This window comes from Bradyrhizobium sp. HKCCYLRH3099, from assembly GCF_051167855.1.
Classification (GTDB): domain Bacteria; phylum Pseudomonadota; class Alphaproteobacteria; order Rhizobiales; family Xanthobacteraceae; genus Bradyrhizobium.
In genome coordinates this window covers 1-54943 of record NZ_JBNPTW010000007.1, presented here as the reverse complement: position 1 = coordinate 54943, position 54943 = coordinate 1, and the positions used below count along the sequence as shown (strand labels likewise).

Sequence of the window (54943 nt, the reverse complement as noted above, 5' to 3'; positions counted from 1 at the left end):
GTCGTGAAGACGGGGCTGCGAGGGCCCCCACTAGATGTGGGGGCTGTCTTGCAGCGGCGATGGAGCCGGACGGCACGCGTGAGGCGTTGAAGAGAGACGGGACCGGGCGACCGGTTGAACTGCGGCGGCACACGAGATCTCGGGGATGGGACTCGCTCGCCACCGCCTTTGGATGCAATGATCCCGGCCGCCAAACGCGGTCCGGCAAGAACAATTGGGGCTCGCGATGCGGATTGAACGGCGCAACACCACCGAAGGGCAGTCGGCCTATCAAGGGATCGACTTCCGCCTGACCACGTCCGAGATCAGGAATCCGGACGGCTCGGTGGTGTTCCGGCTCGAGAATGTCGAAGTGCCCGAGTTCTGGTCGCAGGTCGCCTCCGACGTGCTGGCGCAGAAGTATTTCCGGAAAGCTGGCGTCGCCGCGCGCCTGAAGAAGGTCGAGGAAGAGAGCGTGCCGTCCTGGCTGTGGCGCTCGGTGCCCGACACCGACGCGCTCGCCGCCCTGCCCGAATCCGAGCGCTACGGCAGCGAGCGCTCCGCCAAGCAGGTGTTCGACCGCCTGGCCGGCTGCTGGACCTATTGGGGCTGGAAGGGCAACTATTTCTCCTCCGAGGAAGACGCCGTCGCGTTCTACGACGAGTTGCGCTTCATGCTCGCCAAGCAGATGGTCGCGCCGAACTCGCCGCAATGGTTCAACACCGGTCTGCACTGGGCCTATGGCATCGACGGCCCCGGCCAGGGCCATTATTACGTCGACTACAAGACCGGCAAGCTGACCAAGTCGAAATCGTCCTACGAGCACCCGCAGCCGCACGCCTGCTTCATCCAGGGCGTCGAGGACGATCTCGTCAATGACGGCGGCATCATGGACCTGTGGGTGCGCGAGGCGCGCCTGTTCAAATATGGCTCCGGCACCGGCTCGAACTTCTCGCGGCTGCGCGGCGAAGGCGAGAAGCTGTCGGGCGGCGGCCGCTCGTCCGGCCTGATGAGCTTCCTCAAGATCGGCGACCGCGCCGCCGGCGCGATCAAGTCGGGCGGCACCACCCGCCGCGCCGCCAAGATGGTCGTGGTCGACGCCGACCATCCGGACATCGAGGCCTATATCGACTGGAAGGTGAAGGAGGAGCAGAAGGTCGCCGCTCTCGTCACCGGCTCCAAGATCAACCAGAAGCACTTGAAGGCCGTGATGAAGGCCTGCGTCAATTGCGAGGGCTCCGGCGACGACTGCTTCGATCCCGAGAAGAACCCGGCCCTGCGCCGCGAGATCAAGCTCGCGCGCCGCGCGCTGGTGCCCGACAACTACATCAAGCGGGTCATCCAGTTCGCGAAGCAGGGCTACAAGGACATCGACTTCCCGATCTACGACACGGACTGGGATTCGGAAGCCTACCTGACGGTCTCCGGCCAGAACTCCAATAACTCTGTGTCGCTGAAGGACGACTTCCTCCGCGCGGTCGAGACCGACGGCGACTGGAGCCTGATCGGCCGCACCAACAAGAAGGTCGTCAAGACGCTGAAGGCCAGGGACCTCTGGGAGAAGATCGGCCACGCCGCCTGGGCCTCGGCCGATCCCGGCCTGCACTTCAACACCACGATGAACGACTGGCACACCTGCAAGGCGTCCGGCGACATCCGCGCGTCCAATCCGTGCTCGGAATACATGTTCCTGGACGACACGGCGTGCAACCTGGCCTCGGCCAACCTGCTGACGTTCTACAACACCTCCACCAAGCACTTCGACGTCGGCGCCTACGAGCATCTCTGCCGGCTCTGGACCATCGTGCTCGAGATCTCCGTGCTGATGGCGCAGTTCCCGTCCAAGGCGATCGCCGAGCTCTCCTACGAGTTCCGCACGCTCGGCCTCGGCTACGCGAATATCGGCGGCCTGCTGATGACCATGGGCCTGTCCTACGACAGCAAGGAAGGCCGCGCGCTGTGCGGCGCGCTCTCGGCGATCATGACCGGCATCGCCTACAAGACCTCGGCCGAGATGGCCGGCGAGCTCGGCGCCTTCCCCGGCTACAAGAAGAACGCCGCGCACATGCTGCGCGTCATCAAGAACCATCGCCGCGCGGCGAAGGGCGAGGCCACCGGCTATGAGGCCCTCTCGGTCAACCCGGTGCCGCTCGACCACGCCCACTGCCCGCAGGTCTCGCTCGTCAGCCACGCCATCCAGGCCTGGGACGACGCGCTCGCGCTCGGCGAGGTCAACGGCTATCGCAACGCCCAGGTCACCGTGGTCGCCCCCACCGGCACCATCGGCCTCGTCATGGATTGCGACACCACCGGCATCGAGCCCGATTTCGCGCTGGTGAAGTTCAAGAAGCTGGCCGGCGGCGGCTACTTCAAGATCATCAACCGCGCCGTGCCGGAGGCGCTGCGCGCGCTCGGCTATCGCGAGAGCGAGATCGCCGAGATCGAGGCTTACGCCGTCGGTCACGGCTCGCTGTCCAACGCGCCCGGCATCAACGCGTCGACCCTGAAGGCCAAGGGCTTCACCGATGAAGCCATCGCCAAGGTCGAGAAGGCGCTGCCGACCGCGTTCGACATCAAGTTCGTGTTCAACAAGTGGACGCTCGGCGAGGACTTCATCACCAAGCAGCTCGGCGTCTCGGCGGACGCGCTGGCGTCCCCGACCTTCGAGCTGCTCGCCGCCATCGGCTTCACCAAGCGCGAGATCGAGGCCGCCAACGTGCACATCTGCGGCGCGATGACGGTCGAGGGCGCCCCGCACCTCAAGGCCGAGCACTACGCGGTGTTCGATTGCGCCAATCCCTGCGGCAAGATCGGCAAGCGCTATCTCTCGGTCGAGAGCCACATCCGCATGATGGCGGCGGCACAGCCGTTCATCTCGGGCGCGATCTCCAAGACCATCAACATGCCGAATGACGCCACGGTCGAGGACTGCAAGGCGGCGTATCTCCTCTCCTGGAAGCTCGCGCTGAAGGCCAACGCGCTGTACCGCGACGGCTCGAAGCTGTCGCAGCCGCTGAACTCGCAGCTCATCTCGGACGACGAGGACGAGGACGATGCGGTCGAGTCCTTCTACGAGAAGCCGATGGCCGCGCGTGCCACCCAGGTCTCGGAGAAGATCGTCGAGAAGCTGGTCGAGCGCATCGTGGTGATGCGTGAGCGCGAGAAGATGCCGGATCGCCGCAAGGGCTACACCCAGAAGGCGGTCGTCGGCGGCCACAAGGTGTACTTGCGCACCGGCGAGTATGATGACGGCCGCCTCGGCGAGATCTTCATCGACATGCACAAGGAGGGCGCGGCACTGCGCTCCTTCATCAACAACTTCGCGATCGCGGTGTCGCTGGGCCTGCAATACGGCGTGCCGCTGGAGGAGTATGTCGACGCCTTCACCTTCACCCGCTTCGAGCCGGCCGGCCCCGTGCAGGGCAACGACTCGATCAAATATGCGACGTCGATCCTCGACTACGTGTTCCGCGAGCTCGCCGTCAGCTACATGTCGCGCTTCGACCTCGCCCATGTCGATCCGTCCGAGAGCAACTTCGATGCGCTCGGCCGCGGCGTCGACGAAGGCAAGCCGTCGGAGGACGGCCCGAGCCAGCAGGCCGCAAAATACGTCTCGCGCGGCCTGACCCGCTCCCGCACCGACAACCTCGTCGTGATGCGCGGCGGCTCGTCGTCGAGCACGGCGGCGGTCTCGGCTCCGCATGATGGCAGCCCGTCCGGCCGCGTCACCGCCCTCTCCTCTTCCCGCGCCGGCGACGCCATCGAAGGCGCCGTCGCCCTGAAGCAGGAAGCGCAACACGACCTCTCGCCCACCGAGAAGCTCGAAGCCCTGCAATGGAGCAAGGCCGGCACCGCCAACGCGCAAGTCGCCTCCAAGGCCGAACGCCGCGCCGAAGCCAAGGCCAAGGGCTACGAAGGCGAGATGTGCTCGGAGTGCGGCAACTTCACGCTAGTCCGGAACGGCACCTGCATGAAGTGCGATACGTGCGGCAGCACGACGGGGTGTTCGTAAGGCGTTGACGAAGGGCGGGGGCGGTGATGCACGATCGTCGTGAATAATTGCCATTTTCGCAGCCGAAGAAGGCCGCCGGACAAGGCGGCCTTCAATATAGTGCCTCTTCACACCTTGAGTTCCACACTCAGGAGGCTTCAAGTCAATGAAGGGACCCCGCACGAACTTTCCACGATTCAACCATTACGTTCCACGCTTCATATTGGAGAACTTCGCGCATAAGGGACAACTGTCGATTTTCGACAAGCACACGCAGAAACGTTTCAAACTTCCTCCCTATCGCGCGATGGGAGAGAAGGATTTCACGAACGTAAACATCACTAACCGACTAGTATCATTTGAAGACAAATTCACTTCGATAGAAGACAAGGCAGCTCCGGTCGTTTCGAAGCTTCTTCGGGAGCAATCTTTGTCGCCGCTAAGCGCGACAGAAGCGGAAATGCTTCACAGGCTCGTCATAGTTCAGCTCTTGCGGTCCAAACGGCGCCGCATCGATCAGATGACCGTTACTGCAAATATACGGCGAAGATGGCCAGATATTCACACCAATCCCGTTAAGGAGAAAATAGACGACGAAGAGCTTGAGAAGCTATTTTCACTGGATTTTACATTCTCGAAGCTGGACGACTTTACGTCCACGCTTCTGTCAAAGCATTGTTACTTGATGATACGAGATTGCGCAGGCGATCTCTACATATCCGACGATCCCATCGTTTTTCACAACAGCAAACAGTACGGACCTTACGGAAACATCGGCCTGCTTGTACCCCATATCGAGATTTACTTTCCACTCTCGCCCGAAATCGCACTTGCTTACATGTGCCGCTCATCCGTCGAGGAAATTCGGCGCGAGCAGACGGAGGCGGAAAGCAAAATTGGGGCTACATTTGGAAGGCTCTTTCTTTCATCGACCGGAATAACTGCTTCAGACAAGCTCATACTTGAAAGGGCACGCGCTGAGCTCGAGCGCGCGAAGTCATACCAATCGATGATCTTGAACGAACGCGTGGCTCCGATGAACTCTGAAAATTTGCTCTTCTTAAACTCCCTACAAATACGCAGCTCCGTCCGCTACATTGCGTGCCAGAATGACAACTTTGCGTTTGCCATAAAGGCGCTCGCGGAGAAACCACATTGGAAAGAGGGAGTCGGCGTGAGCATCGCCTAGCAAGCGCGGGGCGGATTCGCGGAGCGTACTCCGCCCTTAACGGGAACGGTGCGTTAAGCTTCGCTGACTAGCTGCCTCTGCACTTTGCGGGCTGTCTCGGCGGGGTTAGTCAGTCACGAACAATAACTGCGCTCCCTGACTCCAAGCCTGAACACCGACTATCGCAGCCATCGCTTCGATGGGACTCCTCGCTCGCTGAAACAGTTGCCGACTCCGAACCGGGTCGATCAACCCAGGTCCGCTCACGCGCTCCGGCCGTCGAAATATGTGTTCAATTTGCGCACTCAGGGAAAGTTCGCCTGAGCGAATTTTATGAGCGATTTTTTCCACAAGGTCCCTTGGAAGCTCTTCGTGGATCTCAATAGGATCCGAACAAACATATCTTCGAAATCTATCGTACACCACTCGATGGACCCCATCCGGGGCTTCAATAGAGGCCAATCCCCGCGAAATCTCTGACGGCTTCAGCAAGAGTGAGTTTTCAAGCACCGCTCCATCTTGAAAGGCCTTCTCATATGCTTGCCAGGTCGAGAAGCGCGGCGCTACGTAGTAGACATCCACATCCTCGTCCTCAAGCTCCGCTAAGAGCCGGAATTGATGAGCCGTTGTGTCGATCTGATATCTCCAGAACGGATGGTCCAATAGAGGAATGGACTGGTTAGGCTTAGTTCGGTGAAAGCGCTTCAACTCCTCTCCAAGCTTGAATTGCAGGACGACAATTCGTCCTTGGTCCTTAAATTGAACATCAAACCCGAGCTCCTTCTCATGCAACAAGCTTGGCATAAACGGAGTTGGGTGAAGACCAACTGTCGCCAGAAGGCTCTCGACCTCTCGAGTCACACCATAGCCGAATGAAAACTCTGATAGCCGTTCATGGAGATCAATCACAATACCCCTCCAAAACACTAACTCGACCACACGAATGCGCACGCTTAGATTTGCGCAATAGTCAATAATGAATTCTGATAAATAGAATCATTCATAGAATGAATCACACGTGGGATACTCTATCATTTACTCAGAGATCTTTGTAAGAAGGATGCCTCGATTTCTTGCGTCGCAATCCACCGCCCTCGTCGGTACATTTCGCTACGGCAATATGTGACGGGCAGCGCGTAGGGCGGATTAGCGGAGCGTAATCCGCCGCTTTGACCGGATCGGCGCGTTACGCTCCGCTAACGCGCCCTACGCACCGAGCCTGGGCTCCACCTCCCTGCCCCCATGCACCTCCACATCTTCTCCGATCTCCACGCTGACATGGCCGACATCAAGCCGATAGACGCCCTGCCCGGGGTCGATGTGGTCGTGGTCGCCGGCGATGTCTGTGAGGGGGCGGTGAACGGGTTTGCGCGGCTGCGCGAGATCGTGGCCGACGACGTGCCGATCGTCATGGTGATGGGCAACCATGAGTTCTATCACCGGCCTGCACCTGAAATCGCGCACCTGGCTCACCGGCCTGCTGGAGACGCCGTTCGACGGCCCGACCGTCGTCGTCACCCACCACGCCCCCGGCTGGGGCTCGGTCGCCGAGACATATCGAAATGACCGCGTCACCGCCGCCTACGCCTCCGACCTCTCGGCGCTGATCCTGGCGACGCGGCCGGCGCTGTGGATCCACGGCCACATCCACACGCAATCGGACTATTTCCTCGGCGCCACCCGCGTGATCTGCAACCCGCACGGCTATGGCCGCGAGAACCCGGATTTCGATCCGGCGCTGGTGGTGGAGGTCGCGTAGTCCCCCTCGGCGTCGCTGGGACGTCTCTCTCCGCCGTCATTCCGGGGCGCGCGAAGCGCGAGCCCGGAATCCATAGCCACGAGCGGTCATGAGGTCGCAAGATGCTGGCCGCGACGATGTGTCTCCACCACGACCGCCTGTGAGTATGGATTCCGGGCTCGCGCTTTCGCGCGCCCCGGAATGACGAGTGGAGAGAGTTGGGACGTCACCCGTGACCCTTGCTTCGGCCGCTCGACCACTCGTCCAGCTCCACTGCGGCGCCGAAACGGCCACGATCCCGTCCGGTCCGTGCCTTGCAAATCAGACCTTACATCGTCGGATTCCGGTGTAAGATCGTCCCAATACGGGACACAAGATTGCAAATGGCACACGTGTTCAGGACAATGGCCGTGGAGAAGATCCTCATTCCCGCGCTGCTCGCGCTGTCCGTCTCGCCAGTGCAGGCGAGGTCGTGGGTCGACAGGAGCGTCTGCCAGGGGTCCCGGTTCTACGGCTACTCCCGCTGCACCTATACGCACACCGAGCTGCCGCCCGCCTCTCGCGACGTGTCCTTCACCCCCTCGCCGGCCGCGCGCCAGGAAGAAGAAGCCAGGGACGCCGAGGCGGCGAAGTGGGAGGCCTATTGCAAGCCGGTGTATCGGCACGACGAGTACGGCATTCGCCGCGCCTCCTACGCGCATGCGGGGTGCGAGTTCGGTCGCAGCGAGTGATGTTCGATCTGCCGGGGCGGTGGCGTGTCATCATGCCCGCGCTTCCATTCTGACCCACGAGGCTCGGACCCGCTCTCCCGCTCCGCTGGCTTGAAGGCTGTCGGGTGATGTCGTGTAGCCCGCATGAGCGCAGCGACATCCGGGTTCATCCCGAGCAGAGCGACGATCCCGGCTGTCGCTGCGCTCATCCCGAGCGATGCGGACAGCACGCGTAGGGCGGATTAGCGGAGCGTAATCCGCCGCTTGACCGGAGCGGCACAACCCTGGACTCCAGAGGGTTAACGCGTTGAGTGTGGTCTGCCGTGACGTCGGTCGGCAAAGAGGTGCACGCGACGCATCGCTGCACCCCGCACGTGGCTGGGCAGGCTCTCTCCTCCGTCATTCCGGGGCGCGCGAAAGCGCGAGCCCGGAATCCATACTCACCGGCTGCTATGGTGGACGCGCATGATCGCGGCCTGCATCTCGCAACTCATACCCGATCGTGGTTATGGATTCCGGGCTCGCGCTGCGCGCGCCCCGGAATGACGTGGGGAGAGAGCGCGAACCTTTCTGCCGACTCGGGCCGCGGCGCTACTTGAAACACACCGACTTGTCGTTCGGGTCGAACGCATTCCCCGGCATCGGCCGCAGCGGTGTCAGCTTGGGGTTGGCATTCGTCAGCCGCTTCGAATAGGCCCCCAGCGCGGCGTTCATCGTGTTCAGGCGGTCCTGGGCGTCGGTGCGCTGGAGCGGCGCGGTGATGACGCCTGACGCGTAGACCTCGGCGCGCGACCATTGCACGCCCTGGACGATGCGGCCGACCAGGCGGGATTTCAGGTCGGCGGCGCTGTCCCCGGCGGCGCTCTTTCCGCCGACGACGTTCGGCGGCAGCAGGCTCGGATTGACGATCCAGCCGCGCGGCTTGGCGACATTGTTGCCGAACAGGATCAGCTCGTCGACCGTGTTGTTCAGCGCGACATAGTCGCGCAGCGGCAGGCTGGTGTCGCCGGTGCCGGTCTCCTGGACGTGGCTCGCCAGATGCGGTCCCGTCGCGCAATAGGTGCCGAACACCAGCTTGATGCTGCCCGAGCTCATGAACATGTAGCTGCCGACGTCCGAGCCGCCCGGCGGCGACGGCGCGTCGTCGCCGCAGAAGGTGCCGTGCGAGGAGGCATCCTGCAGGCTGTGCAGATAGAGCCCGATGCGGGCGATCTGCACCGGCACCGGCGGCTTTTTGGGGTCGTCGAACAGCACGCCGGTGGTGCGGGTCTTGTCGTCGAGCCAGGATTTCAGCCTGGTGTAGTCGACGACATTGCTGGTGTCGCTGTTGTCGAGAATCTTCGGCCCCGACATCACATTGATCGCCGGCCCGATGGCGTAGTTCTCCAGCAGCGGCACATTGCCGCTCAGCGGCACGTTCGCCAGGCATTTTGGTCCGCTGAAATTCGAAGAGCCGTTCGGCACCGTGTAGCCGGCCGTGCACAGCAGGCCCGGCGCCTCGTCGCCCTTCATCGCCCATTGCCGGAGATCATACAGCGTGCCCTGATAGACGCTGTCGATGGTGATGGGATAGCCCGGCGGCGGGTAGTGGAACGGATACACCGCCTGGACGCCGCTGGCGCCGTGCACGTCGGTGCCCTGCCCGTTCGGCGAGAAGTTCAGGAGGTAATGATACAGCGGCCCGTCGGTGGTGTTGTTGGTGCGCTTGAATCCGTTGAACGCAGCCGTGATGTAGCTGGCACCGGAATTGTTCGACGTCGCCTGCCCGCCGCACTGATCGATCGGCAGATACTGCCCGTAGTCCGAGTTCTCATTGTACGCCGCGATCCAATAGGCCACGTCGGCACGATAGCCGAGCGCCTGGGCGATGAAATAGGTGGAATCCGCGTGGATCATGCTGCGGCCGGGCGGGATCGCCGCGAACTGCGCCGCCTCGAGCAGGCAGCTCCGGTTGAGCGCCTCCGCCGGATCCTTGCAGGCGCTGGCCGGCGCGATGCAGTTCTTCAGCCCGTCCCTGACGCGGGGGATGCAGATGTCCTCCAGGAACGCCTGCGCCGGGCGCGGCGTGGTGAGAGTCAAGCCGAGAACGGCTGATCCGATGACGATGGAGAGGGTCGAGACGGCAAAGCCGGTGCGCATGAAAAACTCCTTGGTGATGTGAAATCAGATCGAAGCGAACTGGCGCATGGTCAACGGCCCTGTCCGCGACATGAAAGGTCGAAACGTCTTCGTAAACGCGTGATGGCAGAGTGGACTCGGCAGGACGGATTTGAACCGATCTCCAACGATTAATCAACCTAAAGTTGTTTTACCTCTGCACCTTGATCTTGCTCCCGTCAGTCATTGCGAGCGCAGCGAAGCAATCCAGGGTGGTGGGCGGGCCTCTGGATTGCTTCGCTGCGCTCGCAATGACGTGGAGAGTGCGACGGGTGATCGCAAACGCCATCCCGCGCGCGCGACCTTCAACACGCGCCGCCCATTTCGTTCCATCTTTCGCAGGCCAATCATCATCCCGCGAGCAGCAATTGATCCGGCGCACGACCGCCCTAACTCAGGTCACGAGCCGCCACGCTTAAGGGCGATCACGAGTTCCAAACCGACGTGAGCTTCAGCATGACCGCACCAGCCTCATCCGGCGGATCGACCGACGCGCAGCGAAGCGAACCATCGCCCGCCATCCGCATCGACAGCTTCGCCGCCGCGCGCGCGGTGCTGCGCTCGGCCGACGTGCGGCAGGCCGGCTTCAATGCCGAGCTGGTGCATCGCTTCATCGGCCCGCGCCATGCGCCGGTGCTGTATCAGGACGGCGAGCCGCACCAGAAGCAGCGCAGCGCCACCGCGCGCTTCTTCACGCCGCGCGTGGTGGCGACGCGCTATTGCGCGCTGATGGAGACAACCAGCCGCGATCTCGTGGCGCAGTTCCGCGCCGCGCGGCGGGCCCGGCTGGATGATCTGAGCCTGACGCTCGCCGTCGCCGTGGCCGCCGACATCATCGGGCTGACCAACAGTCCGCGCGATGCGATGGCGGCGCGGCTGAACCGCTTCTTCACCGCGCCGACGGGCCATGGCTCGCTCGCGACATTGCGCAACGCCGTGTTCGGCCAGCTCCGCACCCTCGCCTTCCATTGGTGCGACGTACGCCCGGCCATTCGCGCCCGCCGCGCCGAGCCGCGCGAGGACGTGATCTCGCATCTGATCGCGGAGGGCTATTCCAACCGCGAGATCCTGACCGAATGCCTCACCTATGGCGCCGCCGGCATGGCGACCACGCGCGAATTCATCGTGATGGCCGCCCTGCGCCTGTTCGAGGACGACGCGCTGCGCGCCCGCTTCCTCGCCGCCGGTGAGCCGGAGCGCATGACTATCCTCGAGGAGGTGCTGCGGCTCGAGCCCGTGGTGTCGACGCTGAAGCGCCGCACGGCCTGCGCGATGACGCTGCGGACCGATGCCGGCGCGATGACGATTCCGGCGCGCAGCCTGGTGGAGATCGATGTCGGCGCCGCCAACCGCGACGAAGCCGTCGCCGGCGCCCGCCCGCATCAACTCGACCCCGACCGCGCCCGCCCCGCCAAGGGCAGCGCCAGCCTGATGAGCTTCGGCGACGGCCCGCACCGCTGCCCCGGCGCCGCGGTCGCGCTGCACGAGGCCGCGATCTTCCTCGGCGAGCTGATGCGCGTCCCCGGACTGAAGCTGGAGCGGCGGCCGACGAAGACCATCAACCCGGTGAGCAGCGGCTATGAGTTGCGGGACGCGGTGATCGTGGTGGCGTGAGGTGCGATTGCCCTCGCCCTCTAACGACCGTCATTGCGAGCGCAGCGAAGCAATCCAGGACCGAGCTAACGACTCTGGATTGCTTCGCGGAGCCTGTCATCCGGCCGCGCTTCGCGCGGACCGGGTGGCTCGCAATGACGCTGATAGAGCGGGGGCAATCGCTGAATGCGTAGGGTGGGCAAAGGCGCGCCACCGGCCTTGATGGGATCCGCGCTCGCTCGCGCGCCGTGCCCACCGTCCGACTCCACCGCTGCCGATGGTGGGCACGCGCCGCCCTTCGGCGGCGCTTTGCCCACCCTACGATTCACGGCACACTACGACCAGCGGTCGTCATCCCTCACCGCAACCCACCCGTCACATGCAGCGTCTCGCCGGTGACATAGGATGCATCATCCGAGGCGAAGAACGCCACAGCAGCGGCGATCTCCTCGGCCTTGCCGACGCGGGCCAGCGGCGTGACGGACTCGATCCATTTGCGCATGTCGCCCTCGTGGAAGCCTGCGGCGACGACGCCTTCAGTCACGACCATGCCGGGATTGATCGTATTGACCCGGATCTTGCGCGGCGCGAGCTCCTTGGACAGCACCGAGGAGATGGCATCGACGGCGGCCTTGGTGGCGGTGTAGACGGCGCCGTTCGGCGGCGCGATCGTCGACACGCCGGAGGAGATGTTGACGATGCTGCCGCCGGCCGGATTGAAGTGCCGCGCCGCCTCCTGCGACACCAGCAGCAGGCCGAGCACGTTGAGATCGAACTGCTTGTGGAAGTGCTCCGGCGTGATCGCGTCGAGCGGCGCGAATTCGTAGACGCCGGCATTGTTGACGAGGATGTCGATCGGGCCCAGCGCCTTGACGGTGTCGGCGACGGCGGATGTCACCTGCGCCGGGTCGGTCAGATTGCCGCCGACCGCGACCGCCTTGCCGCCCTTGGCGGTGATCGCGGCGACGACGCGCTCGGCCCCCTCTTTGCTGGCGCTGTAATTGACCGCGACCGCAGCGCCCTCCGCCGCCAGCCGCGCCGCGATCGCCGCGCCGATCCCCTTCGAGGCGCCGGTCACCAGCGCCACCTTGCCTGCCAGTCTGCTCATCTCGATCTCCCCTGCGCCAGCGGCGCCTGCTTCAATAGTTCAGAACTAGTGAACTATTGAACCGGCGCAAGGCCATCGCTATATCTTTTTTCATGGCGCAGTTGTTTCACCCGTCACGGGACGACATTACCCTGGCCGGCGTGCTCTCCGCCCTCGCCGACCCGATGCGGCTGCGCATCGTCAAGGGCCTGATGGAGCAGAACGACTGCATGTCCTGCACTGCCGCCGCGCCCTGCCCCGACATTCCCAAATCGACGCTGTCGAACCATTTTCGCATCCTGCGCGAGGCCGGCCTGATCCAGACCACGAAAAAAGGCGTCGAGCACCGCAACGTCGTGCGCGAGGCCGATCTGAACGCGCGGTTCCCGAAGCTGTTGAAGACGATCCTTGCGTCAGCGGAATAGCGCGGATGTAGGGTGGGCAAAGGCGCGCCGCTGACGTGATTGTGAGCCGCGCTCTTGCGCGCGCCGTGCCCACCGTCCAAACCCACCGCCACCGATGGTGGGCACGCGCCGCCTGACGGCGCCGCTTTGCCCACCGTACGATTCACGGCGCGCCATTGCGAGCGCAGCGAAGCAATCCAGAATCCTTGCTGGGCCCTGGATTGCTTCGCGGAGCCTGTCATCCGGCCGCGCTACGCGCGGCTCGCAATGACGGAGAGCCGTGACTACTTCTCCTCCTCCATCGTCACCGCGACGGAGCCGACCGCCGACAACCGCACCTTGTCGCCTTCGACTTCGGCGACGAGGCCCTTATCGATGAAGTGATGATGACCCTTGTGGCTGCCCTCGCCGCTGTCCTTCTTGGTCAGCTTGATGCGATTGCCCTCGACGCGATCGACGGTGCCGACATGCACGCCGTCGGCGCCGATGACTTCCATATGTTCCTTGATGTCCTGCATGAAGCTACTCCGTGGCTGGTGTGAGGCTGTTTAAACCGACGGTCGGGACAAGGGTTCCGACTGACACGGGCCTTCGAGGACGAGCCGCTGACTCTGCCTGCCGTCATTGCGAGCGCAGCGAAGCAATCCAGGATGGTGGGCGGGACCCTGGATTGCTTCGCTGCGCTCGCAATGACGCGGGGCAGAGTCCCTGCGCATCATTGGCCGGCTTTTCGGCAAGTCTTCCGACAAAGATAATTGTCTTGCGATTTTTCGGAAACCGTGATTATCTCTCGCCATCCCGGTCCGCGAGAGGGGCGCTTCGCGATCGTCACGAGACGTGGGGCCGGTGATGCGGTGGCCGTGGGCGTGCTGCAGCGGGTGTGATGCCTGCCGACGAACAGCCGTTTGCGGACGTGAAGACGCGTGGTTCTGGCCTCCCGGTGCCGAGGCCAAGCTGGTGGTGATGATCCGCTGGCGACGGGGTCAACAAGCCGGTCCCCGGGGAGATCGCGACATAAGCGTGAAAACCATCGCGCGGGGAATGCCGGGATGACTCGGCTGAACCTGTGGTGACTGCCGCCTGCTTTCCTTATTGCAGGCGGGCCATGGGTGCGGCCAGCGCCCGGCATTCCCCGCGCCCTCTCAATTGATCGAGGGCGAACGACCGGCAGCACTCGGGCGCATCGCGCCGCGGGAACGTGTTCGCGCACCCTTGCGCGCTCGGCCGACCACGTCGCTGTTTGACAACGTGATGATGCGTCTGTTGCGCGGCGCTGCGGTCTACGCGCGGCGTACCGTGCCGAGGAAGCCTTCCACCGCGACGCGGAAGCGATCGGCATCGCCCGACATCTTGCGCACGGACTCGACCATCGCGGCGCCGGCATTGCCGGTCTGGCGGTTGAGCGCCGCGACCGCGCCGATCGTGTCGGTGACGGCGCGGGTGCCCTGGGCGGCCTGCTGGAAGTTGCGCGAGATCTCGGTGGTGGCGGCGCGCTGCTCCTCGACCGCGGCCGCGATCGCCGTCATCTTCTCGTCGATCCCCGAGATGTTGTGGCTGATGGCGCGGATCGCCTCGACCGACTCGCCGGTGGCGGCCTGGATCTCGGCGATCTGGCGGGTAATGTCGTCGGTGGCGCTCGCCGTCTGCGACGCGAGGTTCTTGACCTCGCCGGCGACCACCGCGAAGCCGCGGCCGGCCTCGCCGGCGCGCGCCGCCTCGATGGTGGCGTTGAGCGCCAGCAGGTTGGTCTGGCTGGCGATCGCGGTGATCATCTTGACCACCTCGCCGATGCGGTTGGCGGCGCGGTCGAGCATCTCGACGGTGGCGTTGGTCTGCGCCGCGCGCTCGACGGCCTGGCGCGCTTCCGCCGCGGAGGCCTGCACCTGGGCCGCGATCTCCGAGACGGAGGCGGTCAGCTCCTCGGTGGCGGCGGCGATGGTCTCGAGATTGGTGGTCGCGGTCTCCGCGGCGCTGGCCACCGCCGCGGTCTGCTCGGTGGAGTCGTCGACGAGCTTGCGTACGTCGGAGGCGCTGTGATCGAGCTGGCCGGTGGAGTTGCTCATGCTGACGATGACCGCCTGCACGGTGTCGTCGAAGCTGCGGCAGGCGCTGTCGATCGCCTGCGAGCGCTCCAGCCGCTTGTCCTGGTCGAGCTCGCGCTCGCGCGACAGCTGGTCGGCGGTGGCGGCGCTCTCGCGCAGGCCCTCGAGGGCGGCGGCCATGGCGCCGAACTCGTCGGCATGGGCGAATTGCGGCACTGGCGTCCGGTAGTCGCGCTGGCCGATGCGGTGGATGGCCTGCATCAGCGCCGCCACCGGGCGCACCAGGCGCACGCGGACGGCGCGCAGCGCGGCGCCCGCGACGAGGAGCGCGGTGACGAAGGCGATCGACTGCAGCATGAGGCTGGTCAGCGCCGCCGTCCTGATCACCTCGGCGCGCGCGATCGAGGCGTCGAGCGCCTTGATGCCGACGGCGATGATGCCGGCGAACGGGCCCTGGCAGAATGCGTTCCACTCCGGCGCGGGCATCGCCGGCTTGCCGCTGCCGTCGAAGCCCTTGACGAGCTGGTCCATGCGCTGATGCGCCGCCTCGACCTCGCCGCGCGAGGTTTTCACGACGGAGGCAAGCTCGGCGCTGCCGGCGCCGGCCAGCAGGTCGTCGAGCCCGGACCAGCCGGCGCCGATGGTGCCGCGCCACTGCGCGACCGAGGCCTTCTGCGCCTCCTCGAGCGGCTTGGAGGCGTTGATGTTGGGCCGCAAGGCCGAACATTGCAGGCCATAGCGGTCGCGCACCTGCCAGGCCAGCCGCCGCGCCTGCACCATCTTGGCGATCGCCGGATCGGTCATCCAGGCGCGGTTGGACACGGCGAGCGAGGCGGCGTTGGCGGCATCCAGCGTCTTGGTCATCGCGTCGTACCAGGCTTGCGTGCGCGCCAGCACGCGCTCGGCCTTGGGCTTGGCCGCCTCGTCGAACAGCAGCTTGAACTGCGGCACGGTGGCCTCCCAGCTCGATTTCAGCCGGGCCGTGAGGTCGTCGCGCTCGGGCATGTCGACGCCGGCGAGCGCTGTGACGATGCCGTCATAGCCCTTGGCCTCGATGCCCTGGTATTCGGTCAGCTTGGCGCGGGGATCCTCCTCGCTCAGCAGGACGCTCTGGATGTCGCCGCGATGGGCGCGCATGACCAGGACGTTCTGGAAGATCGCCTTGTCGGCCGCGGTCAGCTGCTCCGTTGCGACACTCTCGCGATAGCGGCCGGCCGCGCCGCTCATCAGGATCGCCGTCGACACCAGGATGCCCGCCGCGAGCACCGACAACAGCACCATCAAAAGCGTACTGACCGACTTCTTCATCACGCAATTCCCCACACCACAAAGTGGCAGAATGGAGCAATTGCACAAATTCTTCCTTAACCATGACCCGCCACACGGGAGCCCCGAGGTAATCAGTTGCCGAACAGCCCTCCTCCGCCGCAACAAAAAGTGCGTAAGCCGCACCGCACGTCGAGCTGGCGCGCGTGGCGGCGCGATGTCAAACGAATGGCACAGCACGGCGGGCGGTGGATGCTGCGGCTGGCGGGCGCGGCGCCGCGATGGCTGAAGGTCGCGGCCGGCGTGGCGGCGGCCCTCGGAGCCTTCGCACTCGTCAATCTGACCTATCACGTCGTGCGCAAGCCGACCGAGCTGTTCGCCGTGACCGGGCATTCGCTCGACAAGGCGCCGGACGAGACCTGGCGGCAATATGGCGCGCTGTTCCGCGACCACGCGACGCGCACGATCACGCCGGAGCTGCTCGCGGCGCTGGCGCAGACCGAGAGCTCGGGCAATCCGGTCGCGCGCACCTATTGGCGCTGGCGCTTCGCCTGGAATCCGTTCGCGCTGTACCAACCGGCTTCCAGCGCCGTCGGCCTGTTCCAGATGACCGACGGCACCTTCGCCGACGCGGCGCGGTTCTGCATCCGGGATCACGAGGTGGTCGGCGACGGCTGCGGCTCGCCGAGCCTCTATGTCCGCGCCTGGCCGGCGCATGCGGTGGCGCTGACCGTGATCTCGCTCGACCGCCAGGTCGCAGCCGTGCTGGCACGTCAGCCTGCCGCCAAGGCAAGCGCGCAGCAGAAGCAGGATCTCGCAGCCTTGATCCATCTCTGCGGCGCCGGGCCCGCGGCCGGCTTCGTGCGCCGCGGCTTCAAGCCGGAGGATGGCGAGCGCTGCGGCGATCATTCCGTTGCGCTCTATCTCAGCAAGGTCAATGCGATGAAGAAGCAGTTCCAGAAGCGCGCTGCAGAGCGGGGATGACACGCGCCCGGCAACATCGGCAGCCCGGTCGTATCGGCGTTAAGCACGTCGGCTGTGCAGGTGTGGGCAAAGCGCGCGCGTTAACACATTGGCAACGAAGTGCCGCGCATTTTCAGGCTCCCATTAGTACAGGAGTCACCATGTCAGAGATCGGCGTTCCCGGCGCGCGGCTGCGGTCCTTCATCGAGCGGATCGAGCACCTCGATACCGAATTGGCGGAGCTGAACGAGCAGAAGAAGGAAGTGTTCGCCGAGGCCAAGGGTGAGGGCTTCGACGTCAAGATCCTGAAGGAGATCATCAAGCTCAGGAAGCAGGACCAGGACGAGCGCGACGAGCACGAGACGCTGCTCGACACCTATCTGCGCGCCATCGAGGCGGCCGAGACCGAGCAGACCAAGGTGCCAGAGAAGAAGGCGGCGTAAAGTCCGCCCTGATCGACAATGGTTGCGCGCGGCCTGCTTCGCTGCGCGCGCCCCGCCTCCCGGATTTCCCTTGCCGGGTTCCATCCGAGCCTCTAACGCTGCACCCAATTCCAGCAGTCCCGAGGACGAGATGACCGACGCGATGACCTGCCCGCAATGCCGTTCCGAGCACGCCTATCAGGACGGTGCGCTGTGGGTGTGTCCGGAGTGCGGTCACGAATGGAGCGGCGAAGCGGCCACTGCCGCGGCGGACGATACGAGCATCCGCGACGCCAATGGCAACGTTCTGGCCGACGGCGACAGCGTCATCGTCATCAAGGACCTCAAGGTCAAAGGCTCGTCCTCGGTCGTGAAAGGCGGCACCAAGGTGCGCAACATCCGCCTGCAGGACGCGACCGACGGCCACAACATCGCGTGCAAGATCGACGGCATCGGCCAGATGAATCTGAAGTCGGAGTTCGTCCGCAAGGCCTAGGCCAAGTCCCGGAACATTCGAACCGCCGCGGCGTTCGCATGGACAACGGGAGAATGGCCATGTTGACGGACGACCAGATCGCGACGCTCTCAGATATCGGCCAGGCGATCGCCTTCTCACCTGATCGACAGGACGAACTCGACGGCCTGATTCGCGAAGGATACGTCACCAAGGATGGTGACGTCTTCGAGCTGACGTCGAAAGGCCAGAAGGTCTTGACCGATCGCGGTGCCGGCCTCAACGAATCCTGAGCTGCCTAGATCCGAATCAGCTTGACCCTGGTGCCCCAGGGATCGGCCGTCTCGAGTCCATCGGATGACGTCGTGAGGGCAGCCCCCGCCTTGCGCAGCCGTTCTTCCTGCGCCGCCAGCAACGCTTCGCCGCGCACCTCGAACGAGAACCACGACAAGCCCGTCGTCCGGCCATCGCGACGGCCGGCACCCGCGCTGCGCCAGGTATTGGCGCCGATGTGGTGATGATAGCGCCCCGACGAGAGGAAGGCGGCGCGATCGATGCTGCGGGTGGGATTGAGGCCGATCAACCCGGTGTAGAACTCACTGGCCTGACTGAGATCCCCGACCTTCAGATGCACATGGCCGATGCGTAGGCCGTCCGGGGCTGCGGCGTAGTTGCTGGTGCGGGTATCGGTTAAACTGACGAGATCGTCGACGTCGAGCTGCTCGGTGCCCATTCGAACGGAGCCATCGCGCCATTGCCAGAGCTCCGGCGCACGGTCGGCATAGACCTCGACGCCGTTGCCCTCGGGATCGTCGAGATACACGGCCTCGCTGACATTGTGGTCGGCAAAGCCGGTCAGCGGAGTGCGATTGCGCGCGACATGCACCAGCCACCGCGCGAGATCCTTGCGCGTCGGCATCAGGAAGGCGGTGTGAAACAGGCCGGCCGACCGCGGCGACTCGCGCGCGGCCTCGGGCTTCGGCTCGAGCTCGATCAGGGCCACTCCGCCAGCCCCGAGACGGACCGCAGCCTCGCTGCGTTGGAGGACGGTGAGACCGATCACGTCGCGGTAAAACGCCGCCACCTTGTCGGGATCGTTGACGCGAAGCGTGACCATGCCGATCCGGATCGGCGTACGGCTCGCGAAGGTCGGGCCGGCCGCTGCGCCCTCGCCACCTTCGGCGCGAGCGGCGCCGATAGCTGCCATCGTCAGCGATGAAGCGCCGGCGAGCTCGAGCAACATGCGGCGCGTGACGTCGATTGTCATCATATCCCCCAGAAATGCTCCGTCTTCCTACGGAACTGCCTGCCGCTCGCGCAAGACCGGCGCGGGCCTGCACCGTCACGAGCCCGTGACACTCGGTGGAGTTGACGTTCACGCCCAGCACATTCGGAGTTCACTCACGACGAAAGGTATTGGAGCATGGAACATCTCGTTCAGGCGCCGCGGGACTGCACAGAAGCTGCCTGTTGTTTTGCCTGTTGTTTGATGTCGTACGACGAGGCCTCGGCGGAGTGACATGACCGAACGCTGCAGCCACGATGATCCAACCTCTTCAGCAGCGCACGATCTGAAGATGCTGAATCTTGCGTGATCTCGGCAACCAACTCGTCACGCTTCTGTCGCTGCGAAGTAACACCCGTACCACTCCCTTCCGTAGCAGCACGGCCTGGATTCATAACTTGGCATGAACTCTGCTTTCCCGACCCTTACCGGGTCACACTCATCGGAGGCAGCTTCAACGTGCTCGTCACTCTCGTCGCACTACTTTGCAACGGCCAGCTCTGCATGGAGAAGGTCGTCACCAACAGCGAGATGTCCGGCATCACGATGGCGTCCTGTGCCGTCAATGCGCAGATCGGCATCGCCGACTGGATGTCCAAGGGTCCCTATCACGAGTGGCATCTGCAGAGTTACAAGTGCGTCGCCGGCAAGTACGTCCCCAAGACCAACGTGTGAGACCAACGTCTGAGACCAACGGCTGAACCAGCGTGTGACGGCCCGTCGCGGCGGGCCGGCTCCGGGTGTCCGGATCCGGCCCCCGCGCAAGGCGCCAGCGATGTCCGATGTTCGACGCGAGCCGCGTCGCGTTCAGAACACGGTTAGTCCTGCGGACAAGCCGTTCGCATGCAAACGAGCTGCATCCGACGCGGCTTTCTTGGCGACTCCGGCCCTCGCGGCGCTGGCCCGCTTCGTGCAATGCCCCCTCGGCCAAGGAGGGATTGCGCCATGCCGTTCTACAGTTTTCATTGCGCCACCTGTGCGGAAGACATCGAGCTGCTGATCGGAATGTCCGAGAAGCCAGTCTGTCCGAGTTGTGGCGGCCGCAAGCTCACGCGACTGCCCTCGCTCCCGGCGCCGCCGGCGCGCAGCCCCGGCCTGATCCGAGCGGCACGCGCCCAGGCAGCCCGCGAGGGGCATCTCAGCAATTTCAGCCGAGCCGAACGGAAGAAACGCTGACCTCCGGACGGCGATTCGCCGGTGCTAATCCGAGGTGATCTGCACCTCGGGCACGTTGTCCTCGGGATCGTCGATGTCCAGCCCGTCCTCCTCGTCGAGATCGATGCCTGACAGGCAGATGTCGCCGTCATCGATGATCAGCTCGATGGTGGTGAGGGCCTTGCCCTGGCATGGGCCGATGAAGCACTGGCCGGTATCCAGATCGAACTGCGCGCCATGCTGGCCGCAGACGAGGAAATTGCCCTCCTCGTCCATGAATTCACCCGGGCTCTTGTCGAGCCGGGCCCCCTGATGCGGACAGGCATTTTCGAAACCGTAGAAATTGTTGCCTTTGCGCGTGACCAGGATGGGCCAGGGCTTGGCGCTGCCGTCCGGCTCGCGGCGCTGAAGAATGAAGCCCCGCGCCGTGCCGTCGTCCACCTCGTAGGTCGCGCAGATCGCAAACAGCGTACTCATCACCTGCTCCTCCGGCGCTTCTGGCGCATTCGCGACAATGATCGCCTGAAGGTCGGGTGCAGCAAGCCGCATGCCAGCCTGGAGTCAAACACTCCGCTCAGACCAAGGACATCCCGACGCGGCCGATCCCCGGAAACTTCAGCGCCGGCCGCCTCATGTCGATCCCGAGCACCCCGCCGAAGAAGTTCAGCTCGACCCCTTCGATCCAGCCGATGGTGAGGCCGAGATAGCCGCCGAGCGACACGAACACGCCCGTTCGGGAGGCCGTCCGGCCCCACCAGCCATCGTAAGGAAAGTCCTTGCCGATCGCCGTCGGCGGCAGCACTGCGTTCAGCTCGGGGACCGCATTCAGCGCCGCCTGCACAAAGGTATTCGAGTTCGGTCCCGGCCAGGCATTGTAGTCGCCATAGGCCCGGAAACGATAGCTCTCGATCACGCCGCGGATCTTTGGAATGACGCGCTCGGCCGCTTCGCCATCGACGGCCAGCACGGTCTCGGGCAAGGCCCCGAACCAGCGGCCGTCGGGAGCAAAACCGTCCACGCGGATCGGCTCGCCCCAGGCCGTGTAGTCGTAGCGGGTGTAGCGCTGAGCACCCTTCTCCTTGACCACGATCCAGCTATGGACCGCGAAGATGCCGCGCCAGCGCACGGTGCGCGCAGCGAACACGCGGATGACCGCATCCGCATGCTGCGAAGGCGGCGGCAACAGCCCGGCGCTGGACCGGTCCGCGGTCTGCCAGCTGCCGCGGTGGTCGCCGCGCAGATACGCGGCGGCCGAGATCGAGATGGGGGCGATGATGAGCAGCAGGAAGACGAGCACGAGTTTCTTCACGGCGGGTGATGACAATGGATCGAACGGCAATACGACCCATGTAGTCATCACGGCCGCTGCCGCCAGCGCTATCGATCGACCCTACCGGTGCGCGACATTCACAATCCGGACACCGCGCGCGGCGCCGGCGTCAGTGCCGCCGGAAACCGCCGACGCGACCACCTCCGCCGCGCGGAGCGCCGACGGCCATGCGCGATCCCCCCATCGCGGGACCGCCGCCGAAATGGGCCATCCCGAGCGGCGCCGAGCTTCCGGCGGTCACCCGCATTCCGCCCATCTGGGCGCGAGCGCTCTGCGGCACCCCGACCAGCCCAACTGTCCGCGCAGGCATGACTTGCGCAGGAGCCCGGGCAGGAGCTGCGGCCATAGGGGCTGGTGTTGTCGGCATGCGAGGCCCGGCGGGCCCCGCCACCGGCGCCGGTATTGCCCCAGTCGCCATGCGCGGGGGCATTGCCGGGCCACCTGCCATCCCGCCGCCGCCAACACCGTGAGCAACGCCGCCGGGCGCTCCGCCAATCATGCCGGGCCGCGGTGAATGATGCGCAACGACCGGCGGATGCCGCTGCCAGTAGCGGTGCCAGAACGCGTGCCGGTGGAACCAGGGACGTCCGATGTAGAAACTGCTCCAGTAGGTCGTCAGCGTGAACGGGACGACGGGCACCACCTCGACGTAGTCGGGCACATAGACGTAGCGTTCGCCATAGAGATAGGCCAGCGTCCTCGCCGCCACCCAGCCGCGCTCGCGGGCAGAGCTGACATCGCACCACGCGCCGCCGTCGATGCAGCCATGAACCGTGACGCGCGCGCCGGCCGGAATGCGTTCGACGGCCGGAAAGCCGGGGCCCGGACCGGCGCGCATCGTGGCGGCGGTGCGGAGCAGCCCTGGAGCGGCGGCCAGAGCGGTGGAGGCCGGCGCAGCGATCAGCAGCGCTGCAACGAGATATGTCCTGAGCTTCACCACGGCATCCTCCTGATGGTTGTCCGGAGCCACCACAGCCACGATGGACGTCATCGTGGCTGTGCGAGCTCGAGCATGCGGCAGGAGGGATGGTTACAGCCTATCGCGGCAACCTCACGGCGATCCGTTGTCCGATAGAATCTGCGCGGCGCCGCCGAGCGCGCGGCGGAACGCCTCGTCGAACGTTACGCCGCGAAATTGCCACCGGTGCGACTTGCCGGCGTAGTCGAGCCGCCATTGAGTGGACCAGGCCAGCTCGGCATCGTCCCACGTAAGATGGCCGAACAATTGAACGTCGGCCGCGGGCATGTGAGCCGTGAGGGCCGCCGGCGTGGCCTGAATGAGATCGATGCCGTCGAAGCCCACATTCGCCACCGCGCTAGAGTTCGGCAGAACGACGTCGAGACCACGCTTGCCGGCTGCGGCATAGAGCGCGTCGCGCTGCAGATCGGATTGGCGGCCATCCGAGACGACGGCATAGCTCCGACCGCCCGGCGTCATCACGATCATCGCCGCCGTCATCGGGCGCCGTGCCAGCCACGGCTTGACGTGGAGGCCAATTAGCAGATCGTCGATCTTCGGGCGGTCGAACATCACCGTGAGATCGTATGGCCGGTCGCGCGTGCCCTGCTCATCGCGCTTGGGCTTGCCCGACATCTGATCGTGATAGTCGAAGCGCGTCACGAACTCAGCCGCGCGCGCCTTCAGCGGAGCAAGCCGCGGATCGCCGCTCAGCTGAAAGGCGCCGGAGACCTTGATCAACACGTCTTCCAGGCATGCTGCGAAACCGACCTGGCGATTGTCCGCGCCCTGCCCGGTCACGACGGTCTGCGCCTGATAGAGACTGTCGGTCTCCGCGCCCGCGATGCCGAAGGCTCCGACCGCAAGCCAGAGCCCGAGACACCACGACATCCACCAGCGCGGAACGCCGAGCCGGGTCATCGCCGTCAATCGCGAACTACTTCTGCCGGTCGAGCTTGGTGATCGTCTTCGTCGCTCCGCTGTCGGAGGTCGTGAACGTCACGCGGTCGCCGGCATGGATGTTCTCAATCATCGCGCTCTCCTTGACCTTGAACTCTTCAGCCGCGCCAGCCGCATTCGCGCCGACGGTTCCATTCTGAACGCGTTTGATCGCAATGGTGCCGTTCAGACGATTGATGCTGGTCACCATCCCCGCCGTACCCTGCTCTGCGGCAAGCGCGGGCAGACCGGACGCGAGAATCGACATCGTCGCCAGAGTGATCCCAACTGCCTTCATCGCTGTTCTCCTGCTTCGCTTCGCGGCAAACAAAACACCACGAATTCTTTGGTTCCCGGAACCTGAACTTCACATGAAGCTCAACGCGGCCCTTTGCCGCGCCAGTGATCATCATCCGTTCGAGCGAAGACGCTCATCCTCGCCAGCAACGATCCACGCAGGCTCGCGGTCGACAGCATGTAATCGTCTCACGTAAAATGTCATCGGGTGAAATCCGGGATTCTCCGGAAGCGTTGCACGGCAGCAACGACGCGGATGTAACGCCGAATTCATCATCGTGTCACGATGCAGCTTGACATGCTCCGCCGGCAGGAGGACCGTGCTATGCGCGTCGGTTGGTTCGCTGCCGTCGATGATGGCGGGAGCGATGTCCGAAGTGCAACGGACGAACCGATGACAAAACGAACCGATGACAAGGAGGCTCGATGACTCCACCTCAGTACCAAGCGCGCTGATCGCGACGGTTATCGTTTCGGACCATCGCAGAGCGCCCATCGCGAACGGCACGCCGGGCCCGGCTTAGCGGGCTACATCAGCGAGGCATGGCCCCTTGCCCACCCGGCGCTGTGCCGTCCGTCCTTCGACGCGAGGCATCAACTCTCGGCAGTCACCTCTCGTCAATCACCCCTCGTCAGCCCGATCGCGTTAGCTGTCCATTATCCAGCTATCCAGCCCAGGCGATCGTTTCAACGATCGTCGCGAGCCGAAATCTGGCGCGCCGGATGTCCGGCCCCCTTCGTGTATCCGGGCGTCAACGCTCTTTGCCAGAACGGAGTGGCGCGATGGCCGCAGCCATCGCGCACGACCCATGCGTCATTGTTACTTGCTGTAGTCGTAGAAGCCCTTGCCCGTCTTCCGTCCAAGTTGGCCCGCGGCCACCATCTCCTTCAGCAGCGGCGCCGGACGATACTTCGGATCGTTGAAGCCGTTGTAGAACACCTCCATCACCGACAGCATCGTGTCGAGACCGATGAGATCGGCCAGCGCGAGCGGCCCAATCGGATGATTGCAGCCGAGCTTCATGCCTTCGTCGATATCGGCGGCCGTCGCGATGCCTTCCGAATACGCGAAGATTGCCTCGTTGATCATCGGGCACAGGATGCGGTTCACAGCAAAGCCCGGGCTGTTCTTGGCGGTGATCGCGACCTTGCCGATGCGCTTGGCGAAATCGGCGGCCGCCGCATGCGTGGCATCCGAGGTCTGCAGGCCGCGGATCAGTTCGAGCAGCGCCATCATCGGCACCGGATTGAAGAAGTGCATGCCGATGAAGCGGTCGGGCCGGTCGGTGGCCGTGGCGAGCTTGGTGATGGAGATCGACGAGGTGTTGGTCGCGATCAGCGCTTCGGGCTTCAGGGCCGCACAGAGGTCCTTAAGGATCTTGAGCTTCAACTCCTCGTTCTCGGTCGCGGCTTCGATCACGAGATCGCAGCTCGACAGCTTGCCCTTGTCGGTCGTTCCCGTGATGAGCGAAAGCGCCTTGTCCTTGTCGGCGGCGGCCATCTTGTCCTTCTTGACCAGGCGATCGAGACTGGAGCCCACCGTCGCCAGCCCACGCGCCACCGCCTGCTCGGAGATGTCGACCATGACGACCGGTACGCCGGCCGCCGCGCAGACCTGCGCGATACCGTTGCCCATGGTGCCTGCCCCGATGATGCCGACCGTCTGAATCATTGCTGCTGCCTCTCCGTCGCTTGTCCGCGGGGACCCTGCCCCGTTCTGCGCCCGTGCTTAACAGGCTATCGCGCGGCCGGGTAGACCCCAGGCCGGCGGCACAGGAACGGATGCGAGCAGCTTCCGTTGGTCGTTGGCTCGGCCCAATGGACGCGCCGGGCGCAGCAGCGCGGAGGCGGACATGGACGGCGGAGCAGCGACATTCTGGGGCTGGGGAATCGGCATCGTCATCCTCGGCCTGATCCTCGCTTATGCGGCGACACGGTCGGGGCGCCTGCGGCCCGGCGAACGCGCCAGGCTCGATGAACGGACGCGGGACTCACTCGCCGCGCATGACCAGGCGGAGCGCGTCAGCGGCGCCGGCTCACGTGTGCCGGGCATGCAGAGCAACACACCCTATGCGCTGCTTATTCCGATCGTCGTGGTCATCGGCGCCATTGCGCTGATGTTGTGGTCCTTCGCCGGCGACCGCGGCCCGCGCCAAGCTGCCGAGGGCAACGCCCCGCAGACAAGAAGCCAGCAGACCACGGGCGCCGCGCCGAACCAGAGCCAGCCAGCCGCTCCGGCCCCGGCAGCGCCGCGCAATGACACCGGCAGTGACAGCGCGCGCGGCGCGGCCCCGCTCACCAAGAGCCAATGACCGAGGCAGGCGGCGCTAGTCGCTCCCGGCCGGCTGCCGCCGCAGCCTGATCTCGACTTCCCGCTCGACGAAGTCCCATTCCCGGGTGGCGCGCAGTTCGGCGAGGAGATCGTCGAAGGCGCGCTCGTGCTCGGGCGCGAACTCGAACCAGGTCAGAAAGTCGAAGGGCTCCGGCGTTTCGAGATCGCGGCAATGATGCAGCCGCCGCGCGACCGGCGGCAGATATCGCAGCCCGATGCTAGTGTGACGTGACTGGTCCTCGAAGATCGCCCGCCGCTCGTCCTGCGGCAGATCCCACCAGGCGCCGGACTTGCGGATCGGGATCAGCGCCGCGCAGGTCGCCTCGGTCCGTCCGAGGCCGGCCTGCACAGAGCCGAGCGCGCCCTGCTCGGTCCGCGTCGTATATCGCATGTTGCTGGTCACGCCGCTCAGCGACCACACAGCATGCTCCGCCGCAACGCGGCCGGACCACACCTGCATCCGGTCGACCGTGGCAAGCGGCGCGCCGCGAAAGGCGCGAATCTCCACCACCGACCAGGCTCCGTCGGCTCCGCCGACGAATGAGAAAAGGCGTTGATTGACCATCACGATACGCGAGAACCTCCGGCCCATCGTCGATCATCGTGCTGTGAGCGGACGCAGGCAATCGCAAAACGCAGGCGTCTCCTGCCCATCTGTTGGGCGCAGCATCACCGATTTGGGAAGCGCGATCGGAACGCACGCTGATGCCCGAAGTTCTCCGCGGGCAGGCAACGGGCGCTTTCGTCGGCGAGCATGATTGCCGACGGCGTCGGAAATGCGGTCTGGCGCGTCACAACGTCCGGAAGCTAGAGACTCTCTGTAAAAAATGGAGAACGGCATGGGACTGGCACAATACGCGATCGTCGCGGTCGGCGATCACTGGAGCGTGCTGCACGATGGCAACGCGCATGGCGACTACGCCACCAAGGAAGCGGCCTTCGAGTCCGCGGCAGCGGCAGCAACGCTGGCGATCAAGCAAGGCCATGAGGTCCATCTGAGCATTCCCGGGAACGATCCGGATCGTTCGAACAACTAATTCTTGCTGCGCGGCGCTCGATTGTCGTTCCGCGGATCGTGATCTGCACACTAACGTGGGTTAGCGACAGCGACACGCCAACGTCGGAAGCTTCTGTGGGGGTCGACACAGGAGATCCGCGATGGTGATGAAGAGAAACCGACAGAAGCATACGATCTCGTTCGGCGACAGACTTCAACGGGCGGCTGCCGCGGCGCGGCAGGCTGCGGCACGACTTCCCTCTGGCCCGGAACGCGATCTGATGTTGAAGAAGGCGATGCAGGCCGAGACGGCCGCGCACATCAACGAGCTGCTGAGCGCACCCGTCATGCATGCTGCACAGCGCTGACGAGCGGATATTCCCGTCGAACATGTTGCCCCCGCCTGATATTCCCTGCCAATCATTGTTGGAACGAGCGGCATTCGAGTGCGTCTTTCCGAGATCGGACGCTCGGTGAGGCGTGAATGGCGCGTGTTCTGGTCGGCACATCGGGGTGGCACTACGGCTCCTGGCGCGGCGCCTTTTTTCCCCTGGGCTTGTTGATCCGACACCAGCTGTCCTACTACGCCAGTCAGTTCGACACGACGGAACTGAACGGCGTCTTCTACCGGACGCCGACGGACGCGGCGGTGCGGGGCTGGCACGACCAGACCGGACGGGACTTCGTCTTCGCCTGGAAAGCATCGAAGTTCATCACACATTGGAAACGGCTGTCCGCCCGCTCGGCCAATAGTCTCGAACTGCTGGAGAGCAGGTTGTCCCTGCTGGGCGAAAAGGCCGGGCCGGTGCTGTTTCAACTGCCGCCGCAATTCGAAGCTGATACCGACCGTCTCGGCTCTTTTCTAAAACTGCTGCCGGCCCACCGACGCTACAGTTTCGAATTCCGTCACCCGAGCTGGTACACGCCGTCCGTCATGCGCCTGCTGCGGGATGCAAACATCTCGCTGTGCCTGTCGGACCATCACGATGCACCGGCGCCGTGGCGACGCACCGCCGATTTCGTCTATGTGCGTGGGCACGGGCCCGGCGGCCGCTACAAGGATAACTACCCGGACACAACGCTCGGGGCCTGGGCCAAGCGCATCCGTGCGTGGTCGGCCCACGGCATCGACGTCTACGTCTATTTCGACAACGACCAGAAGAGTGCGGCTCCCGCCGACGCTTTGCGGCTACGACGCCAATTAGATGCGTCCGGTCACGACGGCCGTCGCGGGTCTCGCAAGGAACATCGGCGTCAGCTCTCGGTTTAGGTCTGCAACCAAACGAGAGGAACGATCCATGAGACGCACGCTCATTGCGCTCGGCTGCCTGATGCTGGCGGGCCCTGCCCTTGCTCAATCCGTCGGAGAGAAGACCGGCGTCAATTCGGCGCTCGGCATCGCGCCGAGCACCGAGGACTTCGTCAAGCAGGTCGCCATCAGCGACATGTTCGAACTGCAATCGAATCAGCTCGGCGAGCAGAAAGGCAACGCGCAGGAAAAGACCTTCGCCGCGCAGATGGTCAAGGACCATACCAAGACCTCCAGCGAGCTGAAGAGCATGGTCGAAAGCGGCAAGGTCAAGGCGACATTGCCGACGGCGCTCGACAGCGCGCATCAGAGCAAGCTGGACAAGTTGAAGGCGGCCAACGGAGTTCAGCGACGACTTCTCCGACATGCAGGTCAGCGCCCACAAGGACGCGGTGTCGCTGTTCGAGCGCTATGCCAAGGGCGGCGAAAATCCCGCCTTGAAGGACTGGGCTGGCAAGACTCTCCCGGCCCTGCAACACCATCTCGACATGGCGCAGAATCTCGACAAGTCCAAGTGAACGACGCCGCGCCGGTGTGAAGACGGCGCGCCCTGCTCGGATCGTCCGGGCCGACCGAACGAGCGCTGGTCCCTCGCGGTCCAGCGCTCACCACCCGCGCTTCGCGCCGCCCAGCTGCCAGCCAGCACGGGACAGGCGATGCTTTGCCAGACGAGCGCGACCTGTTTCAGTTATTGTTTGTCAAACCCATTGCGGATTGCAGGAGACCTTCGAGCCCGCGAGCCATTGTCGGAACGTCGGCTCGCTGGTTGTACCCGGATTGATTGCCCTTCTCATTAGTGCGACGCCCACCCGCAGCCGATCGCGCGGTTGCCGTTCCGCGCCGCTGATGAGTTCGTTGTCCCGCTCCTTCTCAATGGTTCCATCGCTCATCGAGAAAGATGCAGCTTCAATGTGTCGCCGTGCTAACATAGGTTATTGAAGCAAGACGTCCTGGAACCCCTATAAGCCCAATTGGGGGAACCGCTCCTTGAGTCATCTCGTCCGTAAGCTCGAGAATTTCGTCCGCCTCTCAGCGGCCGACCGCCTGATGCTCAACCGCGCCGCGGCGCAGCGGGTGAGGACTTTCGCGCCGCGGACCGACATTGCCCGCGAGGGCGAAAAGCCCAAGGACGTCCATCTGATCCTCAACGGCTGGGCCTGCCGCTACAAGCAGCTCGAGGACGGCCGCCGCCAGATCGTGTCGTTCTTCCTGCCCGGCGACATCTGCGATCTCAACATCTTCATCCTGCGCGAGATGGATCACTCGATCGGCACGATCACCTCGGTCTCGATCGCCGATCTGCCGCGCGAATTCTTCGACGAGATCAGCGCCGGTTATCCGCGGATCGCCACGGCCTTCTGGTGGGAGACGCTGGTCAATGCCGCGATTCAGCGCGAATGGACCATGAATCTCGGGCAGCGAACGGCGTCCGAGCGGATGGCGCATCTGTTGTGCGAGCTGTATTTTCGGCTCCGTCTCGCCGGTCTCGCTGACGCCAACAGCTGCAGCTTCCCGCTCACCCAGGCCGATCTCGCCGAGGCGACCGGGCTTTCCAAGGTGCACGTCAACCGCACGCTCCAGGAGCTGCGGGCGAGCAACCTGATCGTGCTCAAAGGCAAGATGCTGGTACTCCCCGACCTCGAGCGCCTGATGAGCGCCGGCCTGTTCAACGCGAATTATTTGCATTTGGAGCGCGAAGGTCGTCAACTCGACGCGAATGAATGAGACGGTCGGCACGCTCGGCAAGACGGATTGCGCAGTGCTGACCGGCTCGGGCACTCTGCCGGGGAAACGGCGATGGTCGAACAGCGGATGGTTGACGGCAGCTTCGAGCAGGAGATCGTGCAGCGCCTCGGCCTGGTGCCCAACCTGTTCAGACCGGCGCCACCCGCACCGGACAGCACCCGGCAGCTATGGCAGTTCGCAAAATCGGCCTATCTCGATGCTCCCCTTCCGGACCTGTTCAAGGCGCGTCTGGCGGTCCACCTGTCCCGTCTTGGCCGCTCGCCCTATTGCCTGGCCAGGCATTTCGGTTTTTTGATCGGACAGGGACACCCTGAAGGCGCCCATGCGTACGACCCGGAGGCGATCGCGCGCGCCCGGCCGTTGCTGACGCGCCCCCTGGCCGACCCGGTGCGTATCGGGGCGTCGTTGGACCGGCTCGAAGCCGGCCCGGCCCCGCTGGATATTCCCGCGCCCGACAGCAATGGAGAGGCCGACCTGTTCGACGCGGCAGCGGCGCTGTTCATGCAGGGGGACGCTGCGGACCGGGCGCGCTGCATCCTCCGCCGCGTCTTGGGCAGCGACCGTTTCGAGCTGCTCGCCGCCCTGCTCACCTATTTGCGGATGGCGCAGTTCTGGGCCGACATGCACCCCGACCTCAGGATCGACCCCGACATTCAGGCCCTGCTCCAGGCCGCACCCGAACTTGCCGAGAGCCTGCGCCTCGAAGAGCTTGCAGCGGCCGCGGACTCGCGTCCCGCCGCCTCCGGGCCGAACGGCAGCCACGCCAGCGATCACCGGCTGCAGCGCCTGCTGGAGATCGACTCGGTCGGCGTGCTGTTCTTCGATCATGCCGAGGGCACCCTGATCGATGCCAACGACGCGTTCCTGGACATGACCGGCTATTCCCGTCAGGACGTGGCGAGCCGCCAGCTGACATGGCAGGTCCTGACGCCGCCGGAATGGATCGAGCGGTCCGCCGCCCAGGTCGAGCTGTTGCGACAGACCGGCCGGATCGGTCCCTATGAGAAGGAATACTTCCGCAAGAATGGCGAGCGGTCCTGGATGATGTTTGCCGGCCGCGATCTCGGCGACGGCACGCTCGTCGAGCTCGCGATGAACATCGACGACCGCAAGCGCACCGAAGCCGCCCTGCGCGACAGCGAGGCGCGCTTTCGCCAGTTCGGCGAGGCGTCCTCGGACGTGGTGTGGATCCGAAACGCCGACAGCCTGCAATGGGAATATCTGAGCCCAGCCTTCGAGGCGATCTATGGCGTCCCTCGCGATGCCGTGCTGCAAGGCGACCACCTCACATCCTGGCTCGACCTGATGCAGCAGGACGACCGGCCGCGCGTCATGGAAGGCCTCGAGCGCGTTAGGCAAGGGGAGCGTGACAGCGTCGACTTTCGCGTCATCAGGCGGACGGATGGCGCCGCGCGTTGGCTGCGCATCCGGAGTTTTCCCATGGTCGATCACGCCGGCCGCGTGCAGCGAATCGGCGGCATCACCCAGGACATCACGGCGCTGGTCTCGGCGGCCGAGGACGAGAAATTGCTGCGCGCCGAGCTGCAGCACCGCGTCCGCAACCTGCTCGCCGTGATCCGCTCGATCATCCGGCGGACCGGAGATTCGAGTGACAATGTCGAGGATTTCGCCAGTCATCTCGAGGGGCGGATCGCGGCGCTGTCGCGCGTCCAGACCGTCGTCACCCGCGACCCGCTCGCCGGCTTCGATCTCGCTGAGCTGATCGCCGATGAGCTGCGTGCGGGCGCCGCGCGCGAGGACCGGCAGATTTCGCTGTCCGGCCCGCCGGTGCGGATCAACGCCAAGGCGGCCGAGAGCATCGGGCTCGCCATCCACGAGCTGGCGACCAACGCCTTGAAATACGGCGCGCTGACCGTGCCGCGCGGCTTCATCAGGATCGAATGGCGCCTCGACGAAAGCGATGCGGACCACTGGGTGGTGATCACGTGGAAGGAGACCGGCCTGTCGGGCCGCCCGCTCGACTCGTCACGGTCGGGCTTTGGGACGATATTGCTGGAGCAGATGCTTCCCTACGATCTTGGCGCGCATGTCGATCGACGCTTCGAACCGAACGGGCTGCGTTGCGAGATTCGGCTGCCGGCCGCCGACATCCTGAAGCGCTGAACGCGCCTCTTGCAAGCCCGTATGGCTCCGACAGTCGGCAGTAATGGCCGATCAGGTTCCAGCAGCCCCGCGCCATCGGCATAGCCTTCGCCGTTCATTCGGGCTATGCTTCAGGCCTGCGGCCTGAGGTAGAGGCCGCTGGCATCGCGCAACCGCCTTGTCTTCGCCCAGGTTTGGGCTGATACGGCTGAGCACGGCGCAAAACAGTGAATTCGCCGAGCCTCGAGGCCGCGGAATGATGATGGGACGTTCCGAGGCATCCGGCTTAGCCAGCAACTACGATCGCCGTGTTCACGCAAGAGTGTGAGCACGAGGGACAACCGGTATCCAGGTTCTGTGCGGATGCGGCCGATCGGCCGAGCGTCGCATGACGTCAGCGTCATGTGCTGCGTGGCCATCGGGCGCAGGACGATGAAGCGTTGGTACGACAGCGTTAGTACGACGACGTGTTGGTACGACGACCATCGGAACAGAGCCGAGCGCCGCCGCCGAGGCGGACGACAACGGAGGACGGAGCGTCAATGCTTGCAACGACGACCACGAAAGACAGCGATCAGCAGCCTCACGCGATGATCGATCCCGATATCGTGCTGGCCGCGCGCGCGGATCGCGCAACCGTCGAAGGCGAGCGCCGCAGCGCGCAACGGCCGCCGGACGTTCCTCTTCCCAAGATCGATCCTGAATTCCGGGCGCAGGCCAGCAGCAATCCCGCCGCATCTCGAGAACGGAGCACGCTGGCAACGTGGGTCGTCCGCACCGTTCTCGCCGTGCTGTTCGCGGTCGGCAGCGCCGTCGCGGCCGCCGCCTGGCAGAGCTATGGAGATCAGGCCCAGGAGATGATCGCGCATTGGATGCCGCGGATCTCCCTGGTGTCGAATGCCGACAAGGATGGCTCCGCGGCGCCGACGGCAACGTCGCCGCAGGAGACCGTTGCCGCAGCACCGGCGCAGGACCACGCGACGACGGGCGCGATCGGCCCGACCGGCGGCCAGGACCAGGCGCAGCTGCTGCAGTCGATGGCCAACGACCTTGCCGCCCTGAACCAGCAGATCAACGAGCTGAAATCGAGTCTGGCGCAGTTGAAGGCCGGCCAGGAGCAGATGGTCCGCGACATGGCCCGGGTCGCCGAGGCCAAGCCGGCCGACCGCCCGAGCGAACGGACGGCGGAAGCGAGGCCGTTCGACCAGCGCGTGATCGAGCAGGCCATCCGGCCGCGCCCTGCCCCGCGCCCGGCGACAGCGGCCGTGACGCCGGCTCAGCCAGCGGCCGCCGTGCCGCACCGGCCCCGTCCCGCGGCGCCGTCCACGGCCAGCATGGTTCCACCGCCGCCGGCTCCGATGGCGCTGCCGTCCGCTCCGGCACAGGACCCGGACCAGCCCGTGGTGCGTCCGCCGATGCCGGTGCGCTGACCTGGGCGGCCCTGGGTGAATTCTGGCCCGGGAAGTATCGATTGCCCGAGCCCACCTACGGAGATCAACGGAACTTGTGGCCACGAGGCTTTTGGAGCTAAGCCATTGCGCCTGACATGCGCATTTGCCGAGGAACTCATGAGCCTGACCGATCCGACCAGCCTGTCCGCCTCCGACCTCGCAGACCGCATCGCGATCCTGCGCGACAACATCCGACAGATCACCGAGCAGGCCGCGTCGCAGTCGGGCGCTGCCGATGAGGAACGCAATGCCGACCGCCTCGCGCAACAGAGCGAGGAACTGGAGGTCCTGCTCAAGGAGCAGGAGCGACGACTGAACAAGTAACTGGTCGTTCGTCCGGTTAGCAGCCGATCAAATCGCGCCTGTTGCAGCGCGCTGAAACTTGCCCCTGGCAGACCCGCAGGCTAGCCTCCCTGAAAACAAATGGGAGGATGCCAGGGTATGCGAAATGGTGTGCGTTGCACTTTGATCATCGCGGCAATGCTGGCGGCGACGGCTTCAGCTCGCGCCGAGCCGCGCCATACCTACACGACCATGGTGCTGGAGGCGTTCGCCACCAAGGTCGAATGTCCCGGGATCGATGTCGTCTATCAGGACCTCGTGCAGAAGGCGCAGGACATGCACCTGCCCGACGGCACGACCGAAAAGGTCCGCAAGGCCATCGCCTACATGCACACCGGCGGCAAGATGGGCGAGAAGCAGGACGATGACCTGATGGCCGAGGTCGCCGTCGCCACGCAGGCCATCGACATGGATCAGCGCCGCCTCGGCATGACGAACTGGTGCGAGGAGCACAAGAAGACGCTGGCCGGTTTCATCCGCCCCAAGGGCTGATGTGGGCTGACAGGAACCGATGACGGCCGCTGCCGCTTGGCTCGCAGCGGCCCTCCTCATGTCAGCCCGGAGAAAGACCCATGCGCCTCGAGACGGCCTTCCTGTTCGACCTCGATGGCACGCTGGTCGACAGCGTCTATCAGCACGTGCTCGCCTGGAAGACGGCACTCGATGCAGAGAACATCGAGCTCTCGGTCTGGCGCATCCATCGCAAGATCGGCATGAGCGGCGGCCTGTTTACCAACCAGTTGCTGCGCGAAACCGGCTTCGCCATCGAACCCGATCGGATCGAGCGGCTGCGGCAGGCGCATGCGGACGCCTACCGGAAGCTCGGCGGTCAGGTCCGTCCGCTGCCCGGCGCGCGCGAGCTGCTCGCCTTCCTGACCGACGCCGGCATTCCCTGGGCGATCGCAACCAGCGGACGGATGGAAACGGCGTCCGTCAATCTCGCCGCGCTGGGCGTCGATCCCGGGCAGAGCCCGGTCGTCACGCGCGACGAGGTCCGCTACGCCAAGCCCGATCCCGACCTGTTTCTCGCCGCGGCCGCCCGCCTGAACGCGCCGATCGAGCGTGCCGTGGTGGTCGGCGACAGCATCTGGGACATGCTTGCCGCAACGCGCTGCCGCGCGCTCGGCGTCGGCCTGCTGAGCGGCGGCTATGGTTCGGAGGAGTTGCGTCAGTCCGGCGCCATCCGCGTCTATGAGGATCCCGCCGACCTGCTCGAGCATATCGACGAGGTCGGCGGCCGGCGCTAGATCGCGCCGCGCTGTCAGCTCTGCGGGCCGGACAGTGAGATGTCGCGCTCGGCGCGGAACACGTTGGCGTAGAGGTTGGCGATCCACTGCCGTCCGGTCGAGGTCATGTTGAGGTAGCGGATCTCGGTCTGGATGTGCGGCGCGACGCTGTTCCAATAAAACTGCGGATAGCGATTGACGATGTCGGCCGGTGACTCGTAGCCGAGCTGCCGGTTGATGCCGACCTCCTCGAATTCGTGGTACAGGGCGTTGGCCTTGCGGATGTAGTTGGGATCGCCGAGCTGTCCGATCAGGTCGGCGGCGCGTACGATCGACTGCTCCTCGTCGAACTGCTGGCCGGCGAGCGGCGGAAAGCGCGTGCCTTCGATCGCACGCGCGATGCGGTCCTTGTCGAGCGGCGCCATGCCCTCGATACGGTTGATCACATAGAGCTTGGAGCGATCGACGTGGTACGGCATCAGGCTGGCGTCGGACGACCCGCGCGGCAGGCAGATCTTGCGGCCGCCGCGATCGACGATGAACCCGTCTGAATCATCCTCCCTGAACAGGCCGCGGACATAGCCGATATCGTGCAGCAGGCAGGCCATGATGACATGCACATAGTCGTCGGCCGTCATGTGCGTGTGCAGCGCCCGTCCGCGCATGATCTCGTGACCGGCGAGCGTGACCAACAGCGTGTGCTCGACATTGTGGTAGAGCGCGTCGCTGTTGCCGATGCATTCCAGCGCGACGCGTGCGGCGCCCGGCAGGATCTCGGCCAGTTGCGTTTCCGAGGAGCCAAAACGACGGCGCATGTAGGAGCTGAGAAACCGCTCCAACGCCTCTGCCGCCAGCTCCGGTAAGGTGATCATCGTTGCTGCCCCCGCCTCAGACAGCCCAAACACAACTATGAAAGACGCAACGCCCGAAAACACAAATCACGAAAGCGCGGCTCAGCATGGCACTGCGGCCGCTACGGCACCGACGTCAGCTCACGACATCGCGGCGTCCCGTCCGCTGATGTCGGCGAGCATAGCCCAGGTCGCAGGGGTCGGCCACATCCGGATGACGAGGACCGGGAATTTGCGGGCAAGATTGCTTGTCCGCCACACCTGAGCAGCTCATGTTCGCGGCGCTGCGGTGCTGATCCGGATCACCCCGGGCCCCGCGCACCGACACGTTTCAGGCCTCGGGCCGGCGGCGACGGCACAAGCACCGATTGCAGTTGCATCGGGCGCGCCTCCACTCAGGCGACGTCCGCGCGGGGGCTTTCCTCGGCCGGCGCAGCCAGCACATCGAGGTCGACGAGCGCCGGATCGTCCGCCGCAGGCTCGCTCTGCTGTTGGCCGCCACCATGCACATGCATCAGCGTCTGCACCCGCCGCGCATTGAGATAGTCGACATGCTGATGCGCGAGCGCCAGCGGCAGGAGCGCCTTGGGCAGCGCCGTCATCGTGTAGGCCGCGACGCGCTTCACCTCCTCGCCCTCCTTCCAGGTCAGCGGGCTGAGCGTGTAGATCATCTGGCGGTCGGTCTCCGGCGCCGGCAGTTGCCTCGTCTCGGGCGGCGCCAGCAGGGCGACGTTGATGTTGCCGGCGCGTGTGCGCGTCGCCGCCGCGCGAAGCTCCCAGCAGATCAGTTCGGCCGCCGAGAGCACCTCGCGCCTGATGTCGTCGACATCGGAGGCGAAGCGGCTGGCCTCGGTCAACGCCGCGCGGCCGCGCGTGACCGCATCGACCAGCGCCGCCGCGCCGATCTCGAAACGCGGCACGGCCTGCTCGATCGCGGACGCCACCGCCTCGATGTCGTTGGCTGCGCGGTCGCGATCGCGCTGCGCGATCGCCTCCGCAAGCGCGCGCTCGGCGAGAATGATCTGCTCGTCATATTCGGCCACGGACGCGCGCAGCGCCTTGGCCTTCTGCTCGACGGACTGCATCTTCGCTTCGGCGCGGTCGAGCTGGCCATTGCTGGCGCCGGCCTTCGCCAGCCGCTCCGCCTCGACGCGCTTTTCCTCCAGCGCCTGCTCGGCCACGCGCAGGCGTTCCGTCAGCCGCTGCCGCGCCGCCTGCTTGTCTTTCAGCGCGCGCTCGAAAATCTCGACCGGGCTCAGCTCACGCTTGAAGAAGACCATGGCAATCATCCCTGCACGGCGGGCGCGCCGGCAACGTTGGTCGGCAGCGAATCGACTGCCGAATCATGTTGCCCGATTCTTGCGTGGAAATTGGGTCGGAAACCAGGATGAGATACGGCGCACAAGCTCTTGACGGTCCGCAGCGCGCCCCGCCGTCGGCTCGGCAGAATCGACCGGGCAGCATCCTGCATCAGCTGATTTTCGGAAATCGCCGTCAGCTCTGATGCGGTCCGCGCATCATCTTCATCGCGTCCACGATATGGCGCCACTCGCGGGCTTCCTCGGTGTCACCGCTGCCCTCGCATTGCTGCGCCTTCTGGGCCGCCTGGGCCACTGCGCCCGCACCGTGCATCTCGAGCATCTGCCGGGCGATCGCATGGATCTGAATTTCAGACATCATGCCTGGCTCCTCTCGCGAATTGGAAATCTCGGCGACAACCCTCGCCGGCATGATGCGTTCCGTGAGCTGCGTCACTGCGCGACGGGTTCCAGCGGCACAAGCTACCTCCCGTAATTTACCTTACGTGCTCAATCCGATTTCGCGCGGATGCGTGCGCTGTTATGCCAGTGAGGCGATTCGCCTGAGGGCGATTTGAGGAGACGGACATGACGCAGGTCTTCTTTCACTGCTCCAATCCCGATGAGTTCCTCATCGATCGCCGTGGAACCGCGGTGCTCGACCTCGCCGAAGCCTGCGATCATGCCGAGCGCGTGATGCATTCGCTCATCGCCTCCGAGAGCGATGAGGATTGGCGCGAATGGGTCGTGCACATTTCCGACGATCTCGGCGAGGAGATCATCGCCATGCCGTTCACTGACGTGCTCGGCGCGATGCATTGAGCGGCACTGCGCGCCTGTCGTGACAGCGGCGACAATACGGCCGCTTTGAGGTGAGTTGAGCGCCGCGCATCGCATTGTTCTCGCCACATTTGTCCGCCATTTCGTCGCCGTTGCGACGGAGGGGACATTCAATGACCAGACTGTTGGCCACCTCGGCCCTGGCGCTCACCTTGATGGCATCGACGGCTGTTGCCGACGAGCACCGCGGCGGGGACGCCGCATTGGGTGCATTGTCGGGCGCGGTGGTGTTCGGACCCGTTGGCGCAGTTGCTGGCGCCGTGGTCGGCTACACCGCAGGTCCGTCGATCGCGCGCTCCTGGGGCTTCCGCCGCTCGCGCGCCGCGCGCTCGCAGCAGGTCCGGCGTCCGGTGCGGGATAGCCAGGCTGCGATGACCGAGCCGATGCAGCCGCAGCAGACGGCGCCCCGGATGGCTGCTCCGCCGGCGCGCACCGCGGCCGCAGCTCCGCCTGCGCCAGAGCCGCGCGGTCCCGTCGCGCCGCCGGTGCAGACGCTCGAATAGGTCGACGCCGGCGGCTCAGTAGCCGCGGGCGCGATCGACAACGTTGAGCAGCGGCTCGCCGCGCAGCAGCCGCCGCGCATTCTCGGCCACCTGCAGCGCGATCGTCTCCCAGGAGGCGATCGCCGCCATGTGCGGTGTGACCAGCACGCCCGGCTCGCGCCACAGCGGATGATCCGCCGGCAGCGGCTCCTGCTCGAACACGTCGAGCACTGCGCCGCGCAGATGGCCGCTGCGCAACAGCGCCACCAGGTCATCAGCCACGAGATGCTCGCCGCGGCTGCACAGGACGAGCGCGGCTCCCTTGGGCAGCCGGCTCAGACGTTCGGCATTGAGCAGGCCGATGGTGGAGGCTGTCAGCGGCAGCAGCGAGACCAGAATCTCCGTCTCGCTCAGGAACGCATCGAGCGCATCGGCGCCGTGATAGGCGCGCACGCCCGCGATCGTCTTAGGCGAGCGCGACCACGCACTCACGGTGAAGCCGAGCTCGACCAGACGCGACGCCGCCGCGGCGCCGAGTTCGCCGAGCCCGAGGATGCCGACCTTGCGGTCCCGTGCCGCGCGCTGCTCATAGCGCTGCCACACGCCGTCGCGCGAATTGCTCACCACGCGATCGAAATCGCGATGAAAGTACAGCGTGCTCCACAGAACGAACTCGGTCATCGCCGAGGTGATGTCGGGATCGACGATCCGGCACAGCGGCAGGTCCGGTACCGTCGGATCGGACAGGATGTTGTCGACGCCGGCCGCGATCGCATGGATCAGTTTCAGCTGCGGCATCGACGCAAGCGCACCCGCTTCCGGCTTCCAGCACACCGCGATTTCAGCCTCGCGCGCGGCCGGCTCCGGCCACGACGCGACGGTCACGCCGGGCAGTTCGCGGGCGAGCACGGCCTTCATCGGATCCATCAGCCCGGGACGGCTCAACAAAGCGACGGTGATCATGCCTTGCGCAGCCCGCACCATTGCGCAACGAACATCGCGATCGACAGCGTCGTCTTGCGCACGCTGTCGAGGTCGACGCGCTCGTCGAACGCATGCGGTCCGATGCCATAGGGCCCGTAGCACAGCGCGGGGATGCCGTAGTCGACGGAGTAGTAGCGGGTGTCGTTGACGGCGGTGGACAGCCGCACGTCGAGCGGCTGCTCGAACACGCGCGCATGCACTTCGGCGAGCGCGGCTTCGGCGGCGCTGCCGGGCTCGCACACCGCGGGATCGGCCTGGAAGCCGCTCCACACCAGCTCGACCGGATTCTCCGACAGGAAGCTGTCGGCCGCCTGCGCCTTGGCAAGGCACTGCTCAATGCCGGCCATTGCCTCCGCCGGCGTCTCGCCGGGCAGCACGCCGAGACGGCAATCGAGATCGCACCAGGCCGGCGTCGAGCTCGCCCAGTCGCCGCCCTTGATGATGCCGACGTTGAACTTGATCGGATTCTTCACGCCCGAGAACCACGCATTCGAGGTGGCGCGCGCGTTGATCTCGCTGGTGTGCTCCTGGAACGCGCGGATCAGATGCATCGCCGACAGGATCGCGTTGGTGCCGGTCTCGGCATAGGCAACGTGCACCGGCGTGCCGCGCACGCGCAGCCGGAACCAGATCGCGCCGACCTGGGCCCGCGTCAGCGTGTGGCCGGTCGGTTCGGGGATCAGGCACGCGTCAGCCGTGTAGCCGCGCATCAACGTCGAGAGCGCGCCGTTGCCGGTGCTCTCCTCCTCCGTGACCGTCTCCAGATGGATGCGCCCGTCCGGCACGAAGCCAGCCGTCTTGATCGCGTCGAGCGCGAAGATCATCGCGGAGACGCCGGACTTCATGTCCTGCGCGCCGCGGCCGATCATCCAGCCGTCGCGCACGATCGCCTCGTAAGGCGCATCGCTCCACAGATCGGTCGGCCCCTCCGGCACCACGTCGATGTGTCCCTGCAGGATCAGGCTGCGGCCCTTGCCCTCGCCGTCGAGCGTCGCGACGACCTGCTTGGAGCCGTCCAGCGCGATGGTGTCCATCGGCGCCGCCTTGGGATGTTTCATCAGGTCGACATCGGCCAGGCTGAAGCGGTCGACCTTGTAGCCGCGCGCTTCGAACTCCTTCGCGAGCCACCCCTGCACCGGCGCTTCCTCGCCGCGCAGGCTGCGGAACTGCACCAGTTGCTGCAGGAAGGCGACCTGCTGCTCGAAGTTGGCATCCACAGCGGCGGCGAGCCGCTCCATCACGTCGTTCGGCACAGCCGCCGCAGTTTCAGTCACGCAAAGCCTCCAGCCTTCCCAACTCACCCTGCCCGCGTCACGCGGCCAGGCATTTCTCCAGGATCGCGAGCCCTTCGTCCACGATCGCGTCCGACGCCGTCAATGGCACGAGGATGCGGATGGTGCTCGCCGTCACGCCGCAGGATAGCAGAATGAGTCCGTTCTCGTGCGCCACCCGGGTCACACGCTTGGTCATCTCCGCATCCGGCTCATCGCTGCCGCGCTGCTTGAGAATGTCGAATGCAACCATCGCGCCAGGACCGCGGGGCTCGGAAACCGGAACCAGATTGTTGGCGCGCGAGAAACGGGTGATCGCGGCGCGCAGCCGGTCGCCGATCGCGTTGGCGCGGTCGAGTAGCTTCTCCTGCTCGAACACGTCGAGCACCGCGAGCGCGGCCGCGCAGGCCAGCGGATTGCCGCCATAGGTGCCGCCGAGGCCGCCCGGCTCCGCCGCATCCATGATCGCAGCGCGGCCGATCACGCCCGACAGCGGCATGCCGCCGGCGAGGCTCTTGGCGACACAGATCAGGTCGGGCTGAACGTCGTAGTGCTCCATCGCGAACATCTTGCCGGTGCGGCCGAAGCCGGTCTGCACCTCGTCCGCGATCAGCACGATGCCGTTGGCATCGCAGATCCGGCGCAGCCCGCGCATCAGCTCCGGCGGCGCTTGGTGGAAACCGCCCTCGCCCTGCACCGGCTCGATGATGATGGCCGCGACCTGCGAGGCATCGATGTCGGCCTTGAAGATGAAGTTGATGTAGGACAGCGTGTCCTCGACCGAGACGTTGCTGCCCGCGATCGGGAACGGCGCGTGCCACACGCCCGGCAGCGGCGGGCCGAACGGCTTCTTGTAGGGCATCACCTTGCCGGTCATCGCGTTGGCGAGCGCGGTGCGGCCGTGGAAAGCGCCGGTGAAGGCGATGATGCCGCTGCGCCCGGTCGCAGCGCGCGCGATCTTGATGGCGTTCTCGGTCGCCTCGGCGCCGGTCGTGAGCAGGATCGACTTGGCGGGGCCTGCGATCGGCGCCAGCGCATTCAGCCGCTCGCTCAAGCGAACGTAAGGCTCGTATTGCAGCACCTGGAAGCAGGTGTGGGTGAAGCGGTCGAGCTGGGCGCGGATCGCCGCCACGACATGCGGATGGCAATGGCCGGTGTTGAGCACGGCGATGCCGCCGGCGAAGTCGACATAACGCTTGCCTTCGACATCCCAGACTTCGCTGTTGAGGGCGCGGTCGGCGAACAGCGGCGTCGCGTAGCTCACGCCTCTGACGACGGCCTCGTGCCGACGCGCCAGCAGGTCTTCGTTTGCAGCCTTCGCAGTCATGTGGGCTCGACTCCTCGCAGGAAAAAGGTCGAGACGCAGGCTAGGAGCGTGGCGGTCGCGATCAATCAGCTTGTTCCCGCCGACAGGTGACTCCAATGCACCAGACCCCGGGACTGCCGCTCACAGCTGAGGAGCGAGCACCTTCTTCAGCCACGCCCGCAGCGCGACGATCGCCGGCTCGTCCCAGCGCTCCCGCAGCGCGACCAGCTGGTAGGCTCCCATGTGGATCGTGGACGGGATCACCTCGATCAGCGCGCCGCTGCGCATGTCATCCGCGACCAGCACCTCATTGGCGAGCGCGACACCCTGCCCGATTCTGGCGGCCTCGATCGCGAGATGCGCATGCCACAGCCGCTGGCCGCGCAGGGTGACGTGGTCCGGATGGCCGGCCAGTTCGAACCACTGCTCCCATTGCGCGGTCGACTCCTCGTGGATCAGCGACGCCTTGGCGAGACCGGGCAACGTCGCGATCGCCGGGAAGCGCGCGAGATAGGCCGGGCTCGCCACGGGGAAGACGCGCGGCCGCACCAGCGCCTCCGCCGTCAGCGGACTGCGCATCTCAGTCGCTTCGGCATAGACGATCTCGGCGTCGGCCTCGCCGCGCGCGAGGTCGGGATGCGCGAGCGTCGGCTGCAGGTTGATGTCCCAATTGCGCGGCGGCCCGGTCAGCTCCGGCAGCCGGGCCAGCAGCCGCCGGTTGGCAAGGCCGGGAATGCACCAGATGTTCAGCGTCGGCCGCGCTGCGGGGCGCACCTGCGTGGTGGCGCGGGCGATGATGTCGAAGGCCTGGGTGACCTCGGCGTGGAACTGCCGGCCGGCATCGGTCAGCGCCAGACCGCGGCCCTCGGCGCGCACCAGCGCCACGCCCAGGCTGCGCTGCAGGTTCTGCAGATGACGCGACACGACGGTGTGGCTGACGGCGAGCTCGTCACCGGCGGCGCGCACGCTGCCCTTGCGGCCGACGGCCTCGAAGGCACGCAGCGCGATGAGAGAGGGCAATCGAGGTCGCGTCATGCTCGCACAGTCGTCCGCCTGCGCGAACCGCTCCCTCGCCGCCTGTTGGCGTGCGCCACCATCAATGGTCACGCGGCTGATGTCGGAACGCCGGCCACGTCGGCGACGTCCGTTGATCGAACGCGAGCGCTCCGATCGGAGCGCCGCTGAGGCATGAGGGCGCTTTCGCGCGTTGGTCGCTCTTAGCCTCACGGGCCGCGTCACGCCAGCCCAGATAAAGGCACAGTCGCCTTGCGACGGCGCGGCAAGGCCGGTCGGTTAACGCGCTGAGCGGCCGGGATATGGATCCTTAAGCGTGACCGAACCCGTCGAGACACTTTGCCTCAAAGTTTCCACATTCCGGCTCTGAATCGAGCGTGCTTCGAGCAGGAGGACCCTTGAGATGCGGATCAATCGATTGATCTTCGTCGGTTCGCTGGCAGCCCTCGTCGCGACGGCCGCGCCCGCACTGGCGAAGAACTCCCAGACCCCCAAGCCTGAAGAGCAGGCAACGTCATCGATGCCCTGCCGGGCCTACCAGCAGGAGCCCGACGGGACCTGGAAGGAGCTGCCTTGCCAGGGTCAGGGCCAGACCGCAGCGGCGCCACGCCGGCAGCAGTCGGTGACCACGACGCCGACCAACGCAACCCGGTAGCCGGCTCCGCCGGACCATCCAATCGGAGGGCAGCCCCGCTGTCACCCTCCCCTGGAGGTTCGGCTCACATGGAGCGCAGCGGAATGTGAGCCGGGGTGGGGTGATCTCTCCGCTTGCACCGGTGTCCGCGGCTCACCCCACCCCGCTCGCCCGCTTCGCGTGCGAGCGACCCTCCCCCTCCAGGGGAGGGTGAGACTGAGATCGCCGCGCTTGCCATCGTCATCTTAGGCAGTTGGCGACAGTCACCCAGAGCAACCTTTAGTACGGCGGCGCCCTGCGCGCCCGCTGCTCCCTGCCCGCTTCGACCCACCACAGGAGATCGTCGGCAAAGCGTGGGAAGGCATGTGCCAGCGCCTTGCCGGCGTCGCCGACCAGTGTCCCGTCCTCCGATAGCGCCTGTCCGATCGGACCGACCGCGAGCGTGCTCGACACCACGACCATGCCCATCTCCGAAAGCGTGCCGTGCCACGCCGTTGCGGCGCGGGCGCCCGACAGCCGGCCGGCCGAATAGCTCGCGATCGCCGCCGGCCGCCAGAACCATTCCTCGAGGAAGTGGTCGGTGAGGTTCTTCAGCCCGGGCTGCATGCCCCAATTGTATTCGCCGGTGACGAACACGAAGCCATCGGCCGCGCGGATCTTCGCCGCGAGCTCCGCCATGGCCGCAGGGGCTTCGCCCGGCTTGTATTCCTTGAACATGCGGTCGAGCATCGGCAGGCCAACCGCCTTGGCGTCGATCAGTTCGACGTCCTGGCCTTTGCCGCGCAACCCGTCGACGACGAACTGCGCGAGCCGGATACCCATCCGGTCCGAGCGATAGGAACCGTAGAAGACGAGGATGCGATTGCTCATGGCGGGTCAACTCCTGGCCGGTCGATCCGTGCCAGCCTACCACGCCGCATTGCAAACGATGAGATGATGGGGAGCGCCGCGGATCGACCGATCGGCGGCGCGTCGTCGTTCAGATCGAGCGGCGTGAACTCAGCGCGTCACCGTCGCCGATGCCGAGCGCTCGCTCGGACGGCCGAACACGCTGCGGCAGCCGTCGCTGAGACTGGCGCGCTGCTTGACCATGCAGGCGATGATGCGCTCGCGATCGGGAATCTCCGACGAGCACAGCCGGAACACGTCGCCGGTGCACAGCCGCCGCTGGTCGTCTTCCGTGAAGGCATGGCCCGCGCGCGGGCTGGCGACCATCGCCAACGCAAGCCCCGCCATTGCCACATTCCAAGTCCGCATCCTGAACAGATGAGCTCGCATCGTTGTCCCCAATTCGCCCGCTGTTTGTCCTGATCACCCGCTGCCCGCGCTGCTGTCGCGAAGCAGTTGCCGCCGCAGAATCAAATGATGACACAGGGCCGCGCGCCTTCAACAAGCGCCCTCGGTCCTGCACCACTATTTTGCCGGCTGTTGCATCTTCGACTCCTTTTGCCGAACGGAACCTGTGCGACGCCGCCAAATTGTCATTAGGCGAACGCAATCCGGCCCAGCGACGCTCACAGTCTCGCGGCGTAGTGACGGCGTCCTGATGGTGCTTCGGGCCATCACGCCCTTCGTCAATGTGTGGGAGTTGTGGCCATGGCGTACACGATGATCGCCGAGCGAGAGCAGCAGAAGATCCGCAAGCAGCGCGAAAGCGCGCTGATCGTGATCGCCAATGCCCAGGTCATGGAAGCCGAGGGCTGGACCGTCGTGATCACCGACGAGGACGGCAACAGCCTGCCGCTCGCCGAGTTCGAAGCCGGCCTCTCGCAGAAGTTTTCGTCCTGGTACAAGCCGAAGTCGCGGCCGGTGGTGCCGACGACCATTCCCGGACCGAACCTGTTCTCCCAGCCGGCCAATGATGACGTCACGCCGGAAGCCGTCGTCGCCGCCGAGCTCGAAGCCGAGGCGGTCGAGACGGAGGCTGTGGCCGAGGTGAAGGAGATCGCCGAGGACGATTTCGAAACGGCCGAGGCCGCCAACGCGGTGCCGGCCGAGAAGGCCGAGCGCGAGGAGATCGCGCTCGACGCCGCCGAGATGGCGGATTGATGCTGCGGCCGCGCCGCAGCATCGGCGAGACTTACTCCCCGCCTTCGTAGAACAGCTCGAGCGGCAGCCCGACCTGGGCCTTGCCGATCCACTCCCGCGCGATGATGTTGGACGGCCCCATCGCGATCGCCGCCCGGGCGTCGCGGAAGGCGCGCTCGATCGGGCCGCGGTGGTAGCCATAGCCGCCGGTCACGGTGAGCGCCGTCGAGGCCACCTTGTTGGCCACTTCAGCCGCATGCACCTTGAACTCGGTCAGCGGGATCAGGATCTCGCTCTGCGGCTTGCCGGCGCGCCAGAGCTCATCGAGCTTGTGCGCCAGCTCGATCCGCCACGGACGCAGGCTCTCGACCAGCACCTTGGCGGCGCCGAGCTCCTGCCGGATCGCCTGGTAGTCGGAGAGGCTCTTGTTGCGGTCCTTGTGGACGAAGCCAGTGGTGTGCGCGACCGCGGCATTGAGCACGCCGCGCGCCAGCCCTTCCCAGACGGCGCCGAGCCCGATCAGATAGACCGGCGAAACGCCGTCATAGATGATCTCCTTGCCCTGCCCCTCGGCGCCGAGCCGGTCGCGCTTGGGCACGTGCACGTTCTTGTAGCTGATGCCGCCGGAATGATTGGCGCGCACCCCGAGCGCCTCCCACGGCCTGGACTCGATGCCCTCGGCCTTGCCGTCGACGATGAAGAAGATGATGTCGGCCTGGTCCTTGGCGCCGGGGCTGCGGGTCTGGGCGACGTAGAAGTCGGCCTGGCCCGAGCTGGTCGTGAACGACTTGTCGGCGTTCAGGCGATAATCCTCGCCGTCGCGCGCGGCCTCCGACAGATTGTACCACCAGTGACCGCCGGTGGCGCGCTCGCTGGTCGAATAGGTCCCGAGCAGCCGGCCATTGTTCGCTTTCAGCCAGCGCTCCTTCTGGTCGTCATTGCCGAACAGATTGATGGTCTGCGCCGCGCCGACATGCATGACATAGACAAGCCCGGTCGAGGCATCGGCCTGACCGATGCGGTAGGCGGCCTCGGCGAAGTCGACATGGCCGAGCCCGAGCCCGCCGAAACTGATATCGTTGAGCACCCCGGTCCAGCCGGCCTCGGCCAGCGCCAGCAGGTTCTCGCGGGGAAAACGTCCCTCGCGGTCGTTGCGATCGGCATGGGCCTTGATGACGTCAGCGACGACGGCGTCAAGCTGCGGATATGGACTGTCCTCGATCTTGCGTGCGGCAGTGCTGGTCGCCATGAACGGTCTCCTGTTGCTGTAATGAAATCAGGCCACGGCCTGGGTGGTCGCGGCCGGCGCGGTGGCGCCGCCGAGATAGAGATGCTTGATATCCGGCCGCTGCCTGAGCTCGCGCGCGGGGCCCGCGAGCACGCTGCAGCCGCCTTCGAGCACGATGGCGTGGTCGGCGAAGCGCAGCGCCACGGTGGAGTTCTGCTCGGCCACCAGGATCGACAGCCCCTCCTCCGCATTGAGCGTCTTGAGAGCGCGGAAGATGCCTTCGACCACCAGCGGCGCGAGCCCCATCGACGGCTCGTCGAGCACCAGGAGCCGCGGCCGCGACATCAGCGCGCGGCCGATCGCCGTCATCTGCTGCTCGCCGCCGGAGGTGAGGCCGGCCACCGAGCGGCGGTGCCGCGTGAGCTGCGGAAACAATGCGTAGACACGTTCGAGGTCCGCGCTGATCTCACCGCGTCTGGCATCACGGCCGATCGCGCCGGTGATCAGATTTTCCTCGACGCTCAGCGAGGCGAAGCAGTGCCGGCCTTCGAGCACCGGCACGAGGCCAGCGCGCACCAGCTGCGCCGCCGAGGACGACGACACGTCGCGTCCGTCATAGCTGATCCGTCCACCCGTGATCTGGCCGCGCCGCGCCGGCAACAGCGCTGAGACCGCCTGCAGGGTCGTCGACTTGCCCGCGCCATTGGCGCCGAGCACCGCGACGATCTCGCCGGCGTGGACCGCAAACGACACGTCGCTGACCGCGCGGATCGCCTGGTCATAGGTCGCCGCGAGATGCTCGACCGACAGCAGCACATCGCTCATGACAAAGACTCCTTCACTGCGCAGAGCGCCCGCCGATAGCTGCCCCGTAGCCGTCCTTCGAGACGCACGCCTCACGGCGTGCTCCTCAGGACGAGGTCCGAAGTCGCGGAGGGATCCGAACCCTCATGGTGAGGAGGCGCGCAGCGCCATCTCGAACCATGAGGCCCCGATCAGTGCGCGGGAGTACCGCCCCCGCGCATGCTGCTCTTACTGCCCGACCGGATCGTCACCGGAGGTGCGGATCTTGATGCCGCGCTCCTGCGCGTAGGCCGTCGACGACTTCTCGATGATCGGCCGCAGCGCCGCCCAATCCGGCGAGATCCAGTCGGAGACGACCTTCCACTTGGCGCCGTCCCATTGCTGGAAGGTCACGCGGCCATTGCCCTCGTGATTGTCCCAGGTGACGTTGATCGAGTGGAACAGGCCCTTGGCGCCGAGCGCCTCGACCCGTGCCGGATCGAGCTGGAGATGCTCGAAGCCCCAGCGCACCTCGTCGCCGGTCAGGGTCCGCTTGCCGAACTTCTCCTGCGCGATCCTGACCGCCTCGACGTTGAGGATGCCGTTCACGATGCCGAGATTGTGGTAGACGCTGCCGATGCGCTTCTTGTCGTCGAGATTGCCCTTGCCGGCGCCGTAGACGGTCTTGATCACCTCCTGCAGCACCGCATATTCGGCGCCGGAGGCCTGCGTGGTGATCGCCACATAGCCCTTGGCGGCGTCGCCCGCCGGGATCACGTCCTCCTCGGAGTTGGACCAGACGTTGCCGATGATGTGGTCGACCGGGAAGCCGGTCTTCTGCGCCGTCTTCAGCGCCACCGGGTTCATCACGCCCCAGCCGCGCAGCACGACGTAGTCGGCCTTGGCGCGGCGGATCGACAGCCATTGCGACTGCTGCTCATTGCCGGGATGCGGGACCTCGATCTGCTCGAGCTCGAAGCCGTATTTGTCCGACAACAGCTTGTAGATCGGGATCGTCTCCTTGCCGTAGGGCGAGCCGTGATACAGCACCACGATCTTCTTGCCCTTGAGCTTCTCAGGCCCGCCTTCGCGGGTGGCGATGTAGTTCACGATGCCCGAGGTCTCGCTGTAGGGATTGAGCAGCAGCGGGAACACGTAAGGGAAGACGCGGCCGTCGGTGGAGTCGGTGCGGCCGTGATTGATCGTGATCAGCGGCACCTTGTCCTTGCCGATGCGGTCGATCATCGCATAGGCGATGCCGACGGAGAGCGGGTTCCAGGCGGCGACACCCGGCCGGCTCTTCAGCCGCTCATAGACCTCGACGCCGCGCTCGACCTCGTATTGCGTCTCGCCCTCGTCCCAGGTCAGCTTGACGCCATTGACGCCGCCGTCGCGGATGTTGATCAGATTGAGATAGTCGATGAAGCCGCCGAAGAATCCGGTGCCGCCCGCCGCATACGGTCCGACCCGATAGCTCTGCAGCGGAAAGAACTGCTCGTCGGCCTGCGCCGGCAGGCTGGTGACGAGCCCGAGGGCGAGCGCCGCCCCCAAGGTCAGTCTCCTGGCCAGCTTTGCGTGTCTGAATGTCGTCATCGTGTCTCTCCTTGTGTGTGACTGTTTCAGGACTGGGATGAACGGAGGCGGCGCACTGCCGCGACGGCACGGTCGATCAGCGCGACCAGGCCGCGCGGCTCGGCGATCAGGAAGGCGATGATCAGCGCGCCGATCACGATGCGCTGGCTCATCTCGAGCACGCCGGAGTCGAACACGCTGCCGAGCACGGCGGCCCCGAGCCGCGACAGCAGCAGCGGAAACACCACGATGAAGGCCGCGCCGATGAAGGCGCCGCGCAGCGAGGCGAGCCCGCCGATGATGATGATGAACAGGATCTGGAACGAGCGATCGAGGTTGAAACCGGCCGGCTCGACCGTGCGGAGGTAGGCGAACGCCCAGAGCACGCCGGCGACGCCGATCAGGAACGACGAGAAACCGAAGGCGAGCAGCTTCGTCCGCAACAGCGGCACGCCGATCACCTTGGCCGCGACCTCGTGGTCGCGCACCGCGATGAAGTTGCGCCCGGTCTGCGAGGCCAGCAGGCGTGCCGTCAGCGCGGTCGTGATCGTCACAATCGTCAGCGAGAACACGTAGCGGCCGGTGGCCGAGGAAAACGTCAGGCTGCCGATGCGCAGCGCCGGCGCGTCGATGACGCCGGAGGCATTGTCGTTGGAGAACCAGCCGAACTTGGTCAGTGCCCACTGCACGAAGAACTGCGCCGCCAGCGTCGAGACCGCGAGATAGAAGCCGCGCAGCCGCAGGCTCGGCAGGCCGAACACGATGCCGACGGCAGCGGCGATGCCGCCGGCCAGCACGATGTCGGCGAGCAGCGGCAGGCCCGGCAATCTCAGATTGAGATTGTAGGCCGCATAAGCGCCGACCGCGAGAAATGCCGCCGACCCCAGCGACACCTGGCCGGCATAGCCGGTCAGCACGTTGAGCCCGACCGCGGCCAGCGCCAGCGCCAGGAACGGCGTCAGCACCGCGTCCATCAGATAGTCCGAGCCGATCCACGGCACGAGGCCGTAGCCGAGCAGGAGCAGCAGCACGACGCCGAGCAGGTTCGGAGTGAGCCAGGACAGTCGCGCTGGTGCTACAGCGGTTTCGGTGATCGTGCTCATCACACCCGCTCCACCAGCTTCTGGCCGAACAGGCCGGACGGCCGCACCAGCAGCAGCGCCAGCGCCACGACATAGGCTGCCCAGGCCTCAATGCCGCCGCCGAAGAACGGCCCGACATAGACTTCGGCCAGCTTCTCGATCGCCCCAATTAGGAGGCCGCCGACGATCGCGCCGGTGATGGAATCGAAGCCGCCGAGCACCAGCACCGGCAGCGCCTTGAGCACCACAAGCGACAGCGAGAACTGCACGCCGAGCCGCGCGCCCCACAACAGCCCTGCCACCAACGCGACGATACCGGCCGCTGTCCACACCGCGGCCCAGACCCGCGGCAATCTCAGACCGACCGCGAGCGCGGCGAACTGATCATCGGCGACCGCGCGAAACGCGAGGCCGGTCCGGGTGTAGCGGAAGAACACCGTGAACAGCGCCACCAGGCTGCCGGCCACGGCGGCGGCGAACAGGTCGAAGCGGCTGATGAACACGCCGCCGATGTCGAACGGGATGTCGCTGACGCCGATCTCGAGCCCGTGGACCTGCGTGCCCCACAGCAATTGCGCAGCGCCCTCGATCACATAGGACAGGCCGAGCGTCGCCATGAACAGCGTGATCGGCGGCTGATTGATCAGCGGCCGCAGCACCGCGCGCTCGATGGTGATGCCGAGCGCCACCATGATGGCGAGCGTCGCCAGCAGCGCCAGCGCGAACGGCGTGCCGCGCTCGACCAGGCTGACGAAGGTCAGCGCCGCGAACAGCAGCATCGCCCCTTGCGCGAAATTGAGCACGCCCGAAGTTTTGTAGATCAGCACGAAGCCGATCGCGACCAGCGAATACATCACCCCGGAGAGCAGGCCGCCGACCAGCACCTCGATCAGGAATTGGTAGTCGAACATCAGATCGCGAGCTCCGTCTCGTCCTCGTGGGCGACGCCGAGATAGGCATCGATCACCGCCTGGTTGGTCTTGATCTCGGCCGGCGGCCCGTCGGCGATCTTGCGGCCGTAATCGAGCACGGCGATATGGTCCGAGAGATCCATCACGATGCCGATGTCGTGCTCGATCAGCACGATGGTGGTGCCGTAGCGGTCGCGCGCGCCGCGCACGTGCTGCGCCAGCTCCTGCTTCTCGCTCAAGGTGACGCCGGCGAAGGGCTCGTCGAGCAGCAGGAGCCTCGGACGCGCGACCAGCGCGCGCGCCAGTTCGACCCGCTTCTGCAGGCCATAAGGCAAGGTGCCGGCGATGCGGTCGCGGACCTCCTGGAGATGCAGGAAGCCGATCACCTCCTCTGCCGCCGCGCGATTGTCGGCTTCGATCCGCCGCGCCGCGGGCGTGCCGACGAGCTGTCGAAGGAAGCCGGCGCGGACCCGATGCGCCAGCCCCATCAGCACGTTGTCGAAGACCGAAAGTCCCTTGAACAATGCGAGGTTCTGGAAGGTGCGGGCGACGCCGTGACGCGCGAGCTGCGCCGTCGGCACCTGCCGGAACGCATGCCCGCCGAACCAGACTTCGCCCTGGTCCGGCCGGTACAGCCCGCTGACGACGTTGAGCAGCGAACTCTTGCCGGCGCCATTCGGGCCGATGACCGCGCGGATCTCGCCCTCCGCGACGTCGAGATCGACATCGCGGAGCGCCGTGAGTCCGCCGAACGACAGCGAGATGTTGGCGAGCCGCAGTACCGCGCGCGACTCGCCTGCAGTCTGCGCCGACGCGTCGGCCTGCTCCATCGCGAGCACTTGACGCGCTGTTCCTGGAGCCCAGGTCTCCAGAGCCAGCACATCCAGCGGAGTGGTAAGCCCGCTCAACAGCATCGCGCTCGCCCTACTCCGCCGCCTGGACTTGCACGCCAGCCTTGGCCGCGGCTTTGGCTTCGAGCTCGCGCACCAGCGGGATCACGTGCTTGCCGAAATAGGCCACCTCCTCCTGGAAATGCAGGAAGCCGAGCAGAATGAGGTCGACGCCGACGTCCTTGAGCGCGACGATGCGCTCGGCGATCTGCTGCGGCGTTCCGATCAGGTTGGTCTTGAAGCCGTCATTGTACTGGACGAGATCCTCGAAGGTCGATTTCGCCCAATTGCCCTCGCGCTCCGGCGAGGCCTTGCCGGCATTGGCCACCTCATGTGCAAAGGCGTGCACGGCCTCGGGATTGGCGTGGTCGATGATGTCCTTGAGCACGGCCTGTGCTTCGACCTCGGTGTCCCGCGCGATGGCGAAGGCGTTGACGCCGATCTTGACCTGATGGTTGTTGGCCTTCGCCTTGGCCCTGATGTCGTCGACCTGCGCCTTGATGCCCTCGACGGAGTTGCCGTTGGTGAAGTACCAGTCGGACACGCGCGATGCCATGTCGCGGGCGGCGCGCGAGCTGCCGCCCTGGAAGATCTCCGGCTGCGGATCGATCGGCTTCGGCTTCAGCGAGTAGTTCGTGAAGCGATAGAAGTCGCCGCGCAGATTGAAATTGTCCTCGGTCCAGATGCCGCGTAAGGCGCGGATGAACTCCTCCGAGCGGCGGTAGCGCTCGTCATGATCGAGCCAGGGCTCGCCGATCGCGGCGAACTCGCCGCGGAACCAGCCGCTGACGATGTTGACGGCGACGCGCCCCTCGGTGAGATGATTGATGGTGGCGATCTGCTTGGCGACGACGGCCGGATGCCAGGGGCCGGGCAGGATCGCCGCGATCACCTTGAGCTTCGTCGTCGCCTCCAGCAGCGCGTGGCTGAACGAGACGGACTCGTGCTGATACTCGGCGCCATAGCCGGCGGTGAAGCGGATCTGGCTCAGCGCGTAGTCGAACCCGCTCGCCTCTGCGATCTGCGCCAGCTTCTTGTTGTAGCCGATGTCCCAGCTCGTGCGCTGCTCGATGTTGGAGATCACGAGGCCGCCCGAAACGTTGGGCACCCAATAGGCGAATTTGATCGACGAATCCTTGGTCGTCATAGGCTTCCCTCACTTGTCCTGATCGTCATGAATGCCGTTCCGCCTCGATGAGGACGGCCGCCGGCCTCTGCGCTGCCGGCTCGGCAGCACATTTCGGTTGACTTGATGATGTCGCGTGATGAGCAGGCCATGCCTGCCAGGTGCCGAGGCGTCGCGCGCCTCGGCCGTCATGTCAGTGCATCAACAGAACCAGGCGCAGACCGTGCGCAACAGGCTTCCATTCATGCGCGAAAACGCATCGCTGGAGTCATGGCCGTTGTTGCCGATCATGCAAATCCCCTCTGTCAATCACTGTTCGACCGACGCACGAAGTGTCGCAGAGAAGTGCTGGTGCAGCGAGTCCAAGACCGTCTCTTTTTGAATGAGGAGGTAAAAACGTCTTCCGTAGTTTGGCGCGACGTGGATCAATTTTGCTTCCGCCCCTGTTTCAGTTCCGTCGCACGAGACCTCGCCGCCGGAGGCGAACTAATAAGTGCGAATTTCGGATGTTCACCACTCGGAACAATCTCGAAATAAGAACAACGATACTGCCCGTCGGGCAAATCAGTACGAATTCTTTCAGGATATCTGAACATCCGGGGGTTGATTGGAGCGATCCAGTGCTGCGCGCAGAAACGATTTTCTCTTGACGCATCAAGCTGATTTGGCCTGTCCAGTCCCGCCGTCACAAATATTCCGCTTTTCCTAATCCGGATTCGGTGGTCTTCTAGTCCCATCTCCCGCTCGCAGGAGGGGCGGTTCGCGGTCGTCACGGACGTTGAGCGGGAGGAGCGGTGAACGCGATGGCAGCGCAGCGCTTGTTGCGCCGACGAACGCCGTCGTCGCGTACGGTCAAGTCGCGTGGTCCTGGCATCCCGACGCTGATGCCGCGCTGGTGCGAAAGCATCATGCGCAACGGTGACCAGAAAGCCCGGCGCACCGGGGAGAACGCGAAGCAGCCGTTAAGATCGCCGCGCGGGGAATGCCGGTTGTTCGGCTGAACCTGTGGTGACTGCCGCCTGCTTTTCTTGTTGCAGGCGGGCCATGGGTTGCGGCCAGCAGCCCGGCATTCCCCGCGCCCTCCGTTTATGAGGAGGGCAAAACGGACGGATCACTCGGACGCCGCGCGTCGCGAGAATGCGAGATCATGTGCGAATGATAGAAAGCCCGAGTTTTGCGAGATGCCTCGGCACGCCCCG

56 protein-coding genes and 2 pseudogenes are annotated in these 54943 nt (G+C 65.5%); 29 read left to right on the top strand and 29 right to left on the bottom strand.

The genetic code is table 11. From position 1 onward, the window contains the following. Window positions 1-226: 226 nt before the first annotated feature. On the top strand, window positions 227-3991 hold the full coding sequence (locus ACQR1Y_RS16090; RefSeq protein ID WP_434875872.1) for a vitamin B12-dependent ribonucleotide reductase: 3765 nt from the start codon (window positions 227-229) through the stop codon (window positions 3989-3991). Between the two features lie 145 nt (window positions 3992-4136). Continuing rightward, window positions 4137-5159, top strand: a complete 1023-nt coding sequence (locus tag ACQR1Y_RS16085; protein ID WP_434875871.1) for a DUF4238 domain-containing protein — start codon at window positions 4137-4139, stop codon at window positions 5157-5159. 105 nt (window positions 5160-5264) lie between these two features. Here ACQR1Y_RS16085 and ACQR1Y_RS16080 read toward each other — a convergent pair whose 3' ends face one another. Further along, on the bottom strand, window positions 5265-6047 hold the full coding sequence (locus tag ACQR1Y_RS16080; protein ID WP_434875870.1) for a hypothetical protein: 783 nt from the start codon (window positions 6045-6047) through the stop codon (window positions 5265-5267). A gap of 333 nt (window positions 6048-6380) precedes the next feature. On the opposite strand from ACQR1Y_RS16080, the pseudogene ACQR1Y_RS16075 reads away from it, so the two are divergent. The 3 genes and pseudogenes from ACQR1Y_RS16075 to ACQR1Y_RS16065 all read left to right on the top strand — a co-directional run. Beyond that, a pseudogene (locus ACQR1Y_RS16075) lies at window positions 6381-6548 on the top strand (metallophosphoesterase); the annotation flags it as partial. Window positions 6549-6564: 16 nt separating this feature from the next. Continuing rightward, window positions 6565-6897, top strand: a complete 333-nt coding sequence (locus tag ACQR1Y_RS16070; protein ID WP_434875869.1) for a hypothetical protein — start codon at window positions 6565-6567, stop codon at window positions 6895-6897. 362 nt (window positions 6898-7259) lie between these two features. Continuing rightward, the gene (locus ACQR1Y_RS16065; RefSeq protein ID WP_434875868.1) at window positions 7260-7607 is read left to right on the top strand and encodes a hypothetical protein; all 348 of its coding nucleotides are present in this window, start codon (window positions 7260-7262) and stop codon (window positions 7605-7607) included. A 570-nt stretch (window positions 7608-8177) separates the two neighbouring features. Here the strand turns inward: ACQR1Y_RS16065 and ACQR1Y_RS16060 are convergent. After that, entirely contained in the window at window positions 8178-9725 is a 1548-nt protein-coding gene (locus ACQR1Y_RS16060; RefSeq protein WP_434875867.1) for a hypothetical protein, read from the bottom strand. Window positions 9726-10199: 474 nt separating this feature from the next. On the opposite strand from ACQR1Y_RS16060, the gene ACQR1Y_RS16055 reads away from it, so the two are divergent. Further along, window positions 10200-11357, top strand: a complete 1158-nt coding sequence (locus ACQR1Y_RS16055) for a cytochrome P450 (RefSeq protein WP_434875866.1) — start codon at window positions 10200-10202, stop codon at window positions 11355-11357. Window positions 11358-11694: 337 nt separating this feature from the next. Here the strand turns inward: ACQR1Y_RS16055 and ACQR1Y_RS16050 are convergent, their stop codons facing one another. Further along, complete coding sequence (locus ACQR1Y_RS16050) at window positions 11695-12444, bottom strand: SDR family NAD(P)-dependent oxidoreductase (RefSeq protein WP_434862411.1); 750 nt, start codon at window positions 12442-12444, stop codon at window positions 11695-11697. Window positions 12445-12536: 92 nt separating this feature from the next. On the opposite strand from ACQR1Y_RS16050, the gene ACQR1Y_RS16045 reads away from it, so the two are divergent. After that, the gene (locus tag ACQR1Y_RS16045) at window positions 12537-12848 is read left to right on the top strand and encodes an ArsR/SmtB family transcription factor (RefSeq protein ID WP_434862410.1); all 312 of its coding nucleotides are present in this window, start codon (window positions 12537-12539) and stop codon (window positions 12846-12848) included. A gap of 263 nt (window positions 12849-13111) precedes the next feature. On the opposite strand, the gene ACQR1Y_RS16040 is transcribed toward ACQR1Y_RS16045, so the two are convergent. Together ACQR1Y_RS16040 and ACQR1Y_RS16035 are read right to left on the bottom strand one after the other, a co-directional pair. Then, entirely contained in the window at window positions 13112-13345 is a 234-nt protein-coding gene (locus ACQR1Y_RS16040) for a DUF2171 domain-containing protein (protein WP_434875865.1), read from the bottom strand. A 762-nt stretch (window positions 13346-14107) separates the two neighbouring features. Further along, entirely contained in the window at window positions 14108-16177 is a 2070-nt protein-coding gene (locus ACQR1Y_RS16035; RefSeq protein WP_434875864.1) for a methyl-accepting chemotaxis protein, read from the bottom strand. 186 nt (window positions 16178-16363) lie between these two features. Between ACQR1Y_RS16035 and ACQR1Y_RS16030 the strand changes: the two genes are divergently transcribed. The 4 genes from ACQR1Y_RS16030 to ACQR1Y_RS16015 all read left to right on the top strand — a co-directional run bounded on the left by ACQR1Y_RS16030 (window position 16364) and on the right by ACQR1Y_RS16015 (window position 18267). After that, window positions 16364-17119: a transglycosylase SLT domain-containing protein gene (locus ACQR1Y_RS16030; protein ID WP_434875863.1), complete on the top strand. Its 756-nt coding sequence runs from the start codon at window positions 16364-16366 to the stop codon at window positions 17117-17119. A 140-nt stretch (window positions 17120-17259) separates the two neighbouring features. Continuing rightward, entirely contained in the window at window positions 17260-17541 is a 282-nt protein-coding gene (locus ACQR1Y_RS16025) for a DUF2312 domain-containing protein (RefSeq protein ID WP_434861348.1), read from the top strand. Between the two features lie 130 nt (window positions 17542-17671). Further along, the gene (locus ACQR1Y_RS16020) at window positions 17672-18016 is read left to right on the top strand and encodes a zinc ribbon domain-containing protein YjdM (RefSeq protein ID WP_434861347.1); all 345 of its coding nucleotides are present in this window, start codon (window positions 17672-17674) and stop codon (window positions 18014-18016) included. Window positions 18017-18075: 59 nt separating this feature from the next. Continuing rightward, window positions 18076-18267: a hypothetical protein gene (locus tag ACQR1Y_RS16015; protein WP_434861346.1), complete on the top strand. Its 192-nt coding sequence runs from the start codon at window positions 18076-18078 to the stop codon at window positions 18265-18267. A gap of 5 nt (window positions 18268-18272) precedes the next feature. Here ACQR1Y_RS16015 and ACQR1Y_RS16010 read toward each other — a convergent pair whose 3' ends face one another. Beyond that, window positions 18273-19241 (bottom strand): VOC family protein, encoded by a 969-nt coding sequence (locus ACQR1Y_RS16010; protein ID WP_434875862.1) that lies wholly within the window; start codon window positions 19239-19241, stop codon window positions 18273-18275. Window positions 19242-19718: 477 nt separating this feature from the next. Here ACQR1Y_RS16010 and ACQR1Y_RS16005 point away from each other — a divergent pair, with 477 nt between their 5' ends. Then, window positions 19719-19934 (top strand): hypothetical protein, encoded by a 216-nt coding sequence (locus tag ACQR1Y_RS16005; RefSeq protein ID WP_434861344.1) that lies wholly within the window; start codon window positions 19719-19721, stop codon window positions 19932-19934. 270 nt (window positions 19935-20204) lie between these two features. Beyond that, the gene (locus ACQR1Y_RS16000) at window positions 20205-20435 is read left to right on the top strand and encodes an FmdB family zinc ribbon protein (protein WP_434861343.1); all 231 of its coding nucleotides are present in this window, start codon (window positions 20205-20207) and stop codon (window positions 20433-20435) included. 24 nt (window positions 20436-20459) lie between these two features. Here ACQR1Y_RS16000 and ACQR1Y_RS15995 read toward each other — a convergent pair whose 3' ends face one another. The 6 genes from ACQR1Y_RS15995 to ACQR1Y_RS15970 all read right to left on the bottom strand — a co-directional run bounded on the left by ACQR1Y_RS15995 (window position 20460) and on the right by ACQR1Y_RS15970 (window position 25610). Further along, the gene (locus ACQR1Y_RS15995) at window positions 20460-20891 is read right to left on the bottom strand and encodes a Rieske (2Fe-2S) protein (protein WP_434861342.1); all 432 of its coding nucleotides are present in this window, start codon (window positions 20889-20891) and stop codon (window positions 20460-20462) included. A gap of 97 nt (window positions 20892-20988) precedes the next feature. After that, a complete protein-coding gene (locus ACQR1Y_RS15990) occupies window positions 20989-21711 on the bottom strand; it encodes a DUF3750 domain-containing protein (RefSeq protein WP_434861356.1) in 723 nt (240 codons plus the stop codon). A 142-nt stretch (window positions 21712-21853) separates the two neighbouring features. Continuing rightward, window positions 21854-22735 (bottom strand): SH3 domain-containing protein, encoded by an 882-nt coding sequence (locus tag ACQR1Y_RS15985; RefSeq protein ID WP_434875861.1) that lies wholly within the window; start codon window positions 22733-22735, stop codon window positions 21854-21856. A 60-nt stretch (window positions 22736-22795) separates the two neighbouring features. Further along, window positions 22796-23623, bottom strand: coding sequence for a DUF2066 domain-containing protein (locus ACQR1Y_RS15980; protein WP_434876025.1), 828 nt, complete (start codon window positions 23621-23623; stop codon window positions 22796-22798). 16 nt (window positions 23624-23639) lie between these two features. After that, window positions 23640-23939, bottom strand: coding sequence for a copper-binding protein (locus ACQR1Y_RS15975; protein WP_434861340.1), 300 nt, complete (start codon window positions 23937-23939; stop codon window positions 23640-23642). Window positions 23940-24758: 819 nt separating this feature from the next. Next, window positions 24759-25610 carry a 3-hydroxybutyryl-CoA dehydrogenase gene (locus ACQR1Y_RS15970; protein WP_434875860.1) on the bottom strand — a complete coding sequence of 284 codons (852 nt, stop codon included), beginning with the start codon at window positions 25608-25610 and terminating at the stop codon, window positions 24759-24761. Between the two features lie 181 nt (window positions 25611-25791). Here ACQR1Y_RS15970 and ACQR1Y_RS15965 point away from each other — a divergent pair, with 181 nt between their 5' ends. Continuing rightward, a complete protein-coding gene (locus tag ACQR1Y_RS15965; protein WP_434875859.1) occupies window positions 25792-26250 on the top strand; it encodes a hypothetical protein in 459 nt (152 codons plus the stop codon). 15 nt (window positions 26251-26265) lie between these two features. Here ACQR1Y_RS15965 and ACQR1Y_RS15960 read toward each other — a convergent pair whose 3' ends face one another. Beyond that, a complete protein-coding gene (locus ACQR1Y_RS15960; protein WP_434876024.1) occupies window positions 26266-26835 on the bottom strand; it encodes a chlorite dismutase family protein in 570 nt (189 codons plus the stop codon). Between the two features lie 274 nt (window positions 26836-27109). Between ACQR1Y_RS15960 and ACQR1Y_RS15955 the strand changes: the two genes are divergently transcribed. The 10 genes and pseudogenes from ACQR1Y_RS15955 (at window position 27110) to ACQR1Y_RS15910 (ending at window position 35465) form a co-directional block, all read left to right on the top strand. Then, on the top strand, window positions 27110-27307 hold the full coding sequence (locus ACQR1Y_RS15955) for a hypothetical protein (protein WP_434861336.1): 198 nt from the start codon (window positions 27110-27112) through the stop codon (window positions 27305-27307). 121 nt (window positions 27308-27428) lie between these two features. Beyond that, window positions 27429-27635: a hypothetical protein gene (locus ACQR1Y_RS15950; protein ID WP_434861335.1), complete on the top strand. Its 207-nt coding sequence runs from the start codon at window positions 27429-27431 to the stop codon at window positions 27633-27635. A gap of 116 nt (window positions 27636-27751) precedes the next feature. Then, window positions 27752-28537: a DUF72 domain-containing protein gene (locus ACQR1Y_RS15945; RefSeq protein WP_434875858.1), complete on the top strand. Its 786-nt coding sequence runs from the start codon at window positions 27752-27754 to the stop codon at window positions 28535-28537. A 28-nt stretch (window positions 28538-28565) separates the two neighbouring features. Continuing rightward, a pseudogene (locus tag ACQR1Y_RS15940) lies at window positions 28566-29094 on the top strand (DUF4142 domain-containing protein). A gap of 469 nt (window positions 29095-29563) precedes the next feature. Beyond that, window positions 29564-30301, top strand: coding sequence for a Crp/Fnr family transcriptional regulator (locus ACQR1Y_RS15935; RefSeq protein WP_434861332.1), 738 nt, complete (start codon window positions 29564-29566; stop codon window positions 30299-30301). Between the two features lie 72 nt (window positions 30302-30373). Further along, on the top strand, window positions 30374-32446 hold the full coding sequence (locus tag ACQR1Y_RS15930) for a sensor histidine kinase (protein ID WP_434875857.1): 2073 nt from the start codon (window positions 30374-30376) through the stop codon (window positions 32444-32446). A gap of 521 nt (window positions 32447-32967) precedes the next feature. Then, entirely contained in the window at window positions 32968-33855 is an 888-nt protein-coding gene (locus tag ACQR1Y_RS15925) for a hypothetical protein (protein WP_434875856.1), read from the top strand. Window positions 33856-33993: 138 nt separating this feature from the next. After that, a complete protein-coding gene (locus ACQR1Y_RS15920; RefSeq protein ID WP_434861354.1) occupies window positions 33994-34200 on the top strand; it encodes a hypothetical protein in 207 nt (68 codons plus the stop codon). A gap of 117 nt (window positions 34201-34317) precedes the next feature. After that, window positions 34318-34710, top strand: coding sequence for a hypothetical protein (locus tag ACQR1Y_RS15915; protein ID WP_434861329.1), 393 nt, complete (start codon window positions 34318-34320; stop codon window positions 34708-34710). Between the two features lie 80 nt (window positions 34711-34790). Continuing rightward, window positions 34791-35465, top strand: a complete 675-nt coding sequence (locus tag ACQR1Y_RS15910; protein WP_434875855.1) for an HAD family hydrolase — start codon at window positions 34791-34793, stop codon at window positions 35463-35465. Between the two features lie 14 nt (window positions 35466-35479). On the opposite strand, the gene ACQR1Y_RS15905 is transcribed toward ACQR1Y_RS15910, so the two are convergent. From ACQR1Y_RS15905 to ACQR1Y_RS15895, 3 genes are all read right to left on the bottom strand, one after another. Then, entirely contained in the window at window positions 35480-36316 is an 837-nt protein-coding gene (locus ACQR1Y_RS15905) for an HD domain-containing protein (RefSeq protein WP_434861327.1), read from the bottom strand. A 374-nt stretch (window positions 36317-36690) separates the two neighbouring features. Next, window positions 36691-37575, bottom strand: a complete 885-nt coding sequence (locus tag ACQR1Y_RS15900; RefSeq protein ID WP_434875854.1) for a hypothetical protein — start codon at window positions 37573-37575, stop codon at window positions 36691-36693. Between the two features lie 214 nt (window positions 37576-37789). After that, on the bottom strand, window positions 37790-37972 hold the full coding sequence (locus tag ACQR1Y_RS15895) for a hypothetical protein (RefSeq protein ID WP_434861353.1): 183 nt from the start codon (window positions 37970-37972) through the stop codon (window positions 37790-37792). Between the two features lie 209 nt (window positions 37973-38181). Between ACQR1Y_RS15895 and ACQR1Y_RS15890 the strand changes: the two genes are divergently transcribed. Continuing rightward, window positions 38182-38415: a DUF6894 family protein gene (locus ACQR1Y_RS15890; RefSeq protein ID WP_434861325.1), complete on the top strand. Its 234-nt coding sequence runs from the start codon at window positions 38182-38184 to the stop codon at window positions 38413-38415. Between the two features lie 131 nt (window positions 38416-38546). After that, entirely contained in the window at window positions 38547-38936 is a 390-nt protein-coding gene (locus ACQR1Y_RS15885; RefSeq protein ID WP_434875853.1) for a hypothetical protein, read from the top strand. A 15-nt stretch (window positions 38937-38951) separates the two neighbouring features. Here ACQR1Y_RS15885 and ACQR1Y_RS15880 read toward each other — a convergent pair whose 3' ends face one another. The 4 genes from ACQR1Y_RS15880 to ACQR1Y_RS15865 all read right to left on the bottom strand — a co-directional run bounded on the left by ACQR1Y_RS15880 (window position 38952) and on the right by ACQR1Y_RS15865 (window position 43511). Beyond that, window positions 38952-39878, bottom strand: a complete 927-nt coding sequence (locus tag ACQR1Y_RS15880) for a 2-hydroxyacid dehydrogenase (protein WP_434875852.1) — start codon at window positions 39876-39878, stop codon at window positions 38952-38954. After that, window positions 39875-41173 (bottom strand): ArgE/DapE family deacylase, encoded by a 1299-nt coding sequence (locus tag ACQR1Y_RS15875; RefSeq protein WP_434875851.1) that lies wholly within the window; start codon window positions 41171-41173, stop codon window positions 39875-39877. The genes ACQR1Y_RS15880 and ACQR1Y_RS15875 overlap by 4 nt, the downstream gene beginning before the upstream one ends. Window positions 41174-41210: 37 nt before the next feature. Next, complete coding sequence (gabT, locus tag ACQR1Y_RS15870; protein ID WP_434875850.1) at window positions 41211-42497, bottom strand: 4-aminobutyrate--2-oxoglutarate transaminase; 1287 nt, start codon at window positions 42495-42497, stop codon at window positions 41211-41213. A gap of 120 nt (window positions 42498-42617) precedes the next feature. Then, window positions 42618-43511, bottom strand: coding sequence for a LysR substrate-binding domain-containing protein (locus tag ACQR1Y_RS15865; RefSeq protein ID WP_434861320.1), 894 nt, complete (start codon window positions 43509-43511; stop codon window positions 42618-42620). Window positions 43512-43893: 382 nt separating this feature from the next. Here ACQR1Y_RS15865 and ACQR1Y_RS15860 point away from each other — a divergent pair, with 382 nt between their 5' ends. Beyond that, window positions 43894-44145, top strand: coding sequence for a hypothetical protein (locus ACQR1Y_RS15860; RefSeq protein WP_434875849.1), 252 nt, complete (start codon window positions 43894-43896; stop codon window positions 44143-44145). A gap of 258 nt (window positions 44146-44403) precedes the next feature. Here ACQR1Y_RS15860 and ACQR1Y_RS15855 read toward each other — a convergent pair whose 3' ends face one another. Together ACQR1Y_RS15855 and ACQR1Y_RS15850 are read right to left on the bottom strand one after the other, a co-directional pair. Continuing rightward, window positions 44404-44994 carry an NADPH-dependent FMN reductase gene (locus tag ACQR1Y_RS15855; RefSeq protein ID WP_434875848.1) on the bottom strand — a complete coding sequence of 197 codons (591 nt, stop codon included), beginning with the start codon at window positions 44992-44994 and terminating at the stop codon, window positions 44404-44406. Window positions 44995-45123: 129 nt separating this feature from the next. Further along, a complete protein-coding gene (locus ACQR1Y_RS15850) occupies window positions 45124-45360 on the bottom strand; it encodes a hypothetical protein (protein ID WP_434861317.1) in 237 nt (78 codons plus the stop codon). Between the two features lie 360 nt (window positions 45361-45720). Between ACQR1Y_RS15850 and ACQR1Y_RS15845 the strand changes: the two genes are divergently transcribed. Continuing rightward, window positions 45721-46173: a hypothetical protein gene (locus tag ACQR1Y_RS15845; protein WP_434875847.1), complete on the top strand. Its 453-nt coding sequence runs from the start codon at window positions 45721-45723 to the stop codon at window positions 46171-46173. 31 nt (window positions 46174-46204) lie between these two features. Here ACQR1Y_RS15845 and ACQR1Y_RS15840 read toward each other — a convergent pair whose 3' ends face one another. The 7 genes from ACQR1Y_RS15840 to sfnG all read right to left on the bottom strand — a co-directional run bounded on the left by ACQR1Y_RS15840 (window position 46205) and on the right by sfnG (window position 53765). Continuing rightward, entirely contained in the window at window positions 46205-47401 is a 1197-nt protein-coding gene (locus ACQR1Y_RS15840) for an acyl-CoA dehydrogenase family protein (RefSeq protein ID WP_434875846.1), read from the bottom strand. Between the two features lie 27 nt (window positions 47402-47428). After that, complete coding sequence (locus ACQR1Y_RS15835; RefSeq protein ID WP_434875845.1) at window positions 47429-48205, bottom strand: ABC transporter ATP-binding protein; 777 nt, start codon at window positions 48203-48205, stop codon at window positions 47429-47431. Between the two features lie 207 nt (window positions 48206-48412). Beyond that, complete coding sequence (locus ACQR1Y_RS15830; protein WP_434875844.1) at window positions 48413-49756, bottom strand: ABC transporter substrate-binding protein; 1344 nt, start codon at window positions 49754-49756, stop codon at window positions 48413-48415. A 26-nt stretch (window positions 49757-49782) separates the two neighbouring features. Beyond that, window positions 49783-50838, bottom strand: coding sequence for a branched-chain amino acid ABC transporter permease (locus tag ACQR1Y_RS15825; protein ID WP_434875843.1), 1056 nt, complete (start codon window positions 50836-50838; stop codon window positions 49783-49785). Then, window positions 50838-51728 (bottom strand): branched-chain amino acid ABC transporter permease, encoded by an 891-nt coding sequence (locus ACQR1Y_RS15820; protein WP_434875842.1) that lies wholly within the window; start codon window positions 51726-51728, stop codon window positions 50838-50840. The genes ACQR1Y_RS15825 and ACQR1Y_RS15820 overlap by 1 nt, the downstream gene beginning before the upstream one ends. Further along, window positions 51728-52642, bottom strand: coding sequence for an ABC transporter ATP-binding protein (locus ACQR1Y_RS15815; RefSeq protein ID WP_434861310.1), 915 nt, complete (start codon window positions 52640-52642; stop codon window positions 51728-51730). Before ACQR1Y_RS15815 ends, ACQR1Y_RS15820 begins: the two co-directional genes overlap by 1 nt. 10 nt (window positions 52643-52652) lie before the next feature. Beyond that, window positions 52653-53765: a dimethylsulfone monooxygenase SfnG gene (sfnG, locus tag ACQR1Y_RS15810; RefSeq protein WP_434875841.1), complete on the bottom strand. Its 1113-nt coding sequence runs from the start codon at window positions 53763-53765 to the stop codon at window positions 52653-52655. Window positions 53766-54547: 782 nt separating this feature from the next. Here sfnG and ACQR1Y_RS15805 point away from each other — a divergent pair. Then, entirely contained in the window at window positions 54548-54745 is a 198-nt protein-coding gene (locus tag ACQR1Y_RS15805) for a hypothetical protein (RefSeq protein WP_434875840.1), read from the top strand. Window positions 54746-54943 lie beyond the last annotated feature (198 nt).

What these genes read in the sequence shown, in the direction of transcription:
- ACQR1Y_RS15925 (WP_434875856.1), top strand. Translation starts at nt 32,968, where the DNA reads ATGCTTGCAACGACGACCACGAAAGACAGCGATCAGCAGCCTCACGCG.
- ACQR1Y_RS15865 (WP_434861320.1), bottom strand. Translation starts at nt 43,511, where the DNA reads ATGACGCGACCTCGATTGCCCTCTCTCATCGCGCTGCGTGCCTTCGAG.
- ACQR1Y_RS15830 (WP_434875844.1), bottom strand. Translation starts at nt 49,756, where the DNA reads ATGACGACATTCAGACACGCAAAGCTGGCCAGGAGACTGACCTTGGGG.
- ACQR1Y_RS15900 (WP_434875854.1), bottom strand. Translation starts at nt 37,575, where the DNA reads ATGGTCTTCTTCAAGCGTGAGCTGAGCCCGGTCGAGATTTTCGAGCGC.
- ACQR1Y_RS15945 (WP_434875858.1), top strand. Translation starts at nt 27,752, where the DNA reads ATGGCGCGTGTTCTGGTCGGCACATCGGGGTGGCACTACGGCTCCTGG.
- ACQR1Y_RS15805 (WP_434875840.1), top strand. Translation starts at nt 54,548, where the DNA reads ATGGCAGCGCAGCGCTTGTTGCGCCGACGAACGCCGTCGTCGCGTACG.
- ACQR1Y_RS16065 (WP_434875868.1), top strand. Translation starts at nt 7,260, where the DNA reads ATGGCACACGTGTTCAGGACAATGGCCGTGGAGAAGATCCTCATTCCC.
- ACQR1Y_RS16070 (WP_434875869.1), top strand. Translation starts at nt 6,565, where the DNA reads ATGAGTTCTATCACCGGCCTGCACCTGAAATCGCGCACCTGGCTCACC.
- ACQR1Y_RS15960 (WP_434876024.1), bottom strand. Translation starts at nt 26,835, where the DNA reads ATGGTCAATCAACGCCTTTTCTCATTCGTCGGCGGAGCCGACGGAGCC.
- ACQR1Y_RS15815 (WP_434861310.1), bottom strand. Translation starts at nt 52,642, where the DNA reads ATGCTGTTGAGCGGGCTTACCACTCCGCTGGATGTGCTGGCTCTGGAG.
- ACQR1Y_RS15860 (WP_434875849.1), top strand. Translation starts at nt 43,894, where the DNA reads ATGCGGATCAATCGATTGATCTTCGTCGGTTCGCTGGCAGCCCTCGTC.
- ACQR1Y_RS16040 (WP_434875865.1), bottom strand. Translation starts at nt 13,345, where the DNA reads ATGCAGGACATCAAGGAACATATGGAAGTCATCGGCGCCGACGGCGTG.
- ACQR1Y_RS15840 (WP_434875846.1), bottom strand. Translation starts at nt 47,401, where the DNA reads ATGGCGACCAGCACTGCCGCACGCAAGATCGAGGACAGTCCATATCCG.
- ACQR1Y_RS15930 (WP_434875857.1), top strand. Translation starts at nt 30,374, where the DNA reads ATGGTCGAACAGCGGATGGTTGACGGCAGCTTCGAGCAGGAGATCGTG.
- ACQR1Y_RS15880 (WP_434875852.1), bottom strand. Translation starts at nt 39,878, where the DNA reads ATGATCACCGTCGCTTTGTTGAGCCGTCCCGGGCTGATGGATCCGATG.
- ACQR1Y_RS16015 (WP_434861346.1), top strand. Translation starts at nt 18,076, where the DNA reads ATGTTGACGGACGACCAGATCGCGACGCTCTCAGATATCGGCCAGGCG.
- ACQR1Y_RS15965 (WP_434875859.1), top strand. Translation starts at nt 25,792, where the DNA reads ATGGACGGCGGAGCAGCGACATTCTGGGGCTGGGGAATCGGCATCGTC.
- ACQR1Y_RS15820 (WP_434875842.1), bottom strand. Translation starts at nt 51,728, where the DNA reads ATGTTCGACTACCAATTCCTGATCGAGGTGCTGGTCGGCGGCCTGCTC.
- ACQR1Y_RS16045 (WP_434862410.1), top strand. Translation starts at nt 12,537, where the DNA reads ATGGCGCAGTTGTTTCACCCGTCACGGGACGACATTACCCTGGCCGGC.
- ACQR1Y_RS16060 (WP_434875867.1), bottom strand. Translation starts at nt 9,725, where the DNA reads ATGCGCACCGGCTTTGCCGTCTCGACCCTCTCCATCGTCATCGGATCA.
- ACQR1Y_RS15970 (WP_434875860.1), bottom strand. Translation starts at nt 25,610, where the DNA reads ATGATTCAGACGGTCGGCATCATCGGGGCAGGCACCATGGGCAACGGT.
- ACQR1Y_RS16090 (WP_434875872.1), top strand. Translation starts at nt 227, where the DNA reads ATGCGGATTGAACGGCGCAACACCACCGAAGGGCAGTCGGCCTATCAA.
- ACQR1Y_RS15955 (WP_434861336.1), top strand. Translation starts at nt 27,110, where the DNA reads ATGGGACTGGCACAATACGCGATCGTCGCGGTCGGCGATCACTGGAGC.
- ACQR1Y_RS15975 (WP_434861340.1), bottom strand. Translation starts at nt 23,939, where the DNA reads ATGAAGGCAGTTGGGATCACTCTGGCGACGATGTCGATTCTCGCGTCC.
- sfnG (WP_434875841.1), bottom strand. Translation starts at nt 53,765, where the DNA reads ATGACGACCAAGGATTCGTCGATCAAATTCGCCTATTGGGTGCCCAAC.
- ACQR1Y_RS15910 (WP_434875855.1), top strand. Translation starts at nt 34,791, where the DNA reads ATGCGCCTCGAGACGGCCTTCCTGTTCGACCTCGATGGCACGCTGGTC.
- ACQR1Y_RS16085 (WP_434875871.1), top strand. Translation starts at nt 4,137, where the DNA reads ATGAAGGGACCCCGCACGAACTTTCCACGATTCAACCATTACGTTCCA.
- ACQR1Y_RS16025 (WP_434861348.1), top strand. Translation starts at nt 17,260, where the DNA reads ATGTCAGAGATCGGCGTTCCCGGCGCGCGGCTGCGGTCCTTCATCGAG.
- ACQR1Y_RS16035 (WP_434875864.1), bottom strand. Translation starts at nt 16,177, where the DNA reads ATGAAGAAGTCGGTCAGTACGCTTTTGATGGTGCTGTTGTCGGTGCTC.
- ACQR1Y_RS15850 (WP_434861317.1), bottom strand. Translation starts at nt 45,360, where the DNA reads ATGGCGGGGCTTGCGTTGGCGATGGTCGCCAGCCCGCGCGCGGGCCAT.
- ACQR1Y_RS15855 (WP_434875848.1), bottom strand. Translation starts at nt 44,994, where the DNA reads ATGAGCAATCGCATCCTCGTCTTCTACGGTTCCTATCGCTCGGACCGG.
- ACQR1Y_RS16050 (WP_434862411.1), bottom strand. Translation starts at nt 12,444, where the DNA reads ATGAGCAGACTGGCAGGCAAGGTGGCGCTGGTGACCGGCGCCTCGAAG.
- gabT (WP_434875850.1), bottom strand. Translation starts at nt 42,497, where the DNA reads ATGACTGCGAAGGCTGCAAACGAAGACCTGCTGGCGCGTCGGCACGAG.
- ACQR1Y_RS15895 (WP_434861353.1), bottom strand. Translation starts at nt 37,972, where the DNA reads ATGTCTGAAATTCAGATCCATGCGATCGCCCGGCAGATGCTCGAGATG.
- ACQR1Y_RS16020 (WP_434861347.1), top strand. Translation starts at nt 17,672, where the DNA reads ATGACCGACGCGATGACCTGCCCGCAATGCCGTTCCGAGCACGCCTAT.
- ACQR1Y_RS15835 (WP_434875845.1), bottom strand. Translation starts at nt 48,205, where the DNA reads ATGAGCGATGTGCTGCTGTCGGTCGAGCATCTCGCGGCGACCTATGAC.
- ACQR1Y_RS16010 (WP_434875862.1), bottom strand. Translation starts at nt 19,241, where the DNA reads ATGACAATCGACGTCACGCGCCGCATGTTGCTCGAGCTCGCCGGCGCT.
- ACQR1Y_RS15995 (WP_434861342.1), bottom strand. Translation starts at nt 20,891, where the DNA reads ATGAGTACGCTGTTTGCGATCTGCGCGACCTACGAGGTGGACGACGGC.
- ACQR1Y_RS15915 (WP_434861329.1), top strand. Translation starts at nt 34,318, where the DNA reads ATGCGAAATGGTGTGCGTTGCACTTTGATCATCGCGGCAATGCTGGCG.
- ACQR1Y_RS16030 (WP_434875863.1), top strand. Translation starts at nt 16,364, where the DNA reads ATGGCACAGCACGGCGGGCGGTGGATGCTGCGGCTGGCGGGCGCGGCG.
- ACQR1Y_RS15980 (WP_434876025.1), bottom strand. Translation starts at nt 23,623, where the DNA reads ATGACCCGGCTCGGCGTTCCGCGCTGGTGGATGTCGTGGTGTCTCGGG.
- ACQR1Y_RS15885 (WP_434875853.1), top strand. Translation starts at nt 38,547, where the DNA reads ATGACCAGACTGTTGGCCACCTCGGCCCTGGCGCTCACCTTGATGGCA.
- ACQR1Y_RS16055 (WP_434875866.1), top strand. Translation starts at nt 10,200, where the DNA reads ATGACCGCACCAGCCTCATCCGGCGGATCGACCGACGCGCAGCGAAGC.
- ACQR1Y_RS15890 (WP_434861325.1), top strand. Translation starts at nt 38,182, where the DNA reads ATGACGCAGGTCTTCTTTCACTGCTCCAATCCCGATGAGTTCCTCATC.
- ACQR1Y_RS15845 (WP_434875847.1), top strand. Translation starts at nt 45,721, where the DNA reads ATGGCGTACACGATGATCGCCGAGCGAGAGCAGCAGAAGATCCGCAAG.
- ACQR1Y_RS16000 (WP_434861343.1), top strand. Translation starts at nt 20,205, where the DNA reads ATGCCGTTCTACAGTTTTCATTGCGCCACCTGTGCGGAAGACATCGAG.
- ACQR1Y_RS15905 (WP_434861327.1), bottom strand. Translation starts at nt 36,316, where the DNA reads ATGATCACCTTACCGGAGCTGGCGGCAGAGGCGTTGGAGCGGTTTCTC.
- ACQR1Y_RS15950 (WP_434861335.1), top strand. Translation starts at nt 27,429, where the DNA reads ATGGTGATGAAGAGAAACCGACAGAAGCATACGATCTCGTTCGGCGAC.
- ACQR1Y_RS15920 (WP_434861354.1), top strand. Translation starts at nt 33,994, where the DNA reads ATGAGCCTGACCGATCCGACCAGCCTGTCCGCCTCCGACCTCGCAGAC.
- ACQR1Y_RS15985 (WP_434875861.1), bottom strand. Translation starts at nt 22,735, where the DNA reads ATGACGTCCATCGTGGCTGTGGTGGCTCCGGACAACCATCAGGAGGAT.
- ACQR1Y_RS15825 (WP_434875843.1), bottom strand. Translation starts at nt 50,838, where the DNA reads ATGAGCACGATCACCGAAACCGCTGTAGCACCAGCGCGACTGTCCTGG.